The following is a 57671-nucleotide window of genomic DNA, read 5'->3' as shown; positions in this document are numbered from 1 at the left end:
TTACGCTTTTAATCGGAGTGAACAATCAATATCAAGGCAAAGATTTTTCTTTATATGAAGAAGATTTTCCTGCGCTTCTTCAAAAAGCAATTCAGCTTGCAAGTGGCGATATAAAAAAAGTTATTGTTGTTTCTATTCCTGATTATGCCTACACGCCTTTCGGTCAGCAAAAAGGAAATACAGAAATGATTTCTTCGGAAATAGATGCGTACAATGTCTTTGCAAAGCGTACAGCAGAAAGAGCAGGGGTGAGCTTTGTTAATATAACTGATATTTCTCGCTTAGGACTTAAAAATGAAACTTTAGTAGCTTCCGATGGGTTGCATCCTTCCAAAGAAGCGTATAGTAGTTTTGTAACGCAAATTTTGTTTGAAATTCGCCAGAAGAATTATATTAAATAACCTCAGTTTGCTCTATATGTCTATACATTGTAGTTTTAACTAAATGTATTTCAGTTATTCAAAAATGCTTTCATTTTTGTCTTGACACAAAAACGAAACAAAAAAGTCAAGACTGATTTAAAAAGCATCAGAAAATCTACGGAAACAACCGCCACAGATAAAAAAGAACTCGCTCTGCTCAAACAGTTTTTTATCTTTTAACCCACGCTGCTTCCTTGATTTTCAATACTTTTTAAATAGGTCAATTTTATTACATATTTATTATTCTAATGTCGAACTCACGTTATATAAAAAATGCAAATTCTGAAAAATCTGAATTTGCATTTTAAATTGTATTGTTACAGCGTGTGTTTTACACCTCTGGAGCAAGTTCTACTTCGAGTCCGTCTAAATCGTCTGTCATTTGAATTTGGCACCCTAGTCGGCTATTGTCTTTAACATTAAATGCTTCTGCAAGCATTAAATCTTCATCGTAGCTCATTTCTGGTAGCGTATGGTCTGAGGTTACATAGCATTGGCATGATGCACACATTGCCATCCCTCCACAAACACCAATGGTTCCTTCTGGAGCAAGTTCGTAGGAGCGTACCACTTCCATTAAATTCATAGCCATGTCGATTGGCGCTTCTACCTGATGTACAACACCTTCTCGGTCGGTTATTTTGATAGTAATATCGGACATTATATTTTTAATTTAAAACTGCAAAAATAGATAAAACTTCCTTGAAAAACTACAATTACTCTACTAAATTAGTAGGTTTTTAATTGATTGATTTTACTACAGGCTTTTCAGCTTCTTTTCGTGTGCCATCAAAGCCGTCTACACCGCTTACGGTAGTGTATTTCATTACGTATTTTTTATCTGGAAAAATACGTTTGTAGGCACTTTGGCACATTAAAGTAGCTTCGTGGAAACCACATAAAATAAGTTTTAATTTCCCAGGATAAGTGTTTACATCGCCAATAGCGTAGATACCCGGAATGTTTGTTTGATAGTCTAGCGTATTATCAACTTTAATAGCATTTTTCTCGATTTCGAGTCCCCAATTGGCAATAGGACCTAATTTTGGCGAAAGTCCGAAAAGTGGAATAAAATGGTCGAGTGCTAAATCAAACTCGTTTTCATTTTGTTTGATGGTAATGCTTTCGAGTTTCTCGTTTCCTTTTAAGGCGGTAACTTCTGCAGGCGTGACGAGATTAATTTTGCCTAATTTTTTTAGTTCTTCTACTTTTTCTACGGAATCGAGGGCGCCTCTAAATTCGTTTCTTCGATGAATGAGAGTTACTTCTTTGGCAACATCGGCTAAGAAGATACTCCAGTCTAAAGCAGAATCACCTCCGCCAGCAATGGCAACTTTTTTATCGCGGTAAATTTCTGGATCGCGAATAATATATTCTACTCCGTTATCTTCAAATTTTTCGATGTTTTCGAGCTGAGGTTTTCTCGGCTCAAAACTTCCTAATCCGCCAGCAATAGCAACTACTTTTGCTTGATGCTTGGTGCCTTTGTTGGTGGTAACAATAAAAGAATCGTCGTCTTGCTTTTCTATGGTTTCTGCTCTTTCTCCAAGGGTAAAACCAGGTTCGAACGATTCGATTTGCTTCATAAGGTTGTCTACCAAATCGCCTGCTAAAACTTCTGGAAATCCTGGGATATCGTAAATTGGTTTTTTAGGATAGATTTCGGAACACTGCCCGCCAGGTTGCGGAAGCGCATCGATAAGATGACATTTTAGTTTTAGAAGACCAGCTTCAAAAACAGTAAATAGTCCTGTAGGACCAGCACCGATGATGAGGATGTCTGTTTGAATCATTCGAAAATAACATTTGAAGGCAAAAGTTTTAAAACGATTGCTTTATTTATTGTAATCTTTTTTGCGTAAGGGATTGCGCCTTTGTTTGAGCTCTTTTAGAAAAGAATATTTCTAAAAAGCGAGTGGCAAAAGCCCGGTTTCTATGAGACTATTTGAGAAGTAGCTAAATGCGTTACTGTTGAAGTCTCATAGAAATACGCCCAAATTATTCTACGTTTATTACTTGCTCTATCTGCGGAACGTACTTTTTAATGGTCATTTCCACACCACTTTTTAGGGTCATTTGGTTTACACTGCACCCTACGCAAGCCCCTTCGAGTCTAACGTTTACTACTTTATCGTTGTCGATGGAAACAAGGCTAATGTTTCCGCCGTCGCTCTCTAAAAACGGTCTGATTTCTTCGAGGGCTTTTTGTACGTTTAATTTAACTTCTTCCGACGTCATTGCTATAAAATTATTTTTTTGAAACTGCCGAACAACCCGCCATTGTGGTTATTTTGATAGCTTCTGTAGGAGGTAAACTTTTGTTACGGCTCACTACTTCTTGTACGATATTTTTTGTTATGTCTATAAACGACTCTTCTAACGGAGTGCCATCTTGTAGGGCTGCTGGACGACCGTAGTCTCCTGCTTCGCGAATGCTTTGCACTAGCGGAATTTCTCCTAAAAATGGTACGTTTAAGTCGTTAGACAAGTTTTTGGCTCCTTCCTTACCAAAGATGTAATATTTGTTGTCTGGAAGTTCTTCTGGGGTAAAGTAAGCCATGTTTTCGATGATTCCTAAAACGGGCACATTGATGCTTTCTTGTTGGAACATTGCAACTCCTTTTTTGGCATCGGCAAGGGCAACATTTTGAGGGGTACTTACCACAACGGCACCAGTAATAGGTAACGATTGCATGATGCTCAAGTGAATGTCTCCTGTTCCTGGAGGAAGGTCGATAAGTAAGAAATCGAGTTCGCCCCAAGCGGCATCAAAAATCATTTGATTTAGCGCTTTGGCAGCCATAGGGCCTCTCCAAATTACGGCTTGGTTTGGTTGCGTAAAGAACCCGATTGAAAGTATTTTTACACCATAACTTTCGATAGGTTTCATTTTAGATTTTCCGTCAACGTTTATTGCTAAAGGTTTGTCGTTTACAACATCAAACATTATTGGCGCTGATGGTCCGTAAATATCGGCATCTAAAAGTCCAACATTGAATCCCATTTTTGAAAGGGTTACTGCCAAATTTGAGGTAACGGTAGATTTTCCTACACCTCCTTTTCCAGAAGCAACAGCAACAATGTTTTTGATGCCTGGAATGGCTTTCCCTTTAATTTCTGGTTTTTCGGTTTTTTCTACTTTGATGTTAACTTTTACTTTGGCTTTTTGGTAAACTTTATCGTGTATGGTTTTAAGTATTTCTACTTCTGTTTTTTTCTTGGCTTGAAGGCTAGGGTTGTTTATGGTGATATCTACAACTACTTCATCGCCAAATGTCATAACATTGGTAACAGCACCACTTTCTATCATGTTTTTTCCTTCACCAGGAGCGGAAATCGTTTCGAGTGCTTTTAGTACTTCTTTTTTATCTATTTTCATGTTTAATTTTTCTTATGCATTGTCGTAAAACGACGTTCAATTTTTGAGAAGATTATTAAAATAAATTGCTGGGTGTTAGGATGCTAACTTCGTTAAAAATTGCATTTATTTTAAACTCATTCTAAATTACAAAGATACATATTTAAACTTTAAAAGTTAATAGTTGATGGTTTAAAGTTGAACGTTTAAAGTTTGTCTATAATTGAAGATTTTTAAAAGTTTTTGTTTGAAACTTAAATTATAAAAGCTCAACCGATGGATCCCAAAAATGTTTGTCGAAATTTTGTATTTGGTTGTCTTTTACAACAACGCCTTCGCTTTCTAATAATTGTTGCATAAGATTGGTGCCTTGAAAATGATGTTTACCAGTTAAAACACCTTTTCTGTTAACCACTCTGTGTGCAGGAATATCATCTTGTAAATGACTTCCATTCATGGCGTAACCCACCATTCGGGCGCTGCGTGCAGCTCCAAGGTATTTTGCAATTGCTCCGTATGAAGTGACTCTACCAAACGGAATTTGCTTGGCAACTGTATAAACACGTTCAAAGAAGTTTTTGTTTTCCATTACGAGTAGAATAATCGGAGAAAGGTAATGATAAGTAACACCGCCATTAACGCACTTAAAATGTAGTCGGAATAGCGCGAAAAAGTATCAGTGCGCTCTTGAAGTTTATCAAAATAAAACACATACATGTACAGCATAGCGAAGGTTCCTAAACCTGCAGCGATAATGAATACAAGGATATCCCAAAGCTGAAATTTTATCCATCCAGAAACATTCCAAGCAGCGTTGAGTCCGCAGAAATATGCAATAGGTAAAACGTTTAATGCCGAGATAAGCATCCCTTTAAAAAATACATTTTTACGACTTTTAATTTTTACTTTCCGCTGCGGTTTTGCTTCTTTTTTTTGTTTCGCTAGAATAAAAAAGTACACCGCAAAAAACGCAAATACTACCAGCGCAATTTTTAAAAGAATATCAATTACAGCTGGATTTTTATAAAGATATTTTGAAATTAACACCCCAATGTACGCCTGAAAAATTACCGTTGTTGAAGCGCCCAGTGAAAAAATAATTCCACTAGTTTTTCCTTTTTTTGCACTTGTTTTGGCAGCTGTAATATTAATGAGTCCAGGAAAAACCACCGCCATTAAAGAAGCCGAAAACGTTGCGAAAAATAGGATGAATAAATGCGACATTAGTTGGGTTTAAATTGAATGTATGTAATTGGTTTTCCTATTTCGAGGTATTGCTTTTCATAGAAAGTTTGTATGGAGGTAACAACTTCTGGACTTCCTTCGTTTTTGTACACATTGTGGTTGGCATACAGTACTTGGTAACCCAATCCGTGGAGCAAACCTAGTGTGTAACCATGCATAAATTCGCTATCGGTTTTTAAATGTACAATTCCATTTTCATTTAAAATAGCATTGTATCGATTTAAAAAATTAGCATTGGTAAGTCTATGCTTGGTACGCTTGTATTTAATTTGCGGGTCTGGAAAAGTAATCCAAATTTCGTCGACTTCATTTTCGTCAAAAATGTACTCTATAAGCTCAATTTGTGTTCTAATAAAGGCTACATTTTCGAGCTTGTCCTCTTCGGCAGTTTTAGCGCCACGCCAAAAACGAGCCCCTTTAATGTCGATGCCGATGTAGTTTTTGTGCGGTTCTCTTTTGGCTAGATTTACGGTGTATTCACCTTTTCCACAGCCCAGTTCAAGAACAATAGGATTGTCATTTTTAAAAAAAGATTTTTTCCATTGTCCTTTTAGGTCAAATTTTCCTTCAACCAATTCGTCGCGTGTTGGCTGAATAACATTCGAAAATGTTTCATTCTCCTTAAAACGCTTTAGTTTGTTTTTACTCCCCACAACAATTATTTAATTAAAAGGCAAAATTAAGGAAATCTTTCACAGTTAAAAATTAACTTCCTTTGTAGTTATGGTTACAAAGAAAAAAATTCTTGTAGCGCCCTTAAATTGGGGACTTGGTCATGCCACAAGATGTATTCCGATTATTCGTGCTTTACTTGCTGAAAATTTTGAACCCATTATTGCATCAGATGGGGAAGCATACGCTTTGCTTTTAAAAGAATTTCCAACGCTTACTTTTATTGAATTGCCTTCATATAAAATAAAATATGCTGAAAAAGGAAAGCATTTTAAATTGAAGATGCTTTGGGATTCTCCTAAAATTTTAAAAGCGATTAAAAAAGAAAAAAAACGCACCAAGGTTTTAGTGAAGGCATTGCAGTTAGACGGAATCATCTCCGACAATCGATTGGGTGTGTATTCCAAAAAAGTCCCTTCGGTTTTTATTACGCATCAATTAAATGTGTTAACAGGAAATACAACCTGGTTTAGTTCAGAAATTCATCAGAAAATAATAAAAAAATTTAACGAATGTTGGGTGCCCGACGTTGTTGGAACACCAAATTTAAGTGGGAAACTCGGACATGTTAAAAAAACAGATTTAAAACTGAAATACATAGGTCCGTTAAGTAGACTCGAACCAAAAGAGTTGCCAAAAAAGTACGATTTGATGGTGATTATTTCGGGGCCAGAGCCACAACGTTCAATGTTGGAAAGTAAGCTACTTATTGAAACGCAAAAATTTTCAGGTAATGTGCTGTTTGTTCGCGGGAAGATTGAAGCCGAGCAACATGTGTGTAAAGAAGGAAATGTAGAGGTGTATAATTATATGAATTCTGTTCAGCTAGAAAAAGCTTTTAACGAGAGTACGTTGGTGTTGAGTCGTTCTGGTTATACAACCGTACTCGATTTAGCAAAGCTGAAGAAAAAAGCATTTTTTATTCCAACACCTGGGCAGTACGAACAAGAATATCTTGCCGAGCGCTTGGCAGATGAACAGCTTGTTCCGTATTGCAATCAAGAAGATTTTAAAATTGAAATGTTAGCAATGGTGAGTGCTTACAAAGGGTTTGCCGATTTCGAATCAACTGTCGAGCTTGGGAGTCTTTTTGGCCTTTTCCAAGGTAAATGAAAACTCCGAACCAACGCCAAAAACACTTTCTACATAAATTTTTTCTTTGTGCGCTTCGATAATGTGTTTTACAATCGAGAGTCCTAATCCAGAACCACCCTCTTTTCTGCTTCCGCTTTTATCCACACGATAGAAACGTTCGAAAAGGCGAGGGATGTTTTGTTTTTCAATTCCTTCACCGTTATCGGTAACACGAACTATAACTTTGTTTTTTACAAGGTTTTCGATGCTAATTTCGGTTGTTCCGCCTTCTTTTCCGTATTTAATAGAGTTTACAATAAGGTTGGTAAGCACTTGTTGGATACGCTCTTTGTCGGCATGTACATAAATAGGTTCTTGGTATTCACTATCAAACGTAAGTGTAATTTTCTTTTTGTTGGCTTTCATTTCCATCAAATCGAAAGTAGCCTGTGTGAGTTCTACAATATCAAATTCTTCGCGTTGGAGGTTTAAATCGCCTGCTTCCAATTTGGTAATCATATCCAAATCTTTCACAATATAAATTAGTCTTTCTACCCCTTTACTGGCTCTTGTAAGGTATTTTTTTCTGATAACTTTGTCGTCCATCGCACCATCTAATAAAGTTAAAATATAACCCTGAACGGTAAAAAGAGGAGTTTTTAACTCATGAGAAACGTTCCCGATAAACTCTTTTCGGTAGCCTTCACGAATTTTTAAAGTCTCAATTTCTAGTTTTTTATTGGCAGCAAATTTTTCAATTTCTTCAGTAAGCGTACGCATATCGGTAGTGATAGGCTGCTCTTGGAAGTTGGTCGATTCGAGTAAAGAAACGTCGTCGTATATTTTTTTAACACGTTTGTAGATGAATTTTTCTACTCTATACTGAATGATAAAAAAGGAAATAATAAAAATACACAAGATGAGTATGAAAGCAAATAAAGGCCCTTTGAGTTCAAAATAAAAGAAAAGTGAAACAATGAAAGTTGCGGCTGCAGTTATCATTGCGGAAGAGCGTAGTGCAAAGCGGTACGATTTTTTTAATTTGGTTTCCAAGGGGTTGCTTTTGAAATTTGTTGCGTTTGAATGTTATTTCTGGCTAAAGGTATAAAATAAAGATGACAGATTTAGGCTGTACATTTACAAACCAAAATCCATCATTTTTAATTTCTCAAAGGCTTACTTTGAGTTTATTTTATGCGATGTTTTTGTTACAATACAAATTTGTAACCCACACCTTTTACAGTTTTAAAGTGGTCGTCGCCAATTTTTTCGCGAAGTTTACGGATATGGACATCGATAGTTCTTCCGCCAACAATAACTTCGTTACCCCACACTTTATCTAAAATTTCGTCTCTTTTAAATACTTTTCCAGGTCGGCTAGCAAGCAATGAAAGCAATTCGAACTCCTTTCTCGGAAGGATAATTTCGTCTCCCGCTTGAATAATTTTGTATTCGTCGCGATTAATAGTGATGTTTCCTACCTTAACGATACTTTCAACAGGTTCTTCTTCCTCTTTTAAACGTCTTAAAAGTGCTTTTACTTTACTTACCAATACTTTAGGTTTGATAGGTTTTGTGATGTAATCATCGGCACCTGCATCAAAACCAGCTACTTGCGAGTAGTCTTCGCCACGAGCAGTTAAAAAAGTAATAATGGTGTCTTTTAGGTCGGTTGATTTTCTAATTTGTTCACATGTTTCGATACCGTCCATTTCTGGCATCATCACATCGAGAATAATAAGGTGTGGTTTTTCCTTTTTAGCTTTAGCAATGGCTTCAACACCATTTTTTGCTGTAGAAACGTTATATCCTTCTGATGATAAATTGTAGCCTACAATCTCTAAAATATCTGGTTCGTCATCAACCAAAAGGATTTTAATTTCTCTTTTTTTCATGTGCTTAAAGTTATTGTTCTTTAAAAACCGCCTTGTGAGTTTTTAAATATAACTTATAGATTATAAGTTACTTAAATTGTTTAAAGCGATGTTTTCTGAGCTCAAAAGTAAAGATAATATTAAAATCTGAAAGCAGTTAACAATGATTTAATATGGTAACATAAATGTAACATTGGGCTGACTTATGTTTAACACGCGGGTAACTTCCTTTTTGCATATGCCTTGTTTATTTGCATCGGAATTAAAATCGAAACGTAAAGGCATGTTTTTAGTAATGTGCTGACTAACAAACACAATGAATCTAAATCTAAAATCCATTAGTAAAATGAAAAAAATTAATTTTTTAGCGATTGCTTCTTTGTTTTCAATGCTTGCAATATCGTGCTCTAGCGATGATGATTTCAATCCAGAGCCAAATCCTACGCCAGAAGGAGAGGAGATAACAAAAACTGGTATTTTAACTGAAGATGAAACTTGGACTGCTGAAAACATCTATGTATTAGATGGTAAAGTAGTTGTAAATGATGGTGTTACACTTACAATTGAACCAGGTACAATTGTTAAAGGAGCTGAAGGACAAGAGTCTTTAGCGTCTGCTTTAGTAGTAGATCAAGGAGGTAAATTAATGGCGGAAGGTACTGCAAGTCAACCTATTATTTTCACATCTGTATTAGATGGTATTGAGGCTGGAGAAACAAAAGGTACATTATCTACTTCAGATACTGGATTATGGGGTGGTGTTATTGTTTTAGGAAAAGCACCAATTTCAGTAAACGGAGATGTTCAAACAGCACAAATTGAAGGTATTCCTGCTACAGAATCATACGGGCAGTATGGTGGAACTGATGCTGCAGACAACTCAGGAGTAATTAAATACATTTCTATCCGTCATGGTGGTATCACTATTGGGCAGGATAACGAAATTAATGGTCTAACTTTAGGTGGTGTAGGTAACGGAACAGTTATCGAAAATGTTGAAGTAGTAGCAAACCAAGATGATGGTATCGAGTGGTTTGGTGGAACTGTAAATGTTACTAATGCTATTGTTTGGTCGCAAGGTGATGATGGTTTTGACGCAGATCAAGCATGGTCTGGGACTCTAGATAACGGAGTTGTTGTAATGGGTTCTGAGTCTGGAACAGCTTTAGAGTTAGACGGACCAGAAGGTTCAGCTTCTACTGAAGATGGATTTACAATGAAAAATTTAACTTTAATTGGAGCAGGTACTTCTAGTAAATACGCTGATTTAAGAGATGGTCTAATTGCAAACTTAGAAGGAGTTTACGCATACGGTTTTGGTGCTGATGCTACAGTAAGTGTAAATGGAGCTGACTCTGCTACAGAATTAGCAAACGACAGAATTAAGTTTGCAGATTGGGAAATTGTTTTACCAGCTGGAACTGTAATGAACAACATTTTTGCTGGAGATTATAATGATGGAGATGAAGATAAATTTTATAGTAATGCAACTGCAGTAAGTGAAGGTTCTGTAGGAGCAAATTTAGATACTTTTAATTGGACACTTGCTGCTATTGATGATGCAATTCCAACTGAGCCACTTGGAACAACAATTTCTAAAACAGGGATTTTAACTGCTGATGAAACTTGGACTTCGCAAAACGTATATGTTTTAGATGGTAAAGTGGTTGTTGGTGAAGGTGTTACACTTACAATTGAAGCTGGAACTATTATTAAAGGAGCTGAAGGACAAGAGTCTTTAGCGTCTGCTTTAGTAGTAGATCAAGGAGGTAAATTAATGGCAGAAGGAACTGCTGATGAGCCTATTATTTTTACTTCTGTATTAGATGGTATTGAGCCAGGTCAAACAGAAGGTACACTTTCTACTTCAGACACAGGTCTTTGGGGAGGAGTTATTGTATTAGGTAAAGCGCCTATCTCTGTAAACGGAGATGTAGAAACAGCACAAATTGAAGGTATTCCTGCAACTGAAACATATGGACAATATGGTGGAACAGATGCTGCTGATAATTCAGGAGTTATTAAATACATTTCTATCCGTCACGGTGGTATCACAATTGGTCAAGATAACGAAATTAATGGTCTTACTTTAGGAGGTGTAGGTAACGGAACAGTTATCGAAAATGTTGAAGTAGTAGCAAACCAAGATGATGGTATCGAGTGGTTTGGTGGAACTGTAAATGTGAAAAATGCTTTAGTATGGTCTCAAGGAGATGATGCTTTTGATGCAGATCAAGCTTGGACTGGAACTCTTGATAACGCAGTTGCAATTATGGGAACTGAGTCTGGTACAGCTTTAGAGTTAGATGGTCCAGAAGGTTCAGCTACTACTGAAGGTGGATTCACTATGAAAAATATCACTTTAATTGGAGCAGGTACTTCTAGTAAATATGCTGATTTAAGAGATGGATTAATAGCAGATTTAGAAAATGTTTTTGCTTACGGTTTTGGAGCTAGTGCTACTGTAAATGTAAACGGAGCAGATTCAGCTACAGAATTGACTAACGACAGAATTGCTTTTGCAAATTGGCAACTTATTTTACCTGCAGGTACTGTTTTATCAGATGTTTTAGCAGGAGATTATGCTGCTGGAGATGAGACTAAATTTACAGAAAACGCAACAGTTGTAACGGAAGGAACTGTTGGAGCAGATGTATCTGTGTTTTCTTGGACAAGTGCTTCAATTGCAGATGCACTTTAATCTCAAATACAATTAAAACTACTTTATAAAAATGTCCAAAGTCTTCTTTTATTTTAGACTTTGGACATTTTACGGAATTAAAACTAAATATATAAATTAAGTAATAATGCTTAAAAACTTTTTATCATTTGTAGTACTTACCTTGGCCTTTTCTCAAATGGCTTTTTCGCAGCAAGGAGTTGTAAAGGGTAAGGTTATGGACGGAGAATTTAATGATGTACTTCCTTTTGCTAATATTTCAATTAAAGGAGAAAGTAAAGGTACTACCACAGATTTTGAGGGTGCTTACTCTTTAGATGTAAATGCAGGAACCTATACCGTCGTATTTTCGTTTATTGGATATACTTCTCAAGAAATAACAGATGTTGTAGTAGAGGAAGGAAAAACGGTAGAACTTAATGTTACATTACAACCATCATCAGCAGTGTTAGATGAAGTAGTAGTAACTACAACTGTTCGTAAAAACACTGAAACCTCTGTGTTAAACCTACAAAAGAATTCTGTGACTTTAATGGACGGATTATCTTTGGAAGGAATTAAAAAAACTGGAGCTAGTAATATCGCTTCTGCTATTAAACGTGTTCCAGGGGTGTCAGTTCAAGAAGGGAAATATGTTTACGTGAGAGGATTAGGAGATCGTTATACCAAGTCTATTCTTAACGGAATGGATGTGCCAGGTTTAGACCCAGATAAGAACACGTTGCAAATGGATATTTTTCCAACAAACATCTTGGAAAATATAATCGTTTTAAAATCTGCTTCAGCCGATTTACCTGCAGATTTTACAGGAGGAGTTGTAGATATTATTACTAAAGATTTTCCAACTCAAAAGCAAATGTCTTTTTCTGCATCTGTAGGGTATACACCAAGTATGCATTTTAAAAGCAACTATTTGTCTTATGATGGAGGAGCTACAGACTTTTTAGGGTTTGATGATGGAACAAGAGATTTGCCATTTTCTGAAAATGCAAATATTCCAAGTCCTTCAGATCAAGCAAACAATAGTGTTTTAGATGATTTTACTCGTAGACTTGATCCAAATATGGCAGCACAAGAAAAAACTTCGATGCCAGATTTTAGCTTAGGTTTTAGTTATGGAAACCAATTTGATATTGGTGAAAATAAATTAGGAGTGATTGCTTCTTTAGATTATAAAAATGAAACAGAGTTTTACGAAGGTTTCGAAAACGGGATTTATCAAAAAAACCCTGAAAGTGATATTTACGAATTACGTTTTGATAGAAGACAACGTGGAGATTTAGGTAAAAATAATGTACTTGCATCGGCTTTAGCAGGATTGTCTTTCAAAACGAAGCGTTCAAAATACCGCTTAAATTTGCTTCATATTCAAAATGGAGAAAAAAGAGCTGCAGTTTTTGACCAAAGAACTGAAATTTCAAATGCAATTGATGTAGTTAAAGACAACTTGGAATATACACAAAGATCGGTTAGTAATTTATTACTATCAGGGAAGCATACCTCACAAGATGCATCTTTTATTACAGAGTGGAGTGTGGCTCCTACTTTAAGTAAAGTTAACGACAAAGATGTTCGATTAACTACATTTATTGTACAGCCAGATGGTTACAGTATAAGTTCAGACGCTGGATTTCCAAATAGGTTGTGGAGAAACCTTGAAGAGGTTAATGCTGTAGGGAAATTAGATTTCACAAAGAATTACAATTTATTCGACAATAAATCAATACTTAAATTTGGAGGACTTTATAGTTATAAGCAAAGAGATTACTCTATTAATAACTATAATATTGCATTTTTCGACTTTAATACATCAAGTTTAAATGGAGATCCAGATGCGATTTTAGCTCCAGACAATATTTGGACACCAGAGAATAATTCTGGTTCGTATATTAGAGGTAATTATCAGCCAGCAAATACTTTTGATTCTAATCAAAATACAGCCGCAGCTTATGTGTCTAATGAGTTTAAATTTGCTGAAAAATTTAGAGCTATTTTAGGATTAAGAGCAGAGTATTTTACAACTTTCTTTACTGGACAAAACAATACAGGGACAGAAGTTTACGATAATGAAAAAACAATTGAAGAGTTAGATTTCTTCCCTTCAGCAAACTTAATTTATGAGTTTAAAGAAGGTAAAAACTTTAGAGCTTCTTATTCTAGAACTACTGCAAGACCAAGTTTTAAGGAATTATCTGTAGTACAAATTGCAGATTTATTAACAGGAGTAATCTTTTTAGGAAACATCGATTTGCAGCCTACATATATTGATAATTTCGATTTTAGATTCGAAATTTTTGGAGACCAAGCACAAATGTTTGCAATAAGTAGTTTTTATAAGAAGTTTAAAAATCCTATAGAAATTGTAGCTTATGATATTACGGCTCCAAATCAATTTACACCGAGAAACTCTCCAGAAGCAGAAGTTTTAGGTATTGAATTAGAAGCAAGAAAAAATTTCGGTTTTATTTCTGAAGGGTTATCAAATTTGAGTATTAACCTGAATGTTTCTGTAATTGATTCTGAGATTGAAATGGCAAAAGGAGAAGGTCAAGAGTATGATTCTAGAGTTATATTTGCCAGAGATGGAGAAACAATAGACGATAAACGTACACTTCAAGGACAATCACCATTTTTAATTAACGCTGGGTTGAGTTATAACAATCGCGAGAGTGGTTTTGAGACTGGAGTTTTTTACAATGTACAAGGTAAAACGTTAGAAGTAGTTGGTTTTGGTCAGAATCCAGATGTGTTTACACAGCCATTTAATAGTTTAAATTTTAACTTAGCTAAAGCTTTTGGAAAAGAGAAAAACTCTAAGATAAGTTTTAAAATGGATAACATTTTAGATGCTAAAAGACAAAGTTTTTACGAGTCATATGGAGCGATGGATCAAAACTTCTCATACAGAGAACCTGGAATGTCACTTTCTTTAGGATATAGTTTGAGTTTTTAAAATTAGCTTTAAAATATATTTTCAAACCACCTCGCTTTTTGCGGGGTGGTTTTTTTATGTCCTATAAGTTTTATTAGCTTTTAAGGATAGCTTACTTTTGCATAGATAAATTTTAAGTATGCATACAGAAACTGTGTTTAATATATCTTCATCAACCAACTTTAATCAAGTTGCACTTGCAGTTTTTCAATATCAATATGCAAACAATAAAGTTTATCGAGAGTTCTGTAATCATCTAAATAGAACACCAGAATCTGTAAACTTGGTTACCGAAATCCCTTTTTTACCTATTCAATTTTTTAAATCTCATGAGGTTTTAAGTACAGCAAATACGCCAGAAATTACTTTTACCAGTAGTGGTACTACAGGAAGTTTAACTAGTAAGCATTTGGTAACCGATTTAAAAGTGTACGAAGAGAGTTTTAGAAAAGGTTTTACTCATTTCTACGGAAATATAAAAGACTATACAGTTTTAGCACTTTTACCCGCTTATTTAGAGCGGACAGGCTCTTCGCTTATTTATATGGTGAATGATATGATTGAGCAGTCTGAAGCTCCCGAAAGTGGTTTTTATCTTCATAATATAGATGAATTGGCACAGCACCTAAAAACATTAGATACGCAAGGTAAAAAAGTATTGTTGATAGGGGTTTCTTTTGCTTTGTTAGACCTTGTTGAAGCGTATAGTTTCAATTTGAAAAACACAATTGTAATGGAAACTGGGGGCATGAAAGGCCGTCGAAAAGAGATGATTCGTGCCGAGTTGCATTCGGTTTTGGCAGAAGGTTTTGGAGTTTCTAAAATTCATTCAGAATACGGTATGACAGAGCTTTTGTCGCAAGGATACTCCAAAGGCGATGGCGTTTTTGAATGTCCTCCATGGATGGATATTATCATTCGCGATCCAGAAGATGCGCTTACCATTTTTGAAGACGGAAAGTCGGGCGGTATAAATGTAATCGACTTAGCCAATATCAATTCATGCTCTTTTATTGCTACGCAAGACCTCGGACGAAAACAAGGCAATCAGTTTGAAGTTATTGGGCGTTTTGACCATTCCGATATTCGCGGTTGTAATTTGATGGTGCTCTAAATTATTTCAAAATAAAATATTGTTGATAATGCTATTTTAAAAGCTACTTAGCGAAATAAAAACTCCCATTTCGTTGAAAAAGCGTAATTTTGAATTTAGCTAAAAAGGAAGGATATATTATGAAGCAAAAAATAACGCTTAAAGAAATTTCGAGAAGATTTAATGTTTCAATTTCTACAGTATCAAAAGCATTAAAAGACAGTCCAGAAATTAGTGAAAAAACAAAAGAAATTATTCAGGCTTTTGCCAAAGAGCATCATTATAAACCTAACAATATTGCGTTAAGTTTAAAAAATCAGAAAACAAAAAACATCGGAATTATCCTTCCAGAAATTGTACATTATTTTTTCTCTTCTGTTATTACAGGAGTGGAGCGTTTGGCAACTGCAAAAGGATATAATGTTATTGTTTGTATTTCTAATGAATCTTTCGACAAGGAAGTTATCAATATGCAAATGTTGGCAAACGGAAGTATCGACGGTTTTATCATGTCGCTTTCTAAAGATACCGAAAAGAAGCAAGATTTTCATCATATAAATGAAGTTATCAATCAAGGAATGCCTGTGGTAATGATTGATAGAGTTACCGAACAAGTAAATTGCGATAAAGTAATTATCGATGATTTTCATGGTGCCTATAGTGCTGTTCAGTATTTAATTGAAAGCGGACGCAAACGTATTGCTTTAATTACAATGCCAGATTATATGAGCGTTGGAAAGTTGAGAACCGAAGGCTACAAAAAGGCACTTACCGATGCAGGTATTGAAGTTGATGAGAACTTAATTGTTAAGGTAGAAGATTTTTATAGCGGATTTGAACCTGTTGAAGAATTGTTTAAAAACCATGAGGTTGATGCAGTGTTTGGAGTAACCGAATTTTTTGCGGTTTCTGCCATGAAGATTGCTCAAAAAATGGGGAAATCAGCACCAAAAGATGTTTCAGTTATTGGTTTTACTGACGGAATTATCTCTATCAGTAGTAGTCCGTCATTAACCACCGTAAGTCAGCATGGAGAAGAAATAGGAGAGAAGGCGGTCGATTTACTGATAAAGCGTTTGGAAGAAGACGATTTTGAGTCGCGCCCATACGAAACTGAGATTATAAAATCTACTTTAGTAAAAAGAGAGTCTACGATTTAAAAGAAAAGCTGTCTTAAAAGTTTAATTTTTCGTCAAACTGAGTCAAGCTCAGTTTCTCATCTTGCTAAAAGCTAATTTGGTGAGATTCTGAAATAAATTTGGAATGACGTTTTTAAAAATACTTTTAAAACAGCTTTTTTTAGTTTATAAATAGTTTTTATTGTATTGGGATATAAACTTCAGTTTTCCAATGTAAAGCATTGCCTCCAAAATTAGGATTGTTATGAAATTTTTCAATAACGCTTTGTTTTAGGTTGATAGCGTTATTTTCAGCATAATCATAAATTTGAAACCAAGCATGATGTGAGTACATATAGTTGCCATTAAAATCTGCTTTTATTGCAGGAATGGCTTCTAATTTTCTGTAAAAAATATCTGGGTTTTGAGGTAGTTTCTCTGCACCTTTAAAAGGAAAACAAAAATCCATATCGATGGTGTTTTTTTCTTTATTAAATTGATTAATAATCACCATAGGTCTTCCGTCGGGTTGCAATTGGTTTTCATGAACAAAATCTGCTATATAATTGTAGTTTCGCATCATGTGTTGCGCTTTATTTTCAAGAGTAGTTTTAGCATTGACACAGGCACATTCTTTAGAAGGAGAATCGCTTTCGCCAACTACTTTTACTTTAAAAGTTGAAAGATTTAATTCTAACTTACGTATAAAATTGAGAGCTATTTCTTTTGAAGTTTTTTTAAATTCCGTATTGAAAAAAGGAGCTGAAAACCTATTAAAAGCACTCTTGGCCGGTTGTTTTATTCCCAGATTTACTTTGGTGACAGAATCATTAATAGCTTGTATATCCCAAAACAAAGTATAATTATTGTTATTATAATCTAATTTTTGTGAGATAGAGGTGTAAAGCGTACTATCTATGGTGGTTGTTTGTATAGAATCGTTTGTTTTTTGCCAATTTGAAATACTATAAAAAATGGTAGCAGGACTTGTTTTTACTTTAAAACGGTAAATATAGTCGCTCTGTTTAAGGAAAAAATACCAACCGAGTATACATACAGTTATAAGAATAAAGAGGCTGATTAGTCTTTTCATTTATAAGTAATTATTTAAAATTAATAAACCTATTTAAAGTGAATTGTTAAAATGGAATATTATTTATCTGAACGCATATTAGATAGTTTGTTTATTACAAAATCTCCCAAGGAACGCCCTTGTTTTAATCCTTCGTCGATAGCGGCTCTGTAATGAATTCCGCCATACAACCTACTCATAGCAGCTTCACTAGAAGCATCATTAAAAGATTTAAATGAACGGATGGGTATTCCGTAAGGAGTTTCGGTATCATCGTCAAAATAAAAATTATCGCCAAAAATTGAGGTTAAAGTTTTTGCAGCAGCTCCCGATACAACAGAGTGCCCGCTGGTATATTCTGGAAATGGAGGTGTTTGTAAAACAGGTTTCCAATTTTCGTCAATATATTGGTTTATTACTGTTTCTGGACGGATAAGATTACTTCTATATTTTTCGTCCCAACAACTTATAAAGGCATCAAATATAGAAATGGAAGTTTTGGTATAGGCAAAAATTGTTTCATTATAACTTGCATTTGTTTTTCTACATGCAATTTTGGTGATGCCAATCCAATGGGCTCCAGGGGTTATTTTTTTAGTTGCAAACATTAAGTGTCCTTTGGTTACAGATACATATGGGTTACAGTCCCAAAATTGTGCTATAGCAATTTCTTCAGATTCGTCTCCTTTCTTCGTCATATCATTACGAACTTCGTATACTTCCATGACTTCTTTATAAAACTGACTATCCTTTTCTAAGGAAAAAGTTGGAGGGGGTATTGGTTTAAACTGCGCAGACGAATCTATCACAAGAGTTCTAATTTTCATCCAATGCGGTTCAATTCCGTCCATGTATGAAGGTGGGGTAGGTTGCCAACGTGCTGGATTGTCAGTGTTTACTGTAAATTTAGGCATTGTTCGGGTTTGCTTGTAGTTATCTTTATTCATCCATTTTTTTATATGGGAAACTACTTCCATAGCATACGCTTCAGATTTTTCGAATTCCTCTTTGTTCGTTTTTTTCCAATTATGGTATAGGCTGTCTTGATATGCTTCAATTCTATCTTCAGAAAAAATGAGCGCCTTACTTAATTCTAAGTGCGCAATAAGTGCACTCACGTTAAAGTTAACATTTGTACTGTCTTTAGGTTGTGGTATGGGTTGTAATCCATTTAGGGAGCCAGCGAGCGAATTGAATTTAGAATCATTTAATGCAATGATTTCATATGCAGCTATATTTGGATATACAAAAATGCGACTCGAAACTGTAGGGGAAAATATATCATGTATCATGACTTCCACAACTTTGTCGATGGCTTGATGCATGTTTTCTGAAGTAACTTTTATGGATTCTTTTTTATTAGAGCATGCCGATATACATACTAATAGGATACTTAAAAAGAATAGAGAAATACGTTTCATTTATCAATTGTTTTTTAAAAGGTAAAGTTCTGCTGAATTATTATTAATGGTTACCAAAAGGTATTTTTGATGGTTAAAATTTAGAATGTTTAATTTAGTCACTACTTTGTTTGATAAGTTTAAACCTAGTTCTGGAGTTAGTTTTGTAGTCGTATCATTTATAATTAAAGCCCCAGGGAAAGCATCAAATCTACCGTGAAAGGGTTTTACCCCAAAGTAATTTCCGGCAGCCAACACTTCTTCTTTGTTATCATTATTAAAGTCATGTTTAATAAATGTGTTAATAGGGGCTGTTTGTAAAGGTTGCTCAAAACTATGGAATTTAAATTTTCCATTTATATTTTCAAGCCAACCAGACTCCAAAGTATGAACCTCAAAAAGGGTTGCTAGGTTAAGTAAATTTTTGTCAAAAACTTCATCGATTTTTTTTTCAGCAAACGATTTATAGTTTGGAAATTTTTTACGCATAAGGCTAACGAGTTGTTCGGAAAGCTCGTCGAAATTTGCTAATGTATAATATGCTCCATTTTTTTCTGTCGCAATTAATGTTTCCGTGCGTTTGTTGTTATCAAAATCTGCATAGTACATACGCATTGGATATTTTTTTGAAGCGTTGAACTTAGAATTAGTCCCCCAATTTCCGAGTAAGTAATCGTTGTCTCCATCGTCATCCATATCAAATTCTGTAATACTTCTCCAAAGTCCGTTAAGCTTTTCTTCTGAAGGAAATACTTCTTTGAATTTGCCATTATTATTGCTGAAAAATTTAGGAGGCATCCACTCGCCAACTATAATTAAATCTTTTGTGCCATCATTGTTAAAGTCGCTCCAAATGGCGTCGGTAACCATTCCTACTTTTTGAAGCGCATCATTTTTTACGACTTCAAATTTTCCATCTTCATTTTTTAGAAGACAAGAATTTGGAATAGCCCCAAAGTCGTATGAAACAGTGTGACTGCCTACAAAAACATCCAAGTAGCCATCGTTATCAAAGTCAAATGGTTTTATAACTGAGGTGTTTTCAAACAATGTATTAAGAGTCTGTTTAGTAAAAGAACTGTCGTTTTTAAAATAGATGATATCGTTTAGCGGTTTGGATTTTCCGTAGAAATCTCCTCCTGCATTTCCTGCGAAAATATCATTAGCACCATCGTTGTTGAAATCTTCAATACAAGCCACTACGGTTTCCAAGATGGAGTCTTTTTTTATAAGCTTATTGGTATTATTAATAAATCCTGTATCAGTTTGAATGTATAGTTGTGAAGGTTTAAATTTAGAACTTCCGAAGAAAATATCATCTTTACCATCACCATTTAAATCCCCAATTGCAGTTGCGGGACCTCGGTCGGAAATCTGATAAGGGATTAATTTTTGTCTTAAAAAATCAATATAATCGTCTTCTTCGTGTTTGAAATCAATTCCTAAATTCCCTTTTACTTTTTTGAAAAGTTTAGATTGCTTATTTTTTAGCGAATTATAATCAAAAGAGTTTCTCTTTTCATTTGGAGAAATAATTAATGTTTGATTGACTTCAATGTTTTTTAGCGTTTGAAATGTTTTATCTGGCCATACTATTACTAGCGAATCTACGGGGGTGTTTGTAGGAAACCCGAAGTGAATAAAAGGTTCGGAAGAAGCTTGAAAGCCACGTGCTGTGTATAACTCTTTATATTGTAAACTGCCTTTTTGGTATGCAAAAACTTTCGTTCCAATTGCAAAACTATTAGGTTTAGGATGTTTAAATTTTAGCTTTAAATAGCTTCCGTTTGTATTCGTTTTATTAATGTATAGTGTTGCAGGTTGGTTGATGTTGTTTGTTACTATATCAACATCGCCATCGTTATCAAGGTCTGCCAAAGCTGTTGCGCCAGAAATCAATGTGTCTTTAGAAATCCATTTTCCAGATTGGTCTTTAAAATATATCTTTTTGGAGCCTTCAAAAATAAAATTGTGGTAATTTCCAGAAGGCATCATATCAATAGCGTTTTGGTCGATTAACTTCGAATTGTTTAGCTTTTTCCGAATTTGTTCATTTGAAATATATTTAATGTAGTCTAAGTCATTGGGGCGTTTAGGGATGCCATTCGAAATAAAAAGGTCTTGCTCTCCATCTTCATTAAAATCGGCAAATAATGCACTCCAACTCCAGTCGGTGGCGGCTATACCACTCATCAAAGCAATTTCAGAATAATTTCCATTTTCATTATTCAGCTGGAGCATATTTCTTGTATACTGATAATGATAACCAAGTTTTTCGGTGCGCATTTGTAACATTTGTACGTTTTCATCTCCTGCTGAAGCTTTCAAAACACTTTCATTGTCTGGAAGCATATCTAAAGAAATGATGTCTGGTAGCCCATCGTGATTTAAATCGGCTACATCGCTACCCATGGAAAACCTACTTATATGTCCGAAGTGACTTTTTAAGCTTTCAGAAAAAGTTCCATTTCCGTTATTTATGTAGTAATAGTCGTCTTCATGAAAATCGTTACTTACATAGATGTCTGGAAATCCATCTTGATTAAAATCGGAAACTGCTATACCCAAACCATAACCATTTACACCTCCAAATATTCCAGCTTCTTCGCTTACATCTATAAACTTTCCGTTGTCGTTACGCAAAAGTTTATCGCCAGTAGCATAATTTCTATTTTCACGAAGACTGGCCTTGCCGTAGGACTCTTGCGTATGTACAGCATGATTTAAAAGATAGATATCTAAATCTCCATCTAGGTCATAATCTAAAAAAGCTGCAGAGGTGCTAAAGGATTTAAAATCCAATCCATAAGCTTTAGCACTTTCGGTAAAGGTATTATCTCCGTTATTGATGTAAAGTTCGTTATGCCCTGTAAATTGATTAATCCCTACAACAGCACAAACATAAATATCTAATAGTCCGTCGCCATTAACATCGCCCATTACAGCGCCAGTATTCCAAGAGCTATTGCCTTCTATACCTGCGGATGTGGAAATGTCTTCAAATTTTAAGTTTCCTTTGTTGAGGTATAATTTATTCTTCACTTGATTTCCTGAGAAGAAAATATCTGGTAAATTATCATTGTTAATATCGCCAACAGCTACTCCGCCACCATTGTAAAAATAGAGATAGTCGAGGATGTTTAATTTATTGGTTTCAGTAAGCGTGTTTTTAAAACTTATACCTGTTTCCTTTTCAGAAGGGTTATAAAATAGGGTTCCCTCCTTTTTACAGCAGGTTAAAATGAATAGTGTTAATATATATAAATAGCATCTATTCATTGATTTTAAATATTTTTGGTTGTTCGTTATTAATAGCAACAAATAAATAGGTGTTGCCAGAAGCATCTTTAAATTGCTCTATTTTTTTAACTTCACCTTTTACGAAAAAACCAGATGTGTTGTAATCTTTCCATTCAAAATTTCCTGAACCATCACCTAAAAGAACAGTACCATAGTTGGCATCTAGTCTTGAAAACTGCGGCTTAAACTCGTAATTGTTTCCTGCCATGATAAGGTCTATGTTTCCATCGTTGTTAATGTCGGTTGCGGTAATATCACAAACACATGAAAGTTGAACTTGATTGGGAAGTTTTTTTATACTGAAGTTTCCACTTCCATCGTTAATTGCAATAATAGACTCTGAAATAGTGACTTCTTTTTTAATAGAGCGGTCAAATGTTTCTTTTGGAAATAACTCTTGAATAGATTTTTTTGAATATTCAGAAGCTTTTAAATTTTGTTTTTTTAAGGAAGCCAATTGTGCTGTCAACTCTTTTTTCATATGGATAGGCATATCCTTTCCGTTGATGGAGTGTGTTACTATTTGCTCAATAGTTCCATTATTGTCATAATCGTTTATAAACATGCGCATCGGAGCATTTTCTGTAGCTTTATAAGCGATGTTAGTTCCTTGATTCCCTATAATTAAGTCCATGTCTCCGTCTTTGTCAACATCTACACTTTCAATAGTATTCCACCAACCGCTGTACTTATCTAAATTAGATTTTTGCAAGGTTAATCTGCGACCTGAGTTTTTTAAAATTTTAGGAGCTTCCCAATCGCCAACGAATACCAAATCTTTTATAGTATCTCCATCTGTGTCAACCCATTTAGCATTGGTTATCATCCCTGCATCTTTTAGGTCATAGGCTTTAATTTCTGTTACATCTTTAAAAGTTCCGTCGCCTTGATTTTCAAGAAAAAGGTGCTTAGGGTTGATACCGTAAGTACCTGGGACACTTCGAGCCCCAATAAAAACGTCAATATCATTATCGTTATCAAAATCGTAAGGAGCAATTACAGAAATGTTGTGGAAAGACGATGGTAATTCATAATTGCTCGATGTAAAGTTGCCTTTCCCGTTGTTAATGTACAAGCGTACTTTGTAGTGCGCGGCATCTGCTTTTTCATTACCTCCTGTACCGACCATCAAATCGAGGTCTCCATCTTGGTCTGCATCAAAAAAAGTAGCATAGGTATCTTCTAGATGTTTAGCATCTTCAAATACTTTTTGAGTTACTTTTTTGAGTTTTCCATTGCCTAAGTTAAGGTATAGTTTCCCTGACTGATTTTTTGCACCACCAATATATAAATCTTCATTACCGTCACCATCAATATCAGCACTTGCTACAGCAGGACCTTCTTGAGATGTCATTTTAGAAATGAGTCCTTCGTAATCAAAATCTACAAAGTTATTTTCTTTATGAGCCTCTATAACATTTGTATTTATTTCTGAAATTAAAGTGTTATAATCTTTTTTCTTCGGAATATTATAAATATCCACAGCCTCTGCTTGTTTTAAAGTGAGGGTTTGGTTTGTGTTTACAGCTTCTAATTTTTTGGTGGTATTATTTGGCCAAATAATCCTGATGGAATCTATCTTTTCAGTTTTTCCAACTCCAATAGTCATAGTATAATCCATGGAAGATTGGAAGCCTCTGTACGGAATATGCTCGTATAACAGTGTGTTGTTTTTTACATAAATTTTTACGGTTGAACCAATAGCAAACGTATTAGGGGCTTCTCCAATTAATTTTAGTTTTATAAAATTATTATCGGTTAGCTTTTCGCTATTGTTTTTGTATGTAAATGCTTGGTCATTTACATTGTTAACAATTAAATCTAAATCTCCATCGTTATCCAAATCGCCGTATGCAACTCCGTTGGACATACTCGGGCGGTATAGCCCCCAATTTTTAGTTTCGTCTTTAAATGTTAAATCGTGGTTGTTTTTAAAAGCATAATTTGGAACTGGTTTTACAGGCATTTTATCGATGATAGAATCGATAGCCTGCTTTTTTCCAGTTAGTGCCATTTTTTGAATAATTTCGTTGGCAAAGAAGTTTACAAAATCGATGTCTGTTAAATCGTGATTAATACCGTTGGCCACGTAAATATCTCGAAAGCCATCATTATCCATATCAAACAACACACCTCCCCAACTCCAATCGGTTTTTGCTACGCCACTAAAATATGCAGTTTCTGAAAAGGTGCTATTCCCATTATTTACCTGTAAAGTGTTTTGCATGTATTGCTGATAAAAATCTTTACTTTGCTTTAGTTTGAATATATCATATCCTTCAAACTCAGTAACTGTTTTAGTACGCTCATCTCCTTCAGGAAGCATATCGGTTATGAAAATATCTGCGAGTCCGTCGTTATTGATATCCGACATATCTACTCCCATCGAGGACAAACTTAGATGAGAAGTCCAATTTTTTATTTCTTCTTTAAAAGTTCCATCTTGATTATTTATGTAAAGGTAATCGCGTTCATAGAAATCGTTAGAAACATAAATGTCTGGGTAGGTATCTTGGTTAATATCACTTATCATTACGCCTAAACCAAAGCCTATCAAACTTCCGTAAATACCAGCTTCTTCACTAACATCTACAAACGTTCCATTATCATTTCGAAGTAGCATATCTCCAACACCTTTAAAAATATCTGGAACGCCTTCCCAATCCTGAGCTCTTACTTTTCTCTGTGCAGCATAGCCTAAACTACTTACAGGAATGTTGCTATTATTTAAAATATACGCATCTAAATCGCCGTCTTTATCATAATCAAAAAAAGCAGCATGTGTTGTAAAACCACTTTTGGCAAGGTTGTATTCGTTCGCTTTTTCAGTAAAAGTAAGATCACCATTGTTAATATATAAATCATTATCATGGTTGTTCCCTTCCATGTTTCCTGCATTAGCGACATAAATGTCAAGGAGACCATCACTATTTAAATCAACCATGGTGACTCCAGTAGACCATGGTTTATTACCACCAACACCTGCTTTATCGGTTATATCTTCAAACTTAAAATTCCCTTTATTGAGAAAGAGTTTGTTTTTACCCATGTTGGCAGTTAGATAAATATCTGGTAAACTATCGTTGTTAATATCTCCAATGGCAACACCGCCACCATTGTAAAAATTTCGATATTTAAATATATTGAAGTCTTTTTGATTTTCAATTTCATTAATAAAATCAATACCGCTGTTTTCGTGAGAAATAAGTGTAAATAATGTTTCTTCTTCGATGGTTTTACTTTCTTTATCTTCAGTATTACAAGAAATAAAAAGCACAAAAATGCAGTATGTAAAAATTATTTTTTTCATGGGATGGTTTTCTTTTCTAAAAAAATCGTCTTACCGTTATTGATTGTTACGATATTATATGTTTTGTCTTTAATTTTTATTTTGTTGATATCTCTGGCTGGTCCAGCAATGTCAAACTCTTGGTTTTGTAAAGCATATAAAAAACCGTGCTTATTGTTTAATAATAAGAGGCCGTGTAAAGCGTCTAACCTTCCTAATTGTGTGCTTACTTCATAATTGTTACCTACTAGCAATGCATCGTTATAACCATCATTATTATAGTCATCTATATGGATATCAAATACGCTTGAGCTTTGTGCAGAAAATGGTAATAGATGTTTTTCAAAAGTTCCATCTCCATTATTTTCAAAATAACACGAAGCAAGTTCTGTAACTGTTTTTTTGTAGGCTGTTTCTATTTTTTTCTTCGGAAATAATTCTGAAAAAGAAGCGTTGGCAAAATCGGAATAGGATAGAAATTTTTTATTGAGTATTGGAAGTTGTTTGACAAGTTCATCTTTTGATGAAAATGTAGTTTCCTCTCCTTTGTAAAAATATGTTACTATGGGTTCAATATTTCCATTGTCATCAAAATCATTGCTGTAAAGTGTAATAGGTTCTTTGTTTGATGCTTTTAATCGTGTGTTTAATCCCCAATTTCCAACTATTATATCTAAATCTCCATCGTTATCAAAATCGGTGACTTTAAGTGTGTTCCACCAACCTTTTACGTTATCTAGATTGTTTTTTTGGAGTTCAAGTTGTTCTCCAGTATTTAAAAAAATTGAAATTGGCATCCAATGACCAACTACAATTAGGTCTTTCAAGTTGTCCTGATTGATATCAACCCAGACAGCGTCTTGAACATTTCCGACATTTTGGAAAGCATGCGCATAAGTAGTTGTAATGTCTTTAAAATTACCTTTTCCGTCGTTTTGAAAGATGTATTGTTTTGAGGTTTTTCCAAATGCTTGAGGGATTCCATTAGAAGTGATGCAGATGTCTAAATCATTGTCGTTATCGATATCTACAGCAGTAACACTAGAAGCATTAATGAAAATGTTTTGAAATTGTATTGTGTCTTTTATAAAGGTGTTGTTTTTGTTTCTATACAGTCTTGGCGAAAGCGGTTTTCCAGTTATAAACTCATTGCCTGCACTAACAACAATTAGGTCTTTATCTCCATCATTATCTGCGTCAAAAAATAGATTATCAATATCTTCATTGATGGCATCTTCTGCAAAAAAATTGGTTTGCGTTTCTTCAAAAGAGCCATTTTCTTTTTGTATGTATAATTTTGAGCTTTGTCCTTTTGCTCCTCCTATAAATACATCGGTTAATCCGTCGTTATTTATATCTGCAATAGCGGTTTTTGGTCCTAGGTTGGTACTCGCAAAAGGAATTAAAGGATCTCGATTAAATTCGATAGAAGTATTATCTCGATGTAAAAAAGAAAAGAGGGGAGCGGTATTTTTTAAATACACTTTCTCGACTTTCTTTGCGTAATTGTATTCCTCTGTAGCATTTTTATACTGAACAACTATGGTAGTGTTTGCCTTAGTATTTGTTATTTTTTCAGTTTTCCCATCAGGCCAAATAATGCGTATTGAATCAATTTTTGTAGTTGCTCCTAAACCAAAATGAAGTTCTGGTGAAACTGCCGATAAGTAACCCCGAGTAATATAATTTTCAGCAGAAAGCTTTAAAGAATCTGAATAAACAATAGCTTTTGCTCCGATACCAAAAGTATTTTTGTCGCTTCCTTTAAATTTAATTTTTAAATAACTTCTTTTATTTAAAAGTTCTTGTGAATTATTTTTGATGATGAAAGCTTCCTCATTAACATTGTTTACCACAAGGTCCAAATCTCCATCGTTATCTAAATCAGCATAAACGCTTCCGTTGCTATAAGATGGATTTTCGGAGAGCCAATTACGAGTAACATTTTTAAAAGTTTGGTTGCCTTTATTTTTAAAAAAATAGTTTGGGACATGTTTTTTGGGAATCTCATTTATAAAGGCCATATCTTCTTTTTTCATGCCTTTATTGAGTCGTTTTTGGATATTATCATTTGCAATGAAACTGATAAAATCCATATCGTTGGTAGCCCCTAAAATTCCGTTTGTAATGTATACGTCTTTATAGCCATCATTATCAAAATCTGCGATAAGTGGCGCCCATGACCATTCGGTAGCCGAAATACCGCTAAGAAAAGCTGTTTCTGAAAAACTTCCGTTACCGTTATTATAATGAAGGGTATTTTGCATATACTGCGGTGCATAACCGTTTTTTAGATACCCGCTATATGTTTGAAAATTGTATTCTGTGCCAGATGTTTTAAAGCTCTTTAAATCTTCAGGAAGCATATCTAAAGAGAGGATGTCTGAAAGTCCATCGTTATTTAAGTCTGCTACTGCATTTCCCATCGAAAAATGACTTGTATGACCTAAACTGGTTTCATCTTTAGTAATGATATCTTTAAAAGTTCCATCTTTTTGATTTAGATATAAATAATCATTTTCAAAAAAATCATTTCCAATATACATGTCTGGATATCCATCATTATTAATGTCTGATACGGAGATTCCAAGTCCGTATCCAATACTTCCTTGAAAAATACCGGCTTCTTTTGAATTGTCAACAAAAAAGCCATTTTCATTTTTAAACAATTTGTCCCCAGCAAGCGTATCTATGGTAGTTCTCTTTTTCCCATTTCCATACATTCTGTTTGGATGTACCGAATGATTTAATAAATACATATCAAGGTCTCCATCGAGGTCGTAATCAAAAAATACAGCCTGTGTTGCAAAAGATGAAATTGCTAAACCATATTTTTTTGACTCTTCTTTAAAAGTAGGAATCTTATTTTCATTAAGCCCTTGGTTTACATAAAGTAAGTTATGACTGTTTTTGGAAAGACTGCCAACTTTAGAAACGTATATATCCAACCAACCGTCATTGTTTATATCGACAATAGTAACGCCTGTTGTCCAATTATTAGCATTGTTAATGCCCGCAGGTTTTGTAATGTCTTGAAATTTAAAATTTTGTTGGTTTAAATATAATTTATCTTCAGTTTGGTTTGCAGTAAAATAGATGTCAATCCATCCGTCATTATTAAAATCTGCAACTGCAACACCAGCGCCATTGTAATAATAGAGGTAGTTAAGAATATTAAGCGAAGGAGTACTAGTTAAACGATTATTAAAATTGATATTTGTATGGGAAGATTTCAAGTATGAAAAAAGTTTTTTCTCTTTATTGCATGCGCATAATAAAAAGGCAATGAAATAAATTAAAAACTTCTTATTCATGGTTTTTGAGGTGTTCTTTAGTTAAATACACATAAACATATAAAAAAGCTAACTTTGAGTTAGCTTTTTTATAAATAATTGTTTTGAAGAATTTTTTTATTACTATTTTGAACATCACTAAAATAAAAAGTTTTACCGTTTGTTGAGGTTAATAATAAACGAAAAAGATTAACGAAAAGTTAATAACCTTAAGCATTACCTAAAACACGCTTTTTTACTTATAATTTTAGTTCCTTAGTGTATAATATGCTGAATTTTAAAAAAGGATATATCGTTGTTTTTACCATCTCGGTACTCGGCTTAGCTTTTATTCAATATCAATATTTAAAAATTGGATTGAATTTGGCTAAAGTGCAATTTAACTCCAAGGTAGGACAGGCAGTACAAACCATCAAGCAAGATTTGGAAACCAATAATGAGCTTACTTTTTTAGTGGCACAAGCTATAACTAAAAATGATGCTTATTTTAAATTGAGTGTTGATAGTATTCAAGATGCGTCACGTTATTTTTTAAATGATTTTTTAGTTGATAGATTGTTACAAAACGGTATAAAATCAGATTTTAGCTATCGTTTATACACGAATGATTCATTGCTATATCTAACCTCACCAAATTACATAGCCTCTCAAGAGGAGCAACTTAATTTCCCAATAGTATTAAGTGGATACCTCCCAAAAGAATTAAATAAACGATTGATTTTAGAATTGCAGTTTGAAGATTTAAACAAGTATTTTTTTTCACAATTAAATGGATTAACGATTCCGAGTTTAATTTTTATAATAGCCATTATTTTAGTTGTTTTTTGGGTTTTACGTTCGTTTTATTGGCAACGCAATGTAATTACAACAACAAACCAATTTATCAATAATCTTACGCACGAACTTAAAACTCCAGTGTTTTCTATAGGGTTGGCTACAAAATTGTTAGAAGAAAAATCGGATGATAGTTTAAAACCTTTTGTGAGTATTATTAGAGAGCAAAACGATAAATTGAAAGTGCAAATAGAAAAGGTGTTAGACTTAGCTGGCTTGGAGCATGGAAAAAGTGTGATAAAATTTCAGTTAATTAATTTTAAATCGAATTTACTTGCTTTAGCTCAATCTTTTTTGAAACTTTCAGAATTAGAAGGAGTTAAATTTGATTTTAATTTTTCAGATGAGGACTATTTTATTTTATGCGAACCAAATCATCTTGAAAATGCAGTGTCTAATTTATTAGAAAACGCTAAGAAATATTCTAAAAATTCACCAGAAATACTGCTAAATACTTTTATTAGTCATAACTTTTTGCATATCGAAGTAAAAGATAATGGGGTAGGAATTCCTGAAAAAGAATTAAAAAATGTGTTCAAAAAATTTCATAGAGTAGGCTCGGGCGACCTCCACACTGTTAAGGGATATGGTTTAGGATTGAGTTATGTAAAAGAGATAGTGCGTTTGCATAATGGAAAAATTTCTTTGGAAAGTAAAATGAATGAAGGAACTACGGTAACTATTAAATTACCTATAAAGTTGAAAGGATATGAATAAAATATTATTGTTAGAAGATGATAACGCTTTAGGATATTTGTTGAGTGAATATTTGAAGATGAAAAATTTTCATTTACGTTGGATTTCCAATAGCACTGAGGCTTTAGTGTTGTTAGAAAAAGAAAAGTTTGATTTACTAATTTTAGATGTAATGATGCCTGAGATGGACGGATTTACATTGGCACAAAAAATAAAAGATTTATATCCAACAATTCCATTTATATTTTTAACGGCACGCTCATTAAAAGTTGATGTTTTAAAAGGGTTTTCCTTTGGAGCTGTCGATTATTTGAAAAAACCAATTGATGAGGAAGAGTTAGTCGTTAGGATACAAGCTTTATTAGCACGATTAAACGTGGCAGACTCCCCAACAACTTACGACCAAATTAAAATTGGTGACTATTGCTTTATGCCTAATGTACAGCAATTAAAATATAATGACGACTATACAATATCATTAACCAGTAGAGAGAGCGAACTGTTGCTGTTTTTATGGAGACATAAAAACCAACTAGCAACACATAAAGAAATTCTCACTACTATTTGGGGGGAAAATGATTATTTCAATAAAAAGAGTTTGAATGTTTTTATATCGCATCTTAGAAAATATTTAAGTAAGGATTCTAATATTTCTATTGAAAACATTCATAATAAAGGATTTTTATTTAAAGTTTTGGATTAAAAAAAGCGCTTCTAATGAAGCGCTTTTAAAATGTCCATTTTTATTATGTTTTATTGATATCCTTCGTTTTGAGTTAAGTTAGGATTGGTAATTATTGCAGTAGCAGGAATTGGGAATAATACTCTAAATTCTTCTGTATTATCTTTAAATTCCCAAGTATCGGTAAATTTACCAAAACGAATTAAATCATTTCTTCTCCAATACTCAGCATATAATTCTCTACCTCTTTCATCTAATAAATCTTGCTCGGTTAGTGATGTTAGAGGAGTTGCTTTTCTAATTGTCCTTAACTCGTTAACCATTGTCAATGGGTCATCACCAGAGCTTCCTCCGCGCATAATTGCTTCAGCTTTCATTAAATGAGCATCTGCATATCTAAACAATACCATATGGTTTGCAAAAGAGCCGTTAACTGGTCTGTATTTAATTAATCGGATTCCAGTGGTTTCATTATTTCCTAATAAACCTGGGAGTTCTTTAGTGTACGACAGCGGATTCCCTTGTCTGTCTTTTAAAGGTTCACCTTTTGGTCCGTATTGTTGACCAATTAAGAAACCTGCTCCGATATTTGAACCATCTTTGATACCATCTTCATCAATGTCTTTATCACTTCCAGAAGCCACAACACCCTCTGTAGGTACAAAACCTCTCCTTTCTTCTTGTCCAGAACCTGGGGTATTTATAGTTGGGTCTCCTTCAAATAAATCGTAAAATTCAGCAAGGGTTGTGAAACCATTCCATCCTCCACCAGTATTATCTGGAGCACCTTGGTTGTAATGTAATCCATTCCATATTCTCGACCCAATATCTGAAGTTGTAAAGAAAATTGTTTCAGTGTCCGTATCGCTAGAAAAAAGTTCAAAATACCCTTCTTGTAAATCAAATCCATCCGCTTTAATAGCGTCGACTAACTCCACAACTTGTGTCATGTCAGTAGCATTTGGAGTACCTGTACCTGTATAAATGTGTTTATTCAGCATTAATTTTGCTAATAAGTAACGGGCAGAAGCTTTCGAAGCTTTTACCAAATCACTTCCAGGGCCAACGCTTGGTAAATTCGGAATAGCTTCATTTAAATCTTTCACAACAAAGTCAAAAGCTTCACTTCTAGTCATAACACTAGGTAAAACGTCTGGTCCATCCTGTGGATTTCTAAAAGGTACTTGCCCAAAAAGGTCTATAACCCAAAACATACTATAAGCTCTTAAAAACTTAGCCTCAGCAGCTTGTTGAGGTGTAGGACTACTTAAAGGGTCAATAATAGTTGTTGCATTGTAAACATTTGAGTTCAACTCATTCCAAGTGTTTTTTATAAAGTTGTGAGTAGTACTCCATGTATGTCCATGCAGTGTTCTCCATACACCATTATCACCCCAGTCAGTTCCACGCGTAGGCACCAAAAATTCATCAGTAGAAACTTCAACTATTCCGTACATGTTTTCTTGTGTTTGAACCTGTCCTCTAATGGAGTTGTAAAGGTTGTCTAGGTTTTCTTGTGGTTTAACTCCTGTAAATTCTCCCGATAAATTAGGGAAGATAGAGTCGGTTTCTTCAATTTCTAAATCGGTACATCCAGTAGCTCCTAGAAGAAATGCAGCGATTATGAGATTGTATATATTATATTTTTTCATGAGTTCGATTTTTAAAATGTTGCATTAATTCCAAATGTAACTGTTCTTGGTCTTGGAAAACTTGTATAATCAATTCCAAGCGATGGGATATCGTTTAATGGTTTTGGTGTATTTACCTCAGGGTCTAAACCAGAATAGTCTGTAATTACAAATAAGTTTTGACCTGTTACAGAAAATCTTAATCCATCAAGGAACCATCCTTCTCTGATAGGGAAATTATAACCAATAGAAGCATTTTGCAACCTTACAAAGTCTCCTTTTTCTAAAAATCTAGTAGAAACGTCTGGAGCATTTGCTGGTGATTCTCCATTGGTTAGTACATCTTCGGTTACGTTTTTTCCTCCATTAATAATACCAGCTGTAAAGAATGCATTGGCATTGTTGTTATAAACATATTGTCCGAACTGCCCAGCAAAAAAGGCATTAAAATCCCAATTTCTGTAGGAAACACTAGTAGATAAACCTGCATTTACAGTAGGCAATGCACTTTTCCCTACAAATTCCTGAACATCTCCGTTAGGGTAAATAGATATACCATTTTCATCAAATCCACCAAACTCTCTTAAGAAATAAGAAAATAAGGGTTGACCACCTGCTAATAATTGTGCGTACGCTCCTGTTAAACCATTTCCATTAATAGCTCCTGTTTGGATTTGCCCATTAAAATTTTTGACCATATTGTCATTATAAGAGATATTGAAGCCTGCATTCCAGTTGAAGTTATCGTTTTGAATAATATCATAGTTGATTGCAAATTCAATCCCTTTATTAATAACATCCGCATCTACATTTCCAAAGTAGAATGGCTGAGGAGAAGGTTGTGCTGCCTCTTGTTTTAATAATAAATCGTTTGTGGTTTTGTGGTATAAATCGATGCTACCATTAAGACGCTCATTCATAAAACCAAAATCCAATCCAATATTTGCTTGGGCTGTTTCTTCCCATTTTAAGCTAGGGTCAGGAAAAGCTACCAATCCTAATGCAGGTGGGTTTACATCTCCACCATTGCTTATCCCAATACCACCAAAGCGTTGTCTGTATGTAAAATTACCATAACCCAAACCATCTTGGTTTCCAGTAATACCGTAACCAAGGCGTAATTTTAAAGTAGAAACGGCATCACCAATAAAATCTTCTTGGTCTATTTTCCATGCAAACGCTCCAGATGGAAAGTATCCATAGGCATTATCAGGGCCAAATCGAGAAGAACCGTCGGCTCTAAGGGTAAAGGTGAAAATATATTTATCGGCTAGTGTATAATTTACTCTTCCAAAGAAAGATTGTAACTCGTCTGTATTGTTGTAAGTGTCTGCAGCCACGGCTACTAATCCAACTCCACTAGGAGGCGTGATTGTTTCATTGGCCGATACTTCTGGGAATAATCTGTTAACAAATAGCCCGTCGGCATCATAGCCATATTGCTGGTATGGTCCATCTATACTGTTTTCAACTGTTCTAGAGGCATTTTGTAGTTCATCAAACATTTCATCCATATTTGTAGATGAATATCCAAATCCATAAACTGATTTTCCTGCGCTTTTAAAGCTTTGGTATGAGTAACCTACTAAAAGGTCTATTTTAGAGTTGCCAAATTCCTTATTATAATTTAGGGTAAGGTCTAATAGTTCATTTTTGTTATAAGAATCTGCTAAAAATCCTTTTCCGTTAACAGGAGCACCATTTCCTAGTCCTGTAATATTTCCTGATAAAGCTTGATTTTTTTCAGCAGAAGACTCATCGTATCCCAAATTAATTTTAGCTTTTAGTCCATCTACGATTTCATATTCAGCAGAAATATTTGCTAAATAGCGATTTGTATTAGTAACATCTTTATAATACGCCAATGCTTGTGAAGGGATTAGATCGCTACCTGTAGAAAAGTCTAAATCTGTTGGCCAAGTTGGATTGGCAAAATAAGTAGCCCCTAATAAGTCTCCTGTTGATCCAGCTGTATTCGATATCATTGGTGCATCATCGTTTACTCTAGAGATGGTCCCGTTAAAATCAATTTTTAATTTGTCATCAAAAAAACGTTGTGATAAATTAAGTCTTCCCGTAATTCTTTCTTGTGAAGAATTGTGTACAATACCATTTTGGTCGGCATAACTAAACGATCCTCTTACATATCCAGAGCCATAATTATTTGAGTATGCTAAGTTTTGGTTGTTCGAAAATGAAGTTCTCAATACATAATCTTGCCAATCAGTATCAGCGCCAAAATCTAAAGCGCTTGGGTTTCCACCGTATTGTTCAATAGCGTTTAGGTATTGCTCACGATTTAATAAATCATATGTTTTGGCAGCTTTTGAAGCACTTGTACTAGAAGAAAATTCAAATTTTCCACCTTGTCCTGCTTTTCCAGTTTTTGTTGTAATTATAACCACCCCATTAGCAGCTCTAGATCCATAGATTGCAGTTGCAGAAGCATCTTTTAAGATACTCATACTCTCAATATCATTCGGGTTTAAAAAGTTTAATGGGTTTTTAGCTGAACTTGTACCAGCTCCTAAATCGGCACCATCGGCAGCAGTGTTTCCACCAGCAAGTGGCACACCATCTACTACAAATAAGGGGTTGTTGTTAGAACGTACAGAAGCCGTACCTCTAATTCTAACTTGTACTCCAGCACCGGGTTCTCCACTGGTTTGTGTAATCTGTACCCCAGCTGTTTTTCCTTGAATAAGTTGCTCGGGCGATGCAATAACACCTTGGTTAAAGTCTTCCGAACTAACCACAGCTACCGCACCTGTTGCATCTTTTTTTGTGGTAGTTCCATACCCAATTACCACTACTTCTCCTAGTGCTTGGGCATCTTCTGTTAAGGTTACATTAATGTTTGATTGTCCATTTACTGGAACTTCTTGACTTGCAAAACCTACATAACTAAATACTAAGGTTGCTTCATTGGGAACATTGTCTAAGGTGTAATTCCCGTCAAAATCGGTTTGAGTACCGTTGGATGTTCCTTTTACAAGAACATTTGCCCCAGGCAGAGGGCCAGTTGCATCAGAAACTGTTCCACTCACAGTTTGGGCCTTTGCCATGCTAAAACACAAGAGTGCCCCAACAAAGGCTAAGCCTTTCATTAAGTTGTTCTTCATACAATTAAATTTTAAGTTCAAATAGTTAGCTTATTTAACAGGTATCGATTTTTTTCATTAATAAGTTTAATATAAAAATCAACAAATGTTAAATTATCGTAATAAAATGTGAATATATAAAAAATATAATTAATAAATTATGTTATGATGTTATTTAGCCCCTATATTTTGTTACTTTATTAAAAGTTAATTTGACTATTATAAGTTATATATAACGACTAAAGGCTGCAAAACTGCAGCCTTTAGTCATATTTGGTAGGTTTTATTTAATTAATTGTTGTTACAGACCAAATTGCATATCCGTTTGCGGGAGCTTCAATCGTTACGCCACCATTACTGTTGGTTGTTGGTGCGTAGCTAGTATTTTCAGAATAATCCAATAAAACAGTGTTTTTCCAGTTTGTGCTTACCGCTTGTCTCTTTGTATTTCCAGAAGTATTAATGTAAAGAATAAGCCCAGGATTACTCGATGTTCCGTTTCTTTTCATGATATACTCATCATTGTCAACATATAAAATTTCGGTTTCACCTGTTGCCAAACTGTTGTGAATAGCTATTAATTGCTGAATTTCTTCTTGGAAATCATCATTTTCATAATCGCTGTAAAATATTGTAGGATACCCCGGATGCGTTAAAATATACGCGTAGGCTTTTAATTTGTTGTTGTATTCAATGTAGTTATCTTCATTACTATCTTTTTCGGTATCGTGATTGGCAGTAAAAGTAACAGCTTTGTCTGGGTGTGTTTGCCATAACATTTCTTTTTCAAGATATGTTAAATCGTTAAACCGATCGAGTGCTTCTTCTAGTTTGTAAAACGTAGAAAAATCGAATGCTCCGCTACCTGTTTCGTCCACATATGTTTTTAGCGTTGCTGCATTTCCATTCCAAAGTTCGGCAACCGAAAATCCGCCAACTTCATCAATCCATGCTTTTACAACCCATGGTTCGTAACCCAAAACATAATCAAAACGCCAACCGTCAAAACCCATAGTGTTTTTGTAATATTTTGCTACGGAATTATCTTGTTTCCACAACCAATTCTGAACATATTCTTGGTTGTGATCTAAGTTTTGTTCTTCGTAAAACAAACTCCCATCGTCGTAATTACTTGTGCTGTTTGGGTAGAAGTTCTCATAATTTCTGTTGAATAAACCCGAAGCATTACCATGCGTTTCATCAAAGAGTGTGTACGTGTTTTTATCTCGATACGGATTGTATTCTTCACTACCACCAGAGTTGTGATTAATAACAATATCGGCAATTACTTCTAAGTTATTCTGATGCGCTTTATTGATGAGTGCTTCCAATTCGGCTCTACTTCCAAACCGAGTTTCGATGGTTCCGTGTTGTTCAAATTCACCAAAATCAAAATAATCAGAAACATCGTATCCCATGGAATATCCACCCGATTGCCCTTTGGTTGCTACCGGAAGCCATAACCTATTTACACCAGCATCAGCCCATCCTTCAACTTTGTCGCTCAATACATTCCACCAATCTCCTCTCGGTTCTACGTCCCAATAAAAAGCTTGCATCATTACGCTAGAGCCATTGTTGTAATTTGATAAGTCTAAAGGTACAACGGTAGGAGCTTCTGGAGTGCTATTGTCATCACTTTTAGAACAACCAATAAGTGCTGTTAAAGTAAGTAGTAATAATAATTTTGTTTTCATGGTTTTGGTTTTATGTTGAAAAAAAACGGAAGACCTTTTGAGTCTTCCGTTGCTAACTTAATTAACTCACCTGCGTGAATTTTATAACCCAAATTTGAGTGTGGGTATATTTTTAATTGGTTTCTAAAGTATATTTTAAAGAGTCAAAGCTTACAGTTACTGTATAAGTTCCTGCTGTAATAGCAATGTTGTCTCCTCCTTGATCTAATACACCGTCTACACCAGTGTCTCCATAATCTAGAACCCACTCGTTGTTTTGGCGGAATTTAATTTCACCATCTACAAAAGTTGCTGTTGTTCCCCAAGTGTTGGTAGTAGCGTCAAACGTTAATAATTCGTCTGGACCATCCCATCCATTGGCAGTAGCCGATCCTACAATTCCCCATGAGAATGGTGTCATTGTATATGTTAAATCGCTTATATTAAACTCAATTTTGTATGAACCAGCAGTAACAGGAATGTTGTCTCCACCTTCTTCAAGTGTTCCGTCATTTCCAGTATCTCCGTAGTTTAAAGTCCAATCGTTGTTCTCTCTTATTTTAATTTCTCCATCAATAAGATTTGCATAAGCTACCACAACATTTTCATCATCTGTAAGCACAAAAGGAACATCTGGACCATCCCATCCGTTTGGAGTAGCCGATCCTACAAGTCCCCAAGTAGTTAAAATACTTACTTCGCCTTCTACCAATTCTACATTTACAGCAATTGCCTCAGAAAGTTTCTCAACAGTGTTCCCTCCGTTGCTACCAACATAAGCTCTAGCTTTAAAGTAAATAGTACCTGTGTTTGGCGCTTCTGTTTCAGCATCATTGTCTATTCCTGCTTCATTTGCCACTGCAATCATGTCTTTAACTTTGGCATCGTATGTAGGTGCCGAAAGGTTACTTGCAATTACAGTAATGTCTTCAAATGTTTCTGAAGGTGAAGCTTGTAATTCGTAGTATACAGGAGTAGGAGCGTTAAAATCAACAGCGTTCCATGTAAAAGTTTCTGCAATACTATCGTTTTCTGAAGCATCTAAAGTGTATAGGTCTTCAATAGTATTTTCAAATGCAATTTCTTCTGAACTTGGCATCGCGATATTGGCAATGTCATCGTCGTTTGAACATGCATGAAAGCCTAAAGTAGCTGTACATGCAAATAATAAAACTGATATTTTCTTCATTTTGATACGCATTTTAATAACCAGGGTTTTGGGTTAGGTTTGTATTGATTAAAACGATGTTGCTAGGTAATGGGAATAGATTTCTGAAATCGTCTACACCTGTACCATTTTTAGCACCTCCTTTAAAAGGCCATACGTAGCTTCCGCTTGTAAAGTATCCGAATCGAACTAAATCGGTTCTACGTTGTCCTTCCCAATACAATTCTCTTGCTCTTTCATCTAAAATAAAATCTAGTGTAAGGTCGCTTTGCGAAATTGTAGTTGCATTTGCACGTGCTCTCAACTCGTTAATATAACCAGCAGCAGTACCTAAGTCTCCACCAGCACCACCTCTTGCAACTGCTTCTGCGTAGTTTAAGTAAATTTCTGCAACTCTTATTAGCGGTAAATCGGTATCAACAAAATCTCCACCTTCATCGCTACCAGCGTTTCCTTGCGAATCGATATTTGTAAACTTAGTTACAGCATATCCATCGGTAAACGTATTAGCAATAGTGTTGATTTCGTATTCTTGTCCGTCGGTATAGAACATAGCTCTGGCATCTGACCAAGCTGTTGGATTACCATTTTCATCTGAAGTAGTAATAGCATCATCAAATTTTTCAACCAAACCACTTGTTGTACGTAAACCTGCCCAACCTCCGTTTACTCCGAAAGCAGCTGGCTCCATAGAACCACCAATAGCAGCGTGAACTAAAAAGGTTGTTCCTCCATAAGTTCTAGAGTTGTTTCCGTCGAAGTTTACCGCAAAAATAAATTCGTTTTGCGCTCCGTTGGTATCGTTATCTGCTAAGAAAAGTTCGTCGTAAGCAGTTCCGTTTCCGTTTGCATCTGTAGTGTTAATACTATATGAAGAATTAATCACTTTGTTTGCATAGGTAACAGCTTCTGTGTACTTAGCTTCGCTTGTCCAAACTTCAGCATTTAAATATAACTTAGAAAGTAATGCCCAAGCAGCTACACGATCTACACGTCCGTATTCGTTAGCGCCACTTTCTTTTAATTCTGTTTCAATTTCCGTTAATTCTGTTTCGATAAAATTGAAAATTTCTTCGCGAGTGTTTTGCTCTGGTAAATCGGTAGAAACGATTGTTACCAAAGGAACGTCGCTATAAAAATCGATAAGGTTGTAATAAGCAAATGCTCTTAAAAAGCGCGCTTCAGCAATAAAAGAAGCTACTTCGGCATTATCGCTTAAAGAAGCTGCCTTTTCGATAAATGAGTTACAGAATGAAACCTCTTGTGCTAAACGATAGTACATAGCAGTTGTAAAGTCGTTGCTAGCACCCCAAGTCATGGCGTGAAGGTTTGGTAACCCTGGGTCTCCCCAGCCAACAACAGCATTGTCTGTAGTTAATTCGTTTAAACTGAATAACATTCTTGTGTATTGAGAAGTACCTTCGTCGATACCAGAAATATCGGCATCTCCAGCAGGTCCTTCTTGTCCAGTTAATGCTAAACTGGCGTATAATTTTGTAAGTGCTCCTTTTGCGTCGTCTACGGTTGCAAATACATTTTCTTCTGTAAAGCTATCTGGATCAATAGGAGTTTGGTCTAAATCGTCGTGACAAGAAACCATTAAGGATCCTGAAGCTATTAATGCGATGAGTAATTTATATGTTTTTTTCATTGTAAATACTGATTAAAAGTTAAGATTTACACCAAATACGAATGATCTTGGTCTTGGATAAAAATTGTTATCGATACCTCCGTCAATTTCTGGATCTAAACCGTCGTAATCTGTAAAGATGGCAACATTTTGTACCGAACCGTAAAAACGTAGGGTAGTGCTAGGAATTGCATCTTGTAGTGTGTATCCTAAAGTAATGTTGTCGATTTTAAAGAACGATGCATCTTGTACATAATAATCACTTTGTAGGTTAGCTTCTGTAATTGTTTCGAAGCCTGAGTTAAAGTAATCTGAATGTAAGTTGGTAAGGATGCTATTTTCTGTAGCTCTGTTTAAATAACTTTTTGCAGAAGCCATATTGTTGTAAGCGTAGTTCCCAATGTTAGCTCTGGTAACTACAGCCATATCCCAGTTTTTGTAATTTAGGTTTGTATTTAACCCCATAATTACATCTGCATATGGATTTTTGTGAATATAGCGATCTTCATCGTTTATTTGGTTGTCTCCGTTTCTGTCTACAAAAGCACCTTCAATTGGAGCTCCGTCTTCGTTGTAAACTTGTTCGTAAACCCAATAGCTGAAAGGAGAATATCCTTCTTTGTGTAACTGAACATTGTTACCTGTTCCTCCGTTAATTCCTCCAACTTCTACTTGATCTGGAAGGTTGGTAATTTTGTTTTCGTTGAATGAAACGTTGTAGCCAATACTCCAGCTGAAGTTATCGGTTTGTACAGGAATTACATTCAATTCTAACTCAATACCTTTGTTTTCCATATCTCCAATGTTTTTATCGATTCCATTAGAGAAGTTTGTAAAAGGATCTACAGTTACAAAACTGATTAAGTCTTGTGTTTTTTTCATGTAAGCATTAACAGAACCAGAAATTCTATTGTTGTAGAAACCATAATCAACACCAACGTTTAAAGTTCTACCTACTTCCCAACGAAGGTCTTCGTTATACTCTTCTGGTCTGTATGTTTGGTAGAAGCTATTTCCTATTTGGTAATTCGCATTGGTTCTACTCGCCGTGTATTTGGTCAAGAAATTGTAATCTCCTAATCCGTTTACGTTTCCTATTTCTCCGTAACCTACTCTTAATTTTAATTCGTTGATGTTTTCAGCATCTGCTAAAAAGTTTTCGTTATTAATATTCCAAGCAAGCGCTACAGATGGGAAATACCCCCAACGGTCGTCTGGATTTAATTTAGAAGAAGCATCAGCTCTAAGTGTAGCAGTTACTAAATATCTGTTGTCGTAGCTATAGTTAAATCTTCCGAAGTAAGAAAGTAAAACACTTCTCCACTTGTCTATTTTAACTGGGTTGTTTCCTTCTTCTTCCGCTTCGCTATCAAAACTATAATTGTCGTTTTCGAAACTTTGGTAAGAATAACCTGCTACCGCTGTGATGTTGTGTACATCGTTTATTTCTTTTGTATAGGTTGCGTACGCATCAAATAATTTGTTGGTAGCCTCATTTGTGTAGTTAGAGAAAGATCCGTTCCAATCTAATTGAGAAGAAGGCATTTGCTCTGAAACTACTGTTCTTCCGTGGCTATTACTTTTATCTAAACCTACGTTTACAGTAGCAGTAATATCTGGGAAGAAATGAAGTTTGTAATCTACTTTTGCATTTCCGATAAAACGTCTTACTTCAGCAGTATCGTCTTTCAAATCTACTAGCGCTACAGGGTTTGTAGGTGCTAAGTTGTTTTGAACATTATCGTTGTTTAACCAAGTGAAGTATCCTCCAAAAGGAGAGTTTTCATCGTAGATAGCTTGTGTTGGATCGAAATCTACAGAAGCTCCGATAGCATCTCTATTGGCAAAAGTGTTTTCAGTATAAGAACCACGTCCGTTTAATTCAACTTTTAAATGATTGTCTAAAAATGAAGGACGTAAGTTGATCGAACCTGTTGTTCTTTGGAAGTTGTCTCCTTGTAAAATACCACCTTGGTCTGTATAACCAATAGAAGCTCTTACAGGCATAAATCCAGCAATGTTTCCTGTAGTACTAAAGTTGTGCTCAAAACCAAAAGCATTACCATAAATTTGGTCTTGCCAATCGGTGTTGCTATTTCCTAAACGGCTAATAGCATCTGCACTTCCTGTTTCGTTTACCAATGTTCTAAATTCATCGGCGTTCATAACGTCTACATAGCTAGTAGGTGTGTATAAAGTAGTTAAACCAGAATAGCTAAACTTAAACTCGTTTCCTTTTCCTTTTTTAGTTGTAATCATGATCACTCCGTTTGCAGCTCTTGCCCCATAAATAGCGGTAGAAGAAGCATCTTTTAAAACGGTCATGCTTTCAATATCGTTTGGATTGATAAAGTTTAATGGGCTTCTAGCACCACCAACATTGTTTTCTGCAATTGGAACTCCATCGATTACGTAAAGAGGCGAACTTGTTAAAGATAAAGATCCTTGACCTCTAATTACGATGTTTTGACCTTCTCCAGGAGCACCACCACCAGGTGTTACAGAAACCCCAGCAATTTTACCAGTAATTAACTGTCCTGCGTTTACTACAGGTCCTTGGTTAAAGTCTTCTGTCGAAACTTGATCTACTGCTCCAGTAGCATCTTTCTTTTTAACAGTACCGTATCCAATTACAACTACTTCATCAAGTTGTTGTGTATCTTCAGTAAGCACAATATTCATAGTTGCTCCTGCAACGGCTTTTTCTTGTGCTGTAAAACCGATGTATGAAAACTGGATAATTGCTCCGTCTTCAGCATTAATAGTAAAATTACCATCAAAATCGGTTGTTGTTCCGGTAGTTGTACCTTTAATAACAACATTTACACCTGGAATAGGTGTGTTTGTAGTTGCATCTGTAACAACTCCTGTAACCGATTGTTGTGCAAAAATGCCAATCGGAATTAGGAACATTAGTAGGGTTATTTTTTGAAATATTCTCATAAGAAATCTAAATAATTGTGAAAATGTTAGCTTATAATTTTTACTTCTCGATGTTAAAACTATGTAAAAATTAGGTAAAGAAAACGTTGGAGTTGGTTTTAGGTGTCACGAAAACGTTTTAGTGTTGAGAACTTTTCGTATTTTAACATAATCGGAGAATATGGGCGGTATTTTTTTTAATCGATAATTTTTGATAGCCTATTTTAAGAAATGTATAATTTCTGGTGTTTTTAAAATCTTCAATTTAATTAGAAAAGAAGCCTAATACTCCGTATTTTTGTAGTAGAATTAAGACCTTGATTCCCTGCCGTATTATGAAGAAAAAGATTACGATTAAAGAAATTGCTAGAGAGTTAGATGTATCGATATCCACAGTGTCGAAAGCTATGAGTAATAGCTCCGAAATAAGTAAAGATACCATTGAAAAAGTGCAAGCATTTGCAAAGCTCTATAATTATAAGCCTAATAACATTGCGTTAAGTTTAAAGAATAAAAAAACCAAGAATATAGCGGTTATTATTCCAGAAATTGTACATCATTTTTTCACCTTAATTATTAGCGGAATTGAGCATAAAGCCAATGAGTTGGGGTATAATGTTATTGTTTGTTTGTCGAACGAATCGTTTGATAAAGAGGTGATTAACATGGAGACTATGGCAAACGGACAAATAGATGGGTTTTTGTTGTCGCTCTCTAAAGACACTTTGTTTAAAAAAGATTTTCATCATTTGCGAGAGGTTATCAATCAAGGAATGCCGTTGGTGATGTTCGATCGTACTTCAGATGAGATTTATTGTGATAAAGTTATTATCGACGATGCGCGAGCTTCTTACAATGCCATTCAGCATTTAATTTATTCGGGTTGTAGTCGAATTGCTTTAATTACTACTGCGGATTATATGTCTATCGGGAAACTTCGTACCCAAGGTTATGTAAATGCACTTTATGATGCTGGAATTGAGTTGGATGAAAACTTAATTGTTAAAGTGGATAAAGATGAAGAGTTGGATGAAAAGGTGAAAAAACTTTTTGATACTGAAAAATTTGATGCCGTTTTTGGGGTGAACGAATTGTATGCAGTAGTGGCTATGCGCGAGGCTCACAATCGCGGATTTAAAATTCCGCAAGAAATGAGTTTTGTTGGTTTTAGCGACGGAATTTTATCTAAATACGCATATCCAACACTTACAACAGTTATTCAACACGGCTTCGAAATGGGCGAAAAAGCAGCTCAAATGCTTATCGAAAGACTCGAAAATAACGACGACGATTCGAGCTACAAAACAGAAGTTATAAAAACCTCTATTTTGCAACGAGAATCTACGAAACCTATTTAATAGTTTTCGTAAGTTCTACAAAGTTTAACATTAAGGCAGTTAGTTTCTTAACTACAAAAATAGTATCTTGCAGCCATCAAAGTTTATAATTTTTACTTCTCAATTTAGATTAAAGCTTTGATAAGTCATCGCGCTTATCGTATAATAAACTAACATATTACGATAATGAAAAAGCGTATTTTAAGTTTTTGGGAAATTTGGAATATGAGTTTCGGTTTCCTAGGAATTCAATTTGGTTTTGCACTTCAAGGAGGATTTATGTCACGTATATTTCAAACCCTTGGAGCAGATAAAGACAGCATCCCTCTTTTGTGGATTGCAGCACCCCTTACAGGATTAATTATTCAACCTATTATTGGATATTTAAGCGATAAAACTTGGCATTCCAGGTTGGGTCGTCGTCGTCCTTATTTTTTAATTGGAGCAATTTTAAGTTCCATCGCACTTTTTATAGTACCACATTCTTCCGCTTTGTGGATGGCAGCCGGACTGCTATGGGTGCTCGATGCTTCCATTAATGTAAGTATGGAGCCTTTTAGAGCTTTGGTAGCCGATAAGTTACACGAGTCACAACGTTCTTACGGGTTTGTTGTGCAAACGCTTATTATTGGTATTGGTACTTGGATTGCGAGTAACCTTCCTTGGTTTATCAGTTGGATGGGTGTAAGTAATGAGGCGGCACCTGGTGTTGTGCCAATGTCGGTAAAAGTTGCTTTTGCCATAGGGGCATTTGTTTTTATAACCACTATTCTCTATACTATTTTTACTACGGATGAATATCCGCCAGAAGATATGGAGGCCTTCAAGAAAATGAAAGCCGATTCTAAAGGAAACTTCCTGAAAGATATTTTTGAAAACATAGGCAATATGCCTCCTACAATGATAAAGTTAGGGGTAATTCAATTTTTTAGTTGGTTTGCCTTTTTTACCATGTGGAGTTTAGCCATGCCTGCACTTACCGAGCATGTGTACCATGCGCCTGCGCCTGTAGAGACTGCATTTAACATGCAAGATGCTGTGCAACAATCGGCATTTAATGTAGCCAATAAAAAATACCAAGATGCTTCCGACAGCGTTGGTTCGGCTATGGGAGTTTACGGACTTTCATCAATGGTTTTTGCACTCGTACTTACTTTTTATTCATCTAGAAAAAGAGTAAACCGAAAGTACACGCATATGTTTTCACTCATTTTAGGAGGTATTGGGTTTATTTCCATGTACTACGTTCCGTCGCCAGCATATTTATATGTAAGTTTTATTTTGGTAGGAATTGCTTGGGGAAGTATTCTCTCTATGCCATACGCCATGTTATCGAGTTCTATCGATGCCAAAAAAATGGGAGTTTACATGGGGCTTTTCAATATGTTTATTGTACTACCACAAATTATTGCTGCCGTTGGCGGAATTAATTATGCGTACAAATTTATAGGAGAAGAAACCATTTATGCGATGGTTGTTGCCGGAATTTGTTTAATTCTAGCAGGGTTTGCCAATCTACTTATCGTAAACAAAAAAGCAATTGCATACACTATAGACTAGTGTTTTTTCAAGCATTAAACTATACCTAAAAAGAAATTAAAATGAAGAAAGAAAAAGGATTTATATTCGATTTAGACGGCGTAATTGTCGATACTGCAAAGTTTCACTATTTGGCTTGGAAAAAAGCTGCTGCCGAATTTGATTTTGAACTTACACTCGAACAAAACGAACAACTCAAAGGCGTAAGCAGAGTAGATTCGCTTAAAAAAATATTAAACTGGGCAAATGCCGAAGTTTCTCAAGAAAAATTTGATGAACTGGCTGCCAATAAAAATGCCGATTACCTTACGTATGTCGATAAAATGACAGCAGATGATATTCTGCCAGGAGTAAAAAGCATACTTACAGAAATAAAAAAAGAAGGCTATCCAATTGCATTGGGATCGGCAAGTAAAAATGCACCAAAAATTCTACAAAAAGTGGGCATTATGGATTTGTTCGACGTAATTGTAGATGGAAATAGCGTTACCAAAGCAAAACCAAATCCAGAAGTATTTTTAATTGCTGCTGAAAAAATAAATGTAGCACCAACAAACTGCATTGTTTTTGAAGATGCCGAAGCAGGAGTAGAAGCAGCCAATACTGCCGGAATGATTTCCGTAGGATTAGGAAACGAAAATAGCTTACAAGAAGCCGACTATAACTTTACCAGTTTCACCGATATAACATTCAACTTTTTAAAAACACTTCAACCTAAATAAAAATGAATCAGGATTATATTGTACCAAACGAATGGTCTTTAATAGAAGAAGGATTTCAGCCGGCAAAAGTAAAGTCGTCTGAAAGTTTATTTAGCATCGGAAACGGAGCCATGGGGCAACGTGCAAATTTTGAAGAGCACTACTCGGGTGCTACTTTTCAAGGAAGCTATATCGCAGGGGTGTATTACCCAGATAAAACACGTGTAGGATGGTGGAAAAACGGCTATCCAGAGTATTTTGCAAAAGTACTTAATGCGCCAAATTGGATTGGAATTAATGTGCTCGTAAATGGCGAAATGCTCGATTTGAATACGTGTAAATCGGTTGAAGATTTCCGTAGAGAATTAAATATGAAAGAAGGTTGGCATCAGCGTAGTTTTAAAGCTACATTGCCAAACGACATCCAAATACAAGTAACCGCTACTCGATTTTTAAGTTTAGAAATGGACGAGGTTGGAGCTGTGAAATACAATGTTACGCCGTTAAATACTTCAGCAGAAATTACTTTTATGCCGTATGTAGATGGCGGAATCACAAATGAAGATACCAACTGGGATGATGCTTTTTGGGATGTTTACAACACAGGAACAAACAATAATTTTGGGTATGTAGTTTCTAAAACCAACAAAACCAATTACCATGTTTGTACAGGAATGATTAGTAAATTATTTCTGAATAACGAGCAAGTTACAGTAGCGCCAAACGAGAGTGTAGAAAAGTTAAAAACTACGTTTACTTATGCACTTAAGGCAAACCAAGGAGAAACTGCAACTATTGAAAAAATGGGAGGATATGTTACTTCTCTAAACCATAAAGAAGATGCACTTATCGATGCTTCGTTAAAAGTATTAAGCGAAGCTTCAGCTTTAGGTTTTAATGCGTTGTTGCAAAAACAAAAAGATGCATGGGCTGCTATTTGGGAGATGGCAGATATTACCATCGAAGGTGATGTAAAAGCACAACAAGGAATCCGTTTTAATATCTTTCATTTAAATCAAACTTATTCTGGTAAGGATGCTCGATTAAACATCGGACCAAAAGGATTTACGGGAGAGAAATACGGCGGAAGTACGTATTGGGATACCGAAGCGTATTGTATTCCGTTTTATATGGCAACCAAAGACGATCAAGTAGCGAGAAACCTTTTGAAATATCGTTATAATCACTTGCCAAAAGCTATCGAAAATGCCGAGAAATTAGGTTTTAAAAACGGCGCGGCTTTGTATCCAATGGTAACCATGAATGGAGAAGAGTGTCACAACGAGTGGGAAATTACGTTTGAAGAAATTCACCGTAACGGATCGATGGTGTACGCTATTTACAACTACGTTCGTTACTCTGGAGATTACAGCTATATTCCAGAAATGGGCTTGGAGGTAATGATTGCTATTGCGCGTTTTTGGCACCAAAGAGCAAACTTTTCTACCGATAAAAATAAGTATGTAATTCTTGGAGTTACAGGGCCAAATGAATACGAAAACAACGTAAACAACAACTGGTTTACAAACTATATTGCCAAGTGGTGTATTGAATATGCTGCTGAAAATGTTGAAAAGGTTAAAACCGAATATGCTTCCGATTACGAGCGAATTATGTCGAAAGCAAATCTTTCTTCAGAAGAAATAAAGCAATGGATGGAAGTTGCAGAAAACATGTATTTCCCTTATAGCGAGGAGCACAATGTGTTTTTACAACAAGATGGATTTTTAGATAAAGCTTTAATTACGGTGGAAAATCTTTCAAAAGAAGAAAGACCTATCAATCAAAAATGGTCTTGGGACCGTATTTTACGTTCGCCATACATCAAACAAGCCGATACTTTACAAGGATTTTACTTCTTTGAAGACCATTTCAGTAAAGAAGATTTGGCACGTCATTTTGATTTTTATGAGCCATTTACGGTACACGAATCGTCATTGTCGCCTTGCGTACACAGTATCCAAGCAGCTGTTTTAAACCGCATGGAGCAGGCGTACACTTTTTACTTGCGTACCTCTCGTTTAGACCTCGACGATTATAATAAAGAAGTACACGAAGGACTTCATATTACATCGATGGCTGGTACTTGGATGAGTATTGTAGAAGGTTTTGGAGGCATGCGTATTAAAGACGGGAATTTAACGTTCGAAACACGTATTCCAGAGCAGTGGAAAGCGTTTTCTTTTAAAGTGAATTTTAGAGGAAATATTGTAAAGGTGAATGTAACGCATCAAGAAACAACTTTTACAGTTACAGGAAATGAAGATTTGAAGATTAAACTGAATGGAAAAGAAGTTGCCGTAAAAGCAACCTCAAAAATAGCATAATATGAAGAGAGTAATTTTAAACGCATGGCTGCTTTTATTGGTAGTTTGTAACCTTTCGGCTCAAGAATTAAAATCGCCTAACGGAAATTTCGTAATGGATTTTTCTTTGCTGAAAGACGGTACGCCAACTTATAAATTAACTTACAAAGGACAAGATATTGTAAAGGAGAGTAAGCTTGGTTTTGAACTGAAAGATGATGAGAAATCGCTTTTGAATGGTTTTTCAGTGGAAGCAACAAACACCGATGAAGTGAATGAAACATGGAAACCAGTTTGGGGAGAAGTTTCAGAAATCACAAACCATTACAATGAATTGGCTGTTACATTGAAGCAAGCAGAAACAAATCGTAAAATGATTGTTCGTTTTCGTTTGTTTAACGACGGATTGGGTTTCCGTTATGAGTTTCCGCAGCAAGACAATTTAGTGTATTTTGTAATTAAAGAAGAGCATACACAATTTGCAATGGCAGGCAACCATACTGCTTTTTGGATTCCTGGAGATTACGATACGCAAGAGTACGATTATACAACCTCGAAGTTATCAGAAATTAGAGGGAAAATGGAAAGTGCCATTACGCCAAATGCTTCGCAAACTCCGTTTTCGCCAACGGGAGTACAAACTGCTTTGATGATGAAAACTGATAATGGATTGTACATCAATTTGCACGAAGCAGCTTTGATAAACTATCCAGCGATGCACCTTAATTTGGATGATAAAAACATGGTTTTTGAATCGTGGTTAACACCAGATGCTAATGGAGATAAAGGATATTTACAAGCGCCTTTTAATACGCCATGGAGAACAGTGATTGCAAGTGATGACGCTCGAGATGTTTTGGCTTCCAAAATAACTTATAATTTAAACGAGCCTTCAAAAATTGAAGATACTTCGTGGATTAAACCTGTAAAATATGTAGGTGTTTGGTGGGAAATGATTACGGGGAAAAGTTCTTGGGCTTATACCAACGACTTTCCTTCTATTAAATTAGGAGAAACCGATTACTCAAAAGCTACTCCAAACGGAACACATGCTGCAAATACTGAAAACGTAAAGAAATATATAGACTTTGCTGCAAAACATGGTTTTGACGCTGTTTTAGTAGAAGGTTGGAATGTAGGATGGGAAGATTGGTTTGGAAAATCAAAAGACTATGTGTTTGATTTTGTAACGCCTTATCCAGATTTTGATGTGGAAGGAATTCATGCGTATGCAAAATCAAAAGGAATAAAAATGATGATGCATCATGAAACGTCGAGTTCTGTTCGTAACTACGAGCGCCACATGGATGCAGCGTATAAATTTATGAACGACCACGGATATACTTCAGTAAAAAGTGGTTATGTAGGTGATATTTTACCAAGAGGTGAAAACCATTACAACCAATGGATTGTAAATCACTATCAATATGCACTTGAAAAAGCTGCCGATTACAAAATTATGGTTAATGCACACGAGGCTGTTCGTCCAACAGGTATTGCACGTACTTATCCAAACTTAATCGGGAACGAATCTGCGCGTGGAACCGAGTATCAAGCGTTTGGAGGTTCAAAACCAAACCACGTTACTATTTTACCGTTTACACGTTTAGTTGGTGGACCGATGGATTATACTCCAGGGATTTTTGAAATGGATATTAGTAAGATGAACCCGAATAACAATTCACATTTAAATGCAACTATTGCCAATCAATTAGCGTTGTACGTAACCATGTACAGTCCGCTTCAAATGGCTGCCGATACGCCAGAAAATTACAATCGTTTTTTAGATGCTTTTCAGTTTATTAAAGACGTAGCAGTAGATTGGGATGATAGTAAATATTTGGAAGCCGAGCCAGGAGCGTTTATTACGGTAGCTCGTAAAGCTAAAGGAAGTAATAATTGGTTTGTTGGAAATGTAAACGGAACAACGCCACGTACTACAACTATCAAGTTAGACTTTCTAGAAAAAGGAAAAAAATACGAAGCGACTATTTATGCTGATGCAAAAGATGCGCATTATAAAACCAATTCGCAGGCGTATAAAATTACGAAGCAAACTGTTACCAATACTTCGAAGTTAACACTTACATCGGCTCCTGGTGGTGGGTTTGCAATAAGTATTATAGAGAAGTAAAGGGTAGTTAGTATAGTTTTGAAGTAGGAGTCATTTCGAACCCCGAAGGGTGAGAAATCACATATGATTATTAGTGACCTCACAAGTAGTGAGATTTCTCTCTACGTTCGAAATGACTTAATAAACGTTTATTTTAAAATATCTAAAAATGGTAAAAATGAAATATACCTTAGCTGTAGCATTGGCCTTTTTGATGCATGTATCACTTCAGGCACAAATAAAAAAAATAGAACCTCCTTTTTGGTGGAGCGGAATGCAAAAAAGCGAAGTACAATTAATGGTTTATGGAGATAATATTTCTTCATTAACACCAGAAATTGAAGGGTTAAAAATAAAAGAGGTAAAGAAAACCGAAAACCCGAATTACCTATTTGTTACCATTGAAACAGAAAATGCATCAGCAAAAAACTATACCATCAATTTCAAAAAAGGTAAGAAAGTTGTTGATAGCAAAGCGTATGAATTAAAATCTAGACGTCAAAACTCAGCAAATAGAAAAGGTTTCGACTCGTCGGATATGATTTATTTACTGATGCCAGATCGTTTTGCAAATGGAAACCCTGCCAATGATAGTGCTTCTGAATTGACAGAAAAAGCAAATCGCGAAATACAAGGTGGTCGTCATGGTGGAGATATCCAAGGGATTATAGATCATTTAGATTATATTGAAAACCTAGGAGCAACTGCAGTTTGGAGTACTCCTTTATGCGAAGATAACGATGCGGAATACTCGTATCATACCTATGCGCAAAGCGATGTTTATAAAATTGATGCGCGTTACGGAACCAATGAAGAATATAAAAATTTGGCAGATGAGTTGCATAAAAGAGGCATGAAACTTATCAAAGACTATGTGGTAAATCATTGGGGTGTAGAGCATTGGATGATTAAAGATTTGCCAACGTACGATTGGATTCATCAATTTCCTGGATATGCGCAAACCAACTACCGAATGAGCACACAAATGGACCCGAATACTTCGGAAATAGATTATAAAATGTGCATGGACGGATGGTTTGTAAAATCGATGCCCGATTTAAATCAGCAAAATCCGTTGGTATTAAATTACTTAATTCAAAACGCAATTTGGTGGATTGAATATGCCGATTTAGATGGGTTTAGAGTCGATACGTATTCGTATAACGACAAAGAAGGAGTGGCTACATGGACCAAAGCTATTATGGACGAATATCCAAACTTTAACATTGTTGGAGAAATTTGGTTGCACGACCAAGCACAAATTGCCTATTGGCAAAAAGACAGTAAAGTAGGTGCTATACAAAACTACAATTCGCATTTGCCAAGTGTAATGGATTTTACATTGCACGATGCTGTAACGGCTGTTTTTAATGAAGAAAATCCGTCGTGGGATAAAGGTGCAATTCAGTTGTACGATAATTTCGTAAACGACTTTTTATATCCTGATATTGATAATATTCTTGTTTTTGCTGAAAATCATGACACAGGAAGAATAAATGAAATCTATCAGAATATTGAAGATTACAAATTAACAATGACGCTTATGGCCACAGTTCGTGGGATTCCTCAATTGTACTACGGTTCAGAAATAGGAATGCGAGGCGACAAAGGAAAAGGCGACGGCGATATCCGTAGAGATTTTCCTGGCGGATGGGAAGGCGATGCAAACAACGCATTTACTTCAGCAGGAAGAACAGCAACGCAAAAAGATTATTTCGATTTTACTTCTAAACTCTTCAATTGGAGAAAAAATAAAGAAGTTATTCATACAGGAAAAACAACGCAATACATTCCAGAAAACGAAGTGTATGTGTATTTCCGCAGTAATGGAAATGATACAGTAATGGTGGTTATCAATAACAATTCGGAAGCACAAACTTTAGATTTAAACCGATTTAAAGAGAATTTAAAAGATGCCAAACAAGGAAAAGATATTATTTCTGATGCTGATATTACGTTGAAAGACACTTTAAAAATTGCAGGAAAATCGAGTTATATTATAGAAGTTTTGTAAAATGATAAAACTAAAAAGCACCTTTCTTTTTATAATCTTAGTATCTTTAGTTGTTGCTTGTTCTAATACCAAAACAATGGAAGAAACAAAAACTAAGAAGCCATCGAAATTAGTAGTTTACCAAGTGTTTACACGCTTGTTTGGAAACACAAACACTACCAATAAACCTTGGGGAACTATCGAGGAAAATGGAGTTGGGAAGTTTGCCGATTTTACCGATAAAGCTTTACAAGAAATAAAAGACTTGGGGGTTACGCACGTTTGGTATACGGGAGTTCCGCACCATGCTTTGGTGAACGATTATACCGAATTTGGGATATCTAACGACGACCCTGAAGTGGTAAAAGGGCGTGCAGGTTCGCCGTACGCCGTGAAGGATTACTACAATGTAAATCCAGATTTGGCTACAAACCCTGCAAATCGTTTAGATGAATTTAAGCAGTTGGTAAATCGTACGCATGCAAATAATTTAAAGGTTATTATTGATATTGTTCCAAACCATGTTGCGAGAAATTACGAAGGGACAAGTAGTCCAGAAGGTGTAGAAAGTTTTGGAGCTTCCGATGATACATCGGTAGTATATCATAAAGATAATAACTTTTATTACACTCCAGGAGAACCTTTTAAGTTGCCGAATTGGCGTGATAATTACCGCCCGTTAGGAGGCGAAGAAAACCCGTTAATTGATGGGAAGTTTGATGAAAACCCTGCGAAATGGACAGGCAATGGTTCGCGTGCTTCGCAACCCGACCAAAACGATTGGTACGAAACGGTAAAAGTAAATTATGGAGTTTCCCCCGATGGACATCGCGATTTTGATACTTTACCCGCTGGTTTTGAAAATGAATCGTATAAAAAGCACTTCGAATTTTGGCAAGGAAAAGAAGTGCCTTCATCTTGGGTGAAATTTAAAGACATCGCCTTGTATTGGATTGATTTTGGAGTGGATGGTTTTCGTTACGATATGGCAGAAATGGTTCCTGTAGAGTTTTGGAGCTATATGAATTCGGCTATAAAAATGAAAAATCCAGACGCTTTTTTAATGGCAGAAGTGTACAATCCAGACTTGTATAGAGATTACATCCGTAAAGGAAAAATGGACTTTCTATACGATAAAGTGGATATGTACGATTCGTTAAAACACATCATGAAAGGTTACGGGTGGACCGACCATATTCCTGTGGTTCGAAATAAGTTTACAGACATCGAGTCGCATATGTTGTATTTTCTTGAAAACCACGATGAACAGCGTATTGCAAGTCCGGAGTTTGTTGGAAATGCAAATACAGCCAAACCTGCTATGACGGTTTTGGCAACAATTGGAACTTCTCCTTTAATGATTTATTTCGGACAAGAAGTGGGAGAGCCTGGTGCTGAAGATGCTGGTTTCGGCGACCCAAGTAGAACTTCAATTTTTGATTACATTGGCGTACCACACCATCAACGTTGGATGAATAATGGAAAATTTGATGGAGGTCAATCTACCGAAGAAGAAAAATCGTTGCGCGACTTTTACAAGCGTTTGCTCAATGTCGCTATAAGTCACGATGCACTTACTGGAGAAAGTCGAGAAATTCATTATTACAATAAAGAGCATACCGAAAATTACAACCATCGCGTGTTTTCATTTGTTCGATATTCAGCAGAAGAAAAACTTATTGTAGTAACCAATTTTGATACGGAAGTTTCGCATCAGTTTGAACTTCGAATTCCAAAAGATATTATTTCAGCTTGGAATTTATCAGCAGAAAATTATGAGTTAGAAGACTTGTTGTATCAACAAAATAATAAGCTAACATTAAGAAACGGTGAAGGTTTTATAAACGTATCATTGGCTCCTTTAGAATCGTTTATTTTTAAACTCTAAATTTTAGAGAATCTTAAAAATGATAAAAAAAGGAGTTGTTTTAGGAGTGCTTTTGGTACTTTTTCAAAGTTGTAATCAAATGGAAGAACCCATTGTAATTGGTCATAGAGGCGCTAGAGGGCATGTTGTGGAAAACAGTTTGCCTTCCATAGAAAAAGGTATCGAACTAGGTGCAGATGCTATCGAAATTGACGTTTTTAAAATTGCTGATGGAAGTGTTATTGTCTTTCATGATGATACTGTGGACAGACTGACAAAAGCAACTGGTCCTATTGAAAATTACACAAATGCAACTTTAGATACCTTGTCTTTAGAAGGTGATGTGAAGATTCCAACGCTTGAAGAAGTTTTAGATTTAATTGATAAAAGAGTGGTGTTAAATATCGAACTGAAAGGTTCGAATACAGCAACGCCAGTCCATCAAATTGTACAAAAATACATAGCTAAAAAAGGTTGGAAAGATGCCGACTTTATCATTTCGAGTTTTAAGTGGGATGAATTAGAAAAAACACGTGTTTTAAATGCGAACATTCCGATAGGGGTGCTAACTTCAGAAGATATTGAAGGAGCTATTTCCGAAGGAGAAAAGTTAAAAGCCGTTGCTATTCATCCGTATTTTAAAAGTTTAAATGCTGAAAATGTAAAGGCTATGAAAGCGAAAAATTTCAAGATTTATCCTTGGACGGTAAATGAACCTGAAGCAATTTCTCAAATGAAAACTTACAAAGTAGACGGGATTATTACCGATTTTCCAGAGCGAATTTAAACGCTATTCAGAATAATACCATTTATAGATTGATTTTACTGTAAAAGAAAATGGATGATTTTTTCTTTTAGCAAAGAAGAAAATCAAAGCATAGCCTAAGCTACGGTTTTATTTTATGATGAAGATAAAAGGAAAAAGAAATATTTTATTCCAGTAATATTGATGTATAAATCGTATAAATTACAAACCACCTTTTCTTTTTGATTAGGTGGTTTTTTTATTTTATGTATTTTTGAGCACTTCCCCCGTCTACGTATTAATCAAATTTGAAGATGAAAAAAATAATTGTATCGTTTGCGGTGGGAGCACTATTCTTCGGAAGTATTTCTGCACAAGACCGTTTTTTAACAGTAACATCAAAAGATAGTATCGATGGAGCGCCAAAACACAAAAGTAGTCTTGGTGTAAATATGAAGTTAAACGGTTATTTTGATGTTTTTGGAGGTTTGCAAGACAGCGAAACTTTTAATGTTGGAAACATTAATGTTTTTGGAACCGACGATTCTAAAAGTTTGCATGTAGATTTATACCAAACGCAAATAAAGTTTGAAACTGCTATTGTTTTAGAAAACGGAAAAAAAATTGATGCTGTTGTCGAAACCGACTTTTGGGGAGGCGACGGACATATTCGTTTAAGAAAAGCTTATGTAGAAACAGAACATTGGCAAATAGGACAAAACTGGAACAACTTTGGCGATGAGGTGTTGTGGCCAAATATTATGGAATGGGAAGGTCCGCCATCGGGAATTTGGCTTCGTAGTCCGCATGTAAAATATAAAAACACACTCCGAAACGAAAACTATATTTACGAAGTAAGTTTGGAGGCTCCAATAAACGATTACAATAGGTTTCCAGATATCGAACCGTATGTGGAGGAAAGCAATCAATATGTGCCAGATTTAACCCTCGCCATGAAATACAAACGCGATTGGGGACACATCAGACTTTCGTCGGTTTACAGATATATTCGCTATAAATTACAAGAGGAAGAAGATGGTTTTTTTGGATACGGATTTAGTTTTTCAGGAATTTACAGTCCAACATACACCAAAAATAATTTTCAGTATCAAATAGTAGCGGGGCAAGGAATTACAGCGTATATGACAACTATTGCAGGGCAAGGTTACGACGGATATCCGGCAGATAACAACAAATTTAAATCGACTCCAGTAGTTGGAGGTTGGGCTTCATACGAGTATTTTTTCTCCCCAAAATGGCATAGTAACGTAGTGTTTGGATACACACATTTTAGTAATAAAGGCGCTTCTCGTTATATACTTTTAGAAGATACAGAAACTCCAGATGTGTATTTAAATGGCGATATTACACATACGCATTACTACGGAATTTTAAATCTTATGTATGAGCCGTACGATAGGATGACTGTAGGTTTGGAGTTGGACTACGGAATAAAAGACCTCGATGCTGAAGGTTACGTAAACAGTGATTTTATCGACCAAGGAAAAGACAGAGACGCTATGCGAATTAGCTTCGGGTTTATGTTTTATTTTTAGGAAACTTAGTTAATGTGTTCACATTAAACTTGTCAAGTATTTTTGAAGTTATATCTGAAGAAGTAAAATATTTTAAATCACAATATCGGCAAGAAACAGTTCTTCGTGAATTCCGTTTTAACCTTAAAAATAGTAATATCTTTGCATCATGATTTTTGATGTGATAATTGTTGGCGGTGGTGCTGCAGGTTTTTTTACGGCTATTCAAATAGCAACGCAAAACCCAAAGCTTAACGTAGTTATTTTAGAGCGCGGAAAAGAAGTGCTTACCAAAGTAAAAGTTTCTGGAGGTGGACGCTGTAATGTTACGCATGCCGAATTTATACCGAACGAATTGGTGAAATCATATCCT

The 57671-nt window shown here is 35.3% G+C and carries 38 protein-coding genes (2 of these 38 only partly in view); 18 read left to right on the top strand and 20 right to left on the bottom strand.

Annotated features, from left to right (window positions below):
• Window positions 1–401, top strand: partial view of an SGNH/GDSL hydrolase family protein gene (locus tag JMA43_RS01285; protein ID WP_342154144.1) — the 3' portion only. Its footprint begins 307 nt before the window's first position; the window shows 401 of its 708 coding nt (coding positions 308–708); the start codon falls outside the window, past its left edge; its stop codon occupies window positions 399–401.
• A 352-nt stretch (window positions 402–753) separates the two neighbouring features.
• Here the strand turns inward: JMA43_RS01285 and JMA43_RS01280 are convergent, their stop codons facing one another.
• The 7 genes from JMA43_RS01280 to trmB all read right to left on the bottom strand — a co-directional run bounded on the left by JMA43_RS01280 (window position 754) and on the right by trmB (window position 5678).
• The gene (locus JMA43_RS01280; RefSeq protein WP_342154142.1) at window positions 754–1083 is read right to left on the bottom strand and encodes a ferredoxin; all 330 of its coding nucleotides are present in this window, start codon (window positions 1081–1083) and stop codon (window positions 754–756) included.
• A 79-nt stretch (window positions 1084–1162) separates the two neighbouring features.
• Window positions 1163–2215 (bottom strand): NAD(P)/FAD-dependent oxidoreductase, encoded by a 1053-nt coding sequence (locus JMA43_RS01275; RefSeq protein WP_342154140.1) that lies wholly within the window; start codon window positions 2213–2215, stop codon window positions 1163–1165.
• A 205-nt stretch (window positions 2216–2420) separates the two neighbouring features.
• Complete coding sequence (locus JMA43_RS01270; protein WP_342154138.1) at window positions 2421–2660, bottom strand: NifU family protein; 240 nt, start codon at window positions 2658–2660, stop codon at window positions 2421–2423.
• A gap of 10 nt (window positions 2661–2670) precedes the next feature.
• Complete coding sequence (locus JMA43_RS01265) at window positions 2671–3801, bottom strand: Mrp/NBP35 family ATP-binding protein (RefSeq protein WP_342154136.1); 1131 nt, start codon at window positions 3799–3801, stop codon at window positions 2671–2673.
• 238 nt (window positions 3802–4039) lie between these two features.
• The gene (locus JMA43_RS01260; RefSeq protein ID WP_342154134.1) at window positions 4040–4369 is read right to left on the bottom strand and encodes an MGMT family protein; all 330 of its coding nucleotides are present in this window, start codon (window positions 4367–4369) and stop codon (window positions 4040–4042) included.
• Window positions 4369–5004, bottom strand: a complete 636-nt coding sequence (locus tag JMA43_RS01255) for a LysE family transporter (RefSeq protein ID WP_342154132.1) — start codon at window positions 5002–5004, stop codon at window positions 4369–4371. Before JMA43_RS01255 ends, JMA43_RS01260 begins: the two co-directional genes overlap by 1 nt.
• Window positions 5004–5678 carry a tRNA (guanosine(46)-N7)-methyltransferase TrmB gene (gene trmB, locus JMA43_RS01250; RefSeq protein WP_342154131.1) on the bottom strand — a complete coding sequence of 225 codons (675 nt, stop codon included), beginning with the start codon at window positions 5676–5678 and terminating at the stop codon, window positions 5004–5006. Before trmB ends, JMA43_RS01255 begins: the two co-directional genes overlap by 1 nt.
• 70 nt (window positions 5679–5748) lie before the next feature.
• On the opposite strand from trmB, the gene JMA43_RS01245 reads away from it, so the two are divergent.
• On the top strand, window positions 5749–6810 hold the full coding sequence (locus JMA43_RS01245; protein ID WP_342154129.1) for a glycosyltransferase: 1062 nt from the start codon (window positions 5749–5751) through the stop codon (window positions 6808–6810).
• Here the strand turns inward: JMA43_RS01245 and JMA43_RS01240 are convergent.
• On the bottom strand, window positions 6763–7824 hold the full coding sequence (locus JMA43_RS01240; RefSeq protein ID WP_342154126.1) for a sensor histidine kinase: 1062 nt from the start codon (window positions 7822–7824) through the stop codon (window positions 6763–6765). The genes JMA43_RS01245 and JMA43_RS01240 overlap by 48 nt on opposite strands.
• A gap of 155 nt (window positions 7825–7979) precedes the next feature.
• A complete protein-coding gene (locus JMA43_RS01235; protein WP_342154124.1) occupies window positions 7980–8666 on the bottom strand; it encodes a response regulator transcription factor in 687 nt (228 codons plus the stop codon).
• 325 nt (window positions 8667–8991) lie between these two features.
• Here JMA43_RS01235 and JMA43_RS01230 point away from each other — a divergent pair, with 325 nt between their 5' ends.
• From JMA43_RS01230 to JMA43_RS01215, 4 genes are all read left to right on the top strand, one after another.
• Complete coding sequence (locus JMA43_RS01230; RefSeq protein ID WP_342154122.1) at window positions 8992–11346, top strand: hypothetical protein; 2355 nt, start codon at window positions 8992–8994, stop codon at window positions 11344–11346.
• A 106-nt stretch (window positions 11347–11452) separates the two neighbouring features.
• Window positions 11453–14278, top strand: a complete 2826-nt coding sequence (locus JMA43_RS01225) for a TonB-dependent receptor (protein WP_342154120.1) — start codon at window positions 11453–11455, stop codon at window positions 14276–14278.
• Between the two features lie 118 nt (window positions 14279–14396).
• Complete coding sequence (locus JMA43_RS01220) at window positions 14397–15371, top strand: LuxE/PaaK family acyltransferase (protein WP_342154118.1); 975 nt, start codon at window positions 14397–14399, stop codon at window positions 15369–15371.
• Between the two features lie 119 nt (window positions 15372–15490).
• Window positions 15491–16510, top strand: coding sequence for a LacI family DNA-binding transcriptional regulator (locus JMA43_RS01215; protein ID WP_342154116.1), 1020 nt, complete (start codon window positions 15491–15493; stop codon window positions 16508–16510).
• A 157-nt stretch (window positions 16511–16667) separates the two neighbouring features.
• Here JMA43_RS01215 and JMA43_RS01210 read toward each other — a convergent pair whose 3' ends face one another.
• From JMA43_RS01210 to JMA43_RS01190, 5 genes are read right to left on the bottom strand one after another with little or no spacing between them, the layout of a single operon-like run.
• Window positions 16668–17561 (bottom strand): GyrI-like domain-containing protein, encoded by an 894-nt coding sequence (locus tag JMA43_RS01210; RefSeq protein ID WP_342154114.1) that lies wholly within the window; start codon window positions 17559–17561, stop codon window positions 16668–16670.
• A gap of 59 nt (window positions 17562–17620) precedes the next feature.
• Complete coding sequence (locus JMA43_RS01205; protein ID WP_342154112.1) at window positions 17621–18961, bottom strand: vanadium-dependent haloperoxidase; 1341 nt, start codon at window positions 18959–18961, stop codon at window positions 17621–17623.
• Between the two features lie 3 nt (window positions 18962–18964).
• The gene (locus JMA43_RS01200; protein ID WP_342154110.1) at window positions 18965–22219 is read right to left on the bottom strand and encodes a VCBS repeat-containing protein; all 3255 of its coding nucleotides are present in this window, start codon (window positions 22217–22219) and stop codon (window positions 18965–18967) included.
• Entirely contained in the window at window positions 22212–25550 is a 3339-nt protein-coding gene (locus tag JMA43_RS01195) for a VCBS repeat-containing protein (protein WP_342154108.1), read from the bottom strand. Before JMA43_RS01195 ends, JMA43_RS01200 begins: the two co-directional genes overlap by 8 nt.
• Window positions 25547–28843 (bottom strand): VCBS repeat-containing protein, encoded by a 3297-nt coding sequence (locus tag JMA43_RS01190; RefSeq protein ID WP_342154106.1) that lies wholly within the window; start codon window positions 28841–28843, stop codon window positions 25547–25549. Before JMA43_RS01190 ends, JMA43_RS01195 begins: the two co-directional genes overlap by 4 nt.
• A 246-nt stretch (window positions 28844–29089) precedes the next feature.
• Between JMA43_RS01190 and JMA43_RS01185 the strand changes: the two genes are divergently transcribed.
• The gene (locus tag JMA43_RS01185) at window positions 29090–30373 is read left to right on the top strand and encodes a sensor histidine kinase (RefSeq protein WP_342154104.1); all 1284 of its coding nucleotides are present in this window, start codon (window positions 29090–29092) and stop codon (window positions 30371–30373) included.
• Window positions 30366–31055 carry a response regulator transcription factor gene (locus JMA43_RS01180; protein ID WP_342154102.1) on the top strand — a complete coding sequence of 230 codons (690 nt, stop codon included), beginning with the start codon at window positions 30366–30368 and terminating at the stop codon, window positions 31053–31055. The genes JMA43_RS01185 and JMA43_RS01180 overlap by 8 nt, the downstream gene beginning before the upstream one ends.
• A gap of 50 nt (window positions 31056–31105) precedes the next feature.
• Here JMA43_RS01180 and JMA43_RS01175 read toward each other — a convergent pair whose 3' ends face one another.
• The 6 genes from JMA43_RS01175 to JMA43_RS01150 form a co-directional block, all read right to left on the bottom strand.
• Complete coding sequence (locus JMA43_RS01175; RefSeq protein ID WP_342154100.1) at window positions 31106–32686, bottom strand: RagB/SusD family nutrient uptake outer membrane protein; 1581 nt, start codon at window positions 32684–32686, stop codon at window positions 31106–31108.
• A gap of 11 nt (window positions 32687–32697) precedes the next feature.
• The gene (locus JMA43_RS01170; RefSeq protein WP_342154098.1) at window positions 32698–35787 is read right to left on the bottom strand and encodes a SusC/RagA family TonB-linked outer membrane protein; all 3090 of its coding nucleotides are present in this window, start codon (window positions 35785–35787) and stop codon (window positions 32698–32700) included.
• A 266-nt stretch (window positions 35788–36053) separates the two neighbouring features.
• Window positions 36054–37463 carry an alpha-amylase gene (locus JMA43_RS01165; RefSeq protein ID WP_342154096.1) on the bottom strand — a complete coding sequence of 470 codons (1410 nt, stop codon included), beginning with the start codon at window positions 37461–37463 and terminating at the stop codon, window positions 36054–36056.
• Window positions 37464–37575: 112 nt separating this feature from the next.
• On the bottom strand, window positions 37576–38631 hold the full coding sequence (locus JMA43_RS01160) for a SusE domain-containing protein (protein WP_342154094.1): 1056 nt from the start codon (window positions 38629–38631) through the stop codon (window positions 37576–37578).
• A 13-nt stretch (window positions 38632–38644) separates the two neighbouring features.
• Window positions 38645–40261 carry a RagB/SusD family nutrient uptake outer membrane protein gene (locus tag JMA43_RS01155; RefSeq protein ID WP_342154092.1) on the bottom strand — a complete coding sequence of 539 codons (1617 nt, stop codon included), beginning with the start codon at window positions 40259–40261 and terminating at the stop codon, window positions 38645–38647.
• 12 nt (window positions 40262–40273) lie between these two features.
• Window positions 40274–43183, bottom strand: a complete 2910-nt coding sequence (locus tag JMA43_RS01150; protein WP_342154090.1) for a SusC/RagA family TonB-linked outer membrane protein — start codon at window positions 43181–43183, stop codon at window positions 40274–40276.
• Between the two features lie 314 nt (window positions 43184–43497).
• On the opposite strand from JMA43_RS01150, the gene JMA43_RS01145 reads away from it, so the two are divergent.
• The 10 genes from JMA43_RS01145 to JMA43_RS01100 form a co-directional block, all read left to right on the top strand.
• Window positions 43498–44520: a LacI family DNA-binding transcriptional regulator gene (locus JMA43_RS01145; protein ID WP_342154088.1), complete on the top strand. Its 1023-nt coding sequence runs from the start codon at window positions 43498–43500 to the stop codon at window positions 44518–44520.
• 165 nt (window positions 44521–44685) lie between these two features.
• The gene (locus JMA43_RS01140) at window positions 44686–46059 is read left to right on the top strand and encodes an MFS transporter (protein ID WP_342154086.1); all 1374 of its coding nucleotides are present in this window, start codon (window positions 44686–44688) and stop codon (window positions 46057–46059) included.
• A gap of 41 nt (window positions 46060–46100) precedes the next feature.
• Window positions 46101–46760 (top strand): beta-phosphoglucomutase, encoded by a 660-nt coding sequence (gene pgmB / locus JMA43_RS01135; RefSeq protein WP_342154084.1) that lies wholly within the window; start codon window positions 46101–46103, stop codon window positions 46758–46760.
• A gap of 2 nt (window positions 46761–46762) precedes the next feature.
• A complete protein-coding gene (locus tag JMA43_RS01130) occupies window positions 46763–49066 on the top strand; it encodes a glycoside hydrolase family 65 protein (protein ID WP_342154082.1) in 2304 nt (767 codons plus the stop codon).
• Window position 49067: 1 nt separating this feature from the next.
• A complete protein-coding gene (locus JMA43_RS01125; protein WP_342154080.1) occupies window positions 49068–51179 on the top strand; it encodes a glycoside hydrolase family 97 protein in 2112 nt (703 codons plus the stop codon).
• Window positions 51180–51336: 157 nt separating this feature from the next.
• On the top strand, window positions 51337–53172 hold the full coding sequence (locus JMA43_RS01120; RefSeq protein WP_342154078.1) for a glycoside hydrolase family 13 protein: 1836 nt from the start codon (window positions 51337–51339) through the stop codon (window positions 53170–53172).
• Window positions 53173–53248: 76 nt separating this feature from the next.
• Window positions 53249–55039, top strand: coding sequence for an alpha-amylase family protein (locus tag JMA43_RS01115; RefSeq protein ID WP_342154076.1), 1791 nt, complete (start codon window positions 53249–53251; stop codon window positions 55037–55039).
• Between the two features lie 19 nt (window positions 55040–55058).
• The gene (locus JMA43_RS01110; RefSeq protein ID WP_342154074.1) at window positions 55059–55805 is read left to right on the top strand and encodes a glycerophosphodiester phosphodiesterase; all 747 of its coding nucleotides are present in this window, start codon (window positions 55059–55061) and stop codon (window positions 55803–55805) included.
• 272 nt (window positions 55806–56077) lie between these two features.
• Window positions 56078–57319 carry a hypothetical protein gene (locus JMA43_RS01105; RefSeq protein ID WP_342154072.1) on the top strand — a complete coding sequence of 414 codons (1242 nt, stop codon included), beginning with the start codon at window positions 56078–56080 and terminating at the stop codon, window positions 57317–57319.
• A 148-nt stretch (window positions 57320–57467) separates the two neighbouring features.
• Window positions 57468–57671, top strand: the 5' portion of a protein-coding gene (locus JMA43_RS01100) for an NAD(P)/FAD-dependent oxidoreductase (RefSeq protein WP_342154070.1). The gene runs 1047 nt beyond the window's last position; the window shows 204 of its 1251 coding nt (coding positions 1–204); it begins with the start codon at window positions 57468–57470; its stop codon lies off the right edge, out of view.

It is taken from the genome of Joostella sp. CR20 (assembly GCF_038433465.1).
Taxonomy (GTDB): Bacteria; Bacteroidota; Bacteroidia; order Flavobacteriales; family Flavobacteriaceae; genus Galbibacter.
Note: the sequence above shows the minus strand (reverse complement) of the source record. Positions and strands in the feature narration are given on the sequence as shown.

What these genes read in the sequence shown, in the direction of transcription:
- JMA43_RS01105 (WP_342154072.1), top strand. Translation starts at nt 56,078, where the DNA reads ATGAAAAAAATAATTGTATCGTTTGCGGTGGGAGCACTATTCTTCGGA.
- JMA43_RS01215 (WP_342154116.1), top strand. Translation starts at nt 15,491, where the DNA reads ATGAAGCAAAAAATAACGCTTAAAGAAATTTCGAGAAGATTTAATGTT.
- JMA43_RS01175 (WP_342154100.1), bottom strand. Translation starts at nt 32,686, where the DNA reads ATGAAAAAATATAATATATACAATCTCATAATCGCTGCATTTCTTCTA.
- JMA43_RS01205 (WP_342154112.1), bottom strand. Translation starts at nt 18,961, where the DNA reads ATGAAACGTATTTCTCTATTCTTTTTAAGTATCCTATTAGTATGTATA.
- JMA43_RS01275 (WP_342154140.1), bottom strand. Translation starts at nt 2,215, where the DNA reads ATGATTCAAACAGACATCCTCATCATCGGTGCTGGTCCTACAGGACTA.
- JMA43_RS01170 (WP_342154098.1), bottom strand. Translation starts at nt 35,787, where the DNA reads ATGAAGAACAACTTAATGAAAGGCTTAGCCTTTGTTGGGGCACTCTTG.
- JMA43_RS01200 (WP_342154110.1), bottom strand. Translation starts at nt 22,219, where the DNA reads ATGAATAGATGCTATTTATATATATTAACACTATTCATTTTAACCTGC.
- JMA43_RS01230 (WP_342154122.1), top strand. Translation starts at nt 8,992, where the DNA reads ATGAAAAAAATTAATTTTTTAGCGATTGCTTCTTTGTTTTCAATGCTT.
- JMA43_RS01145 (WP_342154088.1), top strand. Translation starts at nt 43,498, where the DNA reads ATGAAGAAAAAGATTACGATTAAAGAAATTGCTAGAGAGTTAGATGTA.
- JMA43_RS01245 (WP_342154129.1), top strand. Translation starts at nt 5,749, where the DNA reads ATGGTTACAAAGAAAAAAATTCTTGTAGCGCCCTTAAATTGGGGACTT.
- JMA43_RS01260 (WP_342154134.1), bottom strand. Translation starts at nt 4,369, where the DNA reads ATGGAAAACAAAAACTTCTTTGAACGTGTTTATACAGTTGCCAAGCAA.
- JMA43_RS01155 (WP_342154092.1), bottom strand. Translation starts at nt 40,261, where the DNA reads ATGAAAAAAACATATAAATTACTCATCGCATTAATAGCTTCAGGATCC.
- JMA43_RS01120 (WP_342154078.1), top strand. Translation starts at nt 51,337, where the DNA reads ATGAAATATACCTTAGCTGTAGCATTGGCCTTTTTGATGCATGTATCA.
- JMA43_RS01225 (WP_342154120.1), top strand. Translation starts at nt 11,453, where the DNA reads ATGCTTAAAAACTTTTTATCATTTGTAGTACTTACCTTGGCCTTTTCT.
- JMA43_RS01270 (WP_342154138.1), bottom strand. Translation starts at nt 2,660, where the DNA reads ATGACGTCGGAAGAAGTTAAATTAAACGTACAAAAAGCCCTCGAAGAA.
- JMA43_RS01185 (WP_342154104.1), top strand. Translation starts at nt 29,090, where the DNA reads ATGCTGAATTTTAAAAAAGGATATATCGTTGTTTTTACCATCTCGGTA.
- JMA43_RS01110 (WP_342154074.1), top strand. Translation starts at nt 55,059, where the DNA reads ATGATAAAAAAAGGAGTTGTTTTAGGAGTGCTTTTGGTACTTTTTCAA.
- JMA43_RS01140 (WP_342154086.1), top strand. Translation starts at nt 44,686, where the DNA reads ATGAAAAAGCGTATTTTAAGTTTTTGGGAAATTTGGAATATGAGTTTC.
- JMA43_RS01150 (WP_342154090.1), bottom strand. Translation starts at nt 43,183, where the DNA reads ATGAGAATATTTCAAAAAATAACCCTACTAATGTTCCTAATTCCGATT.
- JMA43_RS01115 (WP_342154076.1), top strand. Translation starts at nt 53,249, where the DNA reads ATGGAAGAAACAAAAACTAAGAAGCCATCGAAATTAGTAGTTTACCAA.
- JMA43_RS01235 (WP_342154124.1), bottom strand. Translation starts at nt 8,666, where the DNA reads ATGAAAAAAAGAGAAATTAAAATCCTTTTGGTTGATGACGAACCAGAT.
- JMA43_RS01165 (WP_342154096.1), bottom strand. Translation starts at nt 37,463, where the DNA reads ATGAAAACAAAATTATTATTACTACTTACTTTAACAGCACTTATTGGT.
- JMA43_RS01220 (WP_342154118.1), top strand. Translation starts at nt 14,397, where the DNA reads ATGCATACAGAAACTGTGTTTAATATATCTTCATCAACCAACTTTAAT.
- JMA43_RS01190 (WP_342154106.1), bottom strand. Translation starts at nt 28,843, where the DNA reads ATGAATAAGAAGTTTTTAATTTATTTCATTGCCTTTTTATTATGCGCA.
- JMA43_RS01255 (WP_342154132.1), bottom strand. Translation starts at nt 5,004, where the DNA reads ATGTCGCATTTATTCATCCTATTTTTCGCAACGTTTTCGGCTTCTTTA.
- JMA43_RS01130 (WP_342154082.1), top strand. Translation starts at nt 46,763, where the DNA reads ATGAATCAGGATTATATTGTACCAAACGAATGGTCTTTAATAGAAGAA.
- JMA43_RS01160 (WP_342154094.1), bottom strand. Translation starts at nt 38,631, where the DNA reads ATGAAGAAAATATCAGTTTTATTATTTGCATGTACAGCTACTTTAGGC.
- JMA43_RS01125 (WP_342154080.1), top strand. Translation starts at nt 49,068, where the DNA reads ATGAAGAGAGTAATTTTAAACGCATGGCTGCTTTTATTGGTAGTTTGT.
- JMA43_RS01265 (WP_342154136.1), bottom strand. Translation starts at nt 3,801, where the DNA reads ATGAAAATAGATAAAAAAGAAGTACTAAAAGCACTCGAAACGATTTCC.
- JMA43_RS01280 (WP_342154142.1), bottom strand. Translation starts at nt 1,083, where the DNA reads ATGTCCGATATTACTATCAAAATAACCGACCGAGAAGGTGTTGTACAT.
- pgmB (WP_342154084.1), top strand. Translation starts at nt 46,101, where the DNA reads ATGAAGAAAGAAAAAGGATTTATATTCGATTTAGACGGCGTAATTGTC.
- JMA43_RS01195 (WP_342154108.1), bottom strand. Translation starts at nt 25,550, where the DNA reads ATGAAAAAAATAATTTTTACATACTGCATTTTTGTGCTTTTTATTTCT.
- JMA43_RS01180 (WP_342154102.1), top strand. Translation starts at nt 30,366, where the DNA reads ATGAATAAAATATTATTGTTAGAAGATGATAACGCTTTAGGATATTTG.
- JMA43_RS01210 (WP_342154114.1), bottom strand. Translation starts at nt 17,561, where the DNA reads ATGAAAAGACTAATCAGCCTCTTTATTCTTATAACTGTATGTATACTC.